40 protein-coding genes, 3 pseudogenes and 2 CRISPR repeat arrays are annotated in these 44510 nt (G+C 67.8%); of the genes and pseudogenes, 32 read left to right on the top strand and 11 right to left on the bottom strand.

Features of this window, described 5'->3' with window-relative positions:
- The 9 genes and pseudogenes from IEX93_RS07645 to IEX93_RS07685 form a co-directional block, all read left to right on the top strand.
- Positions 1-483 (top strand): annotated as a pseudogene (locus tag IEX93_RS07645) (IS701 family transposase); the annotation flags it as partial.
- A 42-nt stretch (positions 484-525) separates the two neighbouring features.
- Complete coding sequence (locus tag IEX93_RS07650) at positions 526-1086, top strand: HEAT repeat domain-containing protein (protein WP_229906128.1); 561 nt, start codon at positions 526-528, stop codon at positions 1084-1086.
- Between the two features lie 395 nt (positions 1087-1481).
- Positions 1482-2483 (top strand): M24 family metallopeptidase, encoded by a 1002-nt coding sequence (locus IEX93_RS07655; RefSeq protein ID WP_188847623.1) that lies wholly within the window; start codon positions 1482-1484, stop codon positions 2481-2483.
- Entirely contained in the window at positions 2477-2773 is a 297-nt protein-coding gene (locus IEX93_RS07660) for an SDR family oxidoreductase (protein ID WP_188847624.1), read from the top strand. Before IEX93_RS07655 ends, IEX93_RS07660 begins: the two co-directional genes overlap by 7 nt.
- A 106-nt stretch (positions 2774-2879) precedes the next feature.
- A complete protein-coding gene (locus IEX93_RS07665; RefSeq protein WP_188847625.1) occupies positions 2880-3956 on the top strand; it encodes an ABC transporter substrate-binding protein in 1077 nt (358 codons plus the stop codon).
- A gap of 3 nt (positions 3957-3959) precedes the next feature.
- The gene (locus IEX93_RS07670; protein WP_188847626.1) at positions 3960-5648 is read left to right on the top strand and encodes an ABC transporter permease; all 1689 of its coding nucleotides are present in this window, start codon (positions 3960-3962) and stop codon (positions 5646-5648) included.
- A 55-nt stretch (positions 5649-5703) separates the two neighbouring features.
- Complete coding sequence (locus tag IEX93_RS07675) at positions 5704-6780, top strand: ABC transporter ATP-binding protein (protein WP_188847627.1); 1077 nt, start codon at positions 5704-5706, stop codon at positions 6778-6780.
- Between the two features lie 117 nt (positions 6781-6897).
- Positions 6898-8223, top strand: a complete 1326-nt coding sequence (locus IEX93_RS11765) for a sensor histidine kinase (protein WP_268239059.1) — start codon at positions 6898-6900, stop codon at positions 8221-8223.
- The gene (locus tag IEX93_RS07685) at positions 8187-8846 is read left to right on the top strand and encodes a response regulator (protein WP_188847628.1); all 660 of its coding nucleotides are present in this window, start codon (positions 8187-8189) and stop codon (positions 8844-8846) included. The genes IEX93_RS11765 and IEX93_RS07685 overlap by 37 nt, the downstream gene beginning before the upstream one ends.
- Before the next feature lie 9 nt (positions 8847-8855).
- On the opposite strand, the gene IEX93_RS07690 is transcribed toward IEX93_RS07685, so the two are convergent.
- From IEX93_RS07690 to IEX93_RS07700, 3 genes are all read right to left on the bottom strand, one after another.
- Positions 8856-9383, bottom strand: coding sequence for a hypothetical protein (locus tag IEX93_RS07690; protein ID WP_188847629.1), 528 nt, complete (start codon positions 9381-9383; stop codon positions 8856-8858).
- Between the two features lie 223 nt (positions 9384-9606).
- Positions 9607-10053 (bottom strand): PIN domain-containing protein, encoded by a 447-nt coding sequence (locus tag IEX93_RS07695; protein ID WP_188847630.1) that lies wholly within the window; start codon positions 10051-10053, stop codon positions 9607-9609.
- Positions 10034-10276, bottom strand: a complete 243-nt coding sequence (locus tag IEX93_RS07700; protein ID WP_188847631.1) for an AbrB/MazE/SpoVT family DNA-binding domain-containing protein — start codon at positions 10274-10276, stop codon at positions 10034-10036. The genes IEX93_RS07695 and IEX93_RS07700 overlap by 20 nt, the downstream gene beginning before the upstream one ends.
- Positions 10277-10401: 125 nt before the next feature.
- A CRISPR array of direct repeats spans positions 10402-11470; the repeat unit is 29 nt; unit sequence CGGTCCATCCCCACATGCGTGGGGACTAC.
- 213 nt (positions 11471-11683) lie between these two features.
- Between IEX93_RS07700 and IEX93_RS07705 the strand changes: the two genes are divergently transcribed.
- From IEX93_RS07705 to cas2e, 9 genes are all read left to right on the top strand, one after another.
- Complete coding sequence (locus IEX93_RS07705; protein WP_188847632.1) at positions 11684-12652, top strand: helix-turn-helix transcriptional regulator; 969 nt, start codon at positions 11684-11686, stop codon at positions 12650-12652.
- Between the two features lie 9 nt (positions 12653-12661).
- Complete coding sequence (locus IEX93_RS07710) at positions 12662-15427, top strand: CRISPR-associated endonuclease Cas3'' (RefSeq protein WP_188847633.1); 2766 nt, start codon at positions 12662-12664, stop codon at positions 15425-15427.
- 285 nt (positions 15428-15712) lie between these two features.
- A complete protein-coding gene (gene casA / locus IEX93_RS07715) occupies positions 15713-17155 on the top strand; it encodes a type I-E CRISPR-associated protein Cse1/CasA (protein WP_188847634.1) in 1443 nt (480 codons plus the stop codon).
- On the top strand, positions 17152-17613 hold the full coding sequence (gene casB / locus IEX93_RS07720) for a type I-E CRISPR-associated protein Cse2/CasB (RefSeq protein WP_188847635.1): 462 nt from the start codon (positions 17152-17154) through the stop codon (positions 17611-17613). The genes casA and casB overlap by 4 nt, the downstream gene beginning before the upstream one ends.
- A gap of 32 nt (positions 17614-17645) precedes the next feature.
- Positions 17646-18761: a type I-E CRISPR-associated protein Cas7/Cse4/CasC gene (gene cas7e / locus IEX93_RS07725; RefSeq protein ID WP_188847636.1), complete on the top strand. Its 1116-nt coding sequence runs from the start codon at positions 17646-17648 to the stop codon at positions 18759-18761.
- A 1-nt stretch (position 18762) separates the two neighbouring features.
- Complete coding sequence (gene cas5e / locus IEX93_RS07730) at positions 18763-19446, top strand: type I-E CRISPR-associated protein Cas5/CasD (protein ID WP_188847637.1); 684 nt, start codon at positions 18763-18765, stop codon at positions 19444-19446.
- On the top strand, positions 19421-20023 hold the full coding sequence (gene cas6e / locus IEX93_RS07735) for a type I-E CRISPR-associated protein Cas6/Cse3/CasE (RefSeq protein ID WP_188847638.1): 603 nt from the start codon (positions 19421-19423) through the stop codon (positions 20021-20023). The genes cas5e and cas6e overlap by 26 nt, the downstream gene beginning before the upstream one ends.
- Before the next feature lie 10 nt (positions 20024-20033).
- Positions 20034-21011 (top strand): type I-E CRISPR-associated endonuclease Cas1e, encoded by a 978-nt coding sequence (cas1e, locus tag IEX93_RS07740; protein ID WP_188847639.1) that lies wholly within the window; start codon positions 20034-20036, stop codon positions 21009-21011.
- On the top strand, positions 20965-21342 hold the full coding sequence (gene cas2e / locus IEX93_RS07745; RefSeq protein ID WP_188847640.1) for a type I-E CRISPR-associated endoribonuclease Cas2e: 378 nt from the start codon (positions 20965-20967) through the stop codon (positions 21340-21342). Before cas1e ends, cas2e begins: the two co-directional genes overlap by 47 nt.
- A gap of 60 nt (positions 21343-21402) precedes the next feature.
- Positions 21403-22355: direct repeats of the CRISPR family, unit length 29 nt; unit sequence GTAGTCCCCACGCACGTGGGGATGGACCG.
- 1907 nt (positions 22356-24262) lie between these two features.
- Here the strand turns inward: cas2e and IEX93_RS07750 are convergent.
- The 5 genes from IEX93_RS07750 to IEX93_RS07770 are packed head-to-tail and all read right to left on the bottom strand — an operon-like array spanning position 24263 to position 28384.
- Positions 24263-24865, bottom strand: a complete 603-nt coding sequence (locus IEX93_RS07750; protein WP_188847641.1) for a hypothetical protein — start codon at positions 24863-24865, stop codon at positions 24263-24265.
- Positions 24850-25581: a hypothetical protein gene (locus IEX93_RS07755; protein WP_188847642.1), complete on the bottom strand. Its 732-nt coding sequence runs from the start codon at positions 25579-25581 to the stop codon at positions 24850-24852. The genes IEX93_RS07750 and IEX93_RS07755 overlap by 16 nt, the downstream gene beginning before the upstream one ends.
- 48 nt (positions 25582-25629) lie before the next feature.
- Complete coding sequence (locus IEX93_RS07760; protein WP_188847643.1) at positions 25630-26181, bottom strand: COG1470 family protein; 552 nt, start codon at positions 26179-26181, stop codon at positions 25630-25632.
- Between the two features lie 10 nt (positions 26182-26191).
- Positions 26192-27550, bottom strand: a complete 1359-nt coding sequence (locus IEX93_RS07765) for a hypothetical protein (protein WP_188847644.1) — start codon at positions 27548-27550, stop codon at positions 26192-26194.
- A gap of 60 nt (positions 27551-27610) precedes the next feature.
- The gene (locus IEX93_RS07770) at positions 27611-28384 is read right to left on the bottom strand and encodes a DeoR/GlpR family DNA-binding transcription regulator (RefSeq protein ID WP_188847645.1); all 774 of its coding nucleotides are present in this window, start codon (positions 28382-28384) and stop codon (positions 27611-27613) included.
- Positions 28385-28523: 139 nt separating this feature from the next.
- On the opposite strand from IEX93_RS07770, the gene IEX93_RS07775 reads away from it, so the two are divergent.
- From IEX93_RS07775 to IEX93_RS07810, 9 genes and pseudogenes are all read left to right on the top strand, one after another.
- Complete coding sequence (locus tag IEX93_RS07775; RefSeq protein ID WP_188847646.1) at positions 28524-29795, top strand: ABC transporter substrate-binding protein; 1272 nt, start codon at positions 28524-28526, stop codon at positions 29793-29795.
- A gap of 43 nt (positions 29796-29838) precedes the next feature.
- A complete protein-coding gene (locus tag IEX93_RS07780; RefSeq protein WP_188847647.1) occupies positions 29839-30687 on the top strand; it encodes a carbohydrate ABC transporter permease in 849 nt (282 codons plus the stop codon).
- Positions 30684-31514 carry a carbohydrate ABC transporter permease gene (locus tag IEX93_RS07785; protein ID WP_188847648.1) on the top strand — a complete coding sequence of 277 codons (831 nt, stop codon included), beginning with the start codon at positions 30684-30686 and terminating at the stop codon, positions 31512-31514. The genes IEX93_RS07780 and IEX93_RS07785 overlap by 4 nt, the downstream gene beginning before the upstream one ends.
- Before the next feature lie 4 nt (positions 31515-31518).
- Positions 31519-33456 (top strand): beta-galactosidase, encoded by a 1938-nt coding sequence (locus IEX93_RS07790; RefSeq protein WP_188847649.1) that lies wholly within the window; start codon positions 31519-31521, stop codon positions 33454-33456.
- The gene (locus tag IEX93_RS07795) at positions 33453-34883 is read left to right on the top strand and encodes a glycoside hydrolase family 36 protein (protein ID WP_188847650.1); all 1431 of its coding nucleotides are present in this window, start codon (positions 33453-33455) and stop codon (positions 34881-34883) included. Before IEX93_RS07790 ends, IEX93_RS07795 begins: the two co-directional genes overlap by 4 nt.
- Positions 34867-35913, top strand: a complete 1047-nt coding sequence (galT, locus tag IEX93_RS07800; protein ID WP_188847651.1) for a galactose-1-phosphate uridylyltransferase — start codon at positions 34867-34869, stop codon at positions 35911-35913. The genes IEX93_RS07795 and galT overlap by 17 nt, the downstream gene beginning before the upstream one ends.
- A gap of 44 nt (positions 35914-35957) precedes the next feature.
- Positions 35958-36185: pseudogene (locus IEX93_RS11860) on the top strand (FGGY family carbohydrate kinase); the annotation flags it as partial.
- A complete protein-coding gene (locus tag IEX93_RS11865; RefSeq protein ID WP_371863160.1) occupies positions 36180-36371 on the top strand; it encodes a glycerol-3-phosphate dehydrogenase C-terminal domain-containing protein in 192 nt (63 codons plus the stop codon). The pseudogene IEX93_RS11860 and the gene IEX93_RS11865, both read left to right, overlap by 6 nt.
- Before the next feature lie 198 nt (positions 36372-36569).
- Positions 36570-38426 (top strand): Aq_aa27 family P-loop NTPase, encoded by a 1857-nt coding sequence (locus IEX93_RS07810; protein ID WP_188847653.1) that lies wholly within the window; start codon positions 36570-36572, stop codon positions 38424-38426.
- A gap of 86 nt (positions 38427-38512) precedes the next feature.
- Here the strand turns inward: IEX93_RS07810 and IEX93_RS07815 are convergent, their stop codons facing one another.
- Positions 38513-38962 (bottom strand): type II toxin-antitoxin system VapC family toxin, encoded by a 450-nt coding sequence (locus IEX93_RS07815; protein WP_188847654.1) that lies wholly within the window; start codon positions 38960-38962, stop codon positions 38513-38515.
- Entirely contained in the window at positions 38959-39234 is a 276-nt protein-coding gene (locus IEX93_RS07820; protein ID WP_188847655.1) for a type II toxin-antitoxin system Phd/YefM family antitoxin, read from the bottom strand. The genes IEX93_RS07815 and IEX93_RS07820 overlap by 4 nt, the downstream gene beginning before the upstream one ends.
- A gap of 371 nt (positions 39235-39605) precedes the next feature.
- Here IEX93_RS07820 and IEX93_RS07825 point away from each other — a divergent pair, with 371 nt between their 5' ends.
- The 5 genes from IEX93_RS07825 (at position 39606) to IEX93_RS07845 (ending at position 44054) form a co-directional block, all read left to right on the top strand.
- Positions 39606-39788, top strand: coding sequence for a DUF4926 domain-containing protein (locus IEX93_RS07825; protein WP_188847656.1), 183 nt, complete (start codon positions 39606-39608; stop codon positions 39786-39788).
- Positions 39789-40012: 224 nt separating this feature from the next.
- Positions 40013-40273, top strand: a complete 261-nt coding sequence (locus IEX93_RS07830) for a type II toxin-antitoxin system Phd/YefM family antitoxin (protein ID WP_188847657.1) — start codon at positions 40013-40015, stop codon at positions 40271-40273.
- Positions 40270-40686 (top strand): type II toxin-antitoxin system VapC family toxin, encoded by a 417-nt coding sequence (locus IEX93_RS07835; protein WP_188847658.1) that lies wholly within the window; start codon positions 40270-40272, stop codon positions 40684-40686. The genes IEX93_RS07830 and IEX93_RS07835 overlap by 4 nt, the downstream gene beginning before the upstream one ends.
- A gap of 10 nt (positions 40687-40696) precedes the next feature.
- A complete protein-coding gene (locus tag IEX93_RS11770; RefSeq protein WP_188847659.1) occupies positions 40697-42526 on the top strand; it encodes an MBL fold metallo-hydrolase in 1830 nt (609 codons plus the stop codon).
- A 1108-nt stretch (positions 42527-43634) separates the two neighbouring features.
- Positions 43635-44054 carry a hypothetical protein gene (locus IEX93_RS07845; RefSeq protein WP_229906129.1) on the top strand — a complete coding sequence of 140 codons (420 nt, stop codon included), beginning with the start codon at positions 43635-43637 and terminating at the stop codon, positions 44052-44054.
- A 69-nt stretch (positions 44055-44123) separates the two neighbouring features.
- On the opposite strand, the pseudogene IEX93_RS11900 reads toward IEX93_RS07845, so the two are convergent.
- Positions 44124-44438, bottom strand: a pseudogene (locus IEX93_RS11900) (transposase); the annotation flags it as partial.
- Positions 44439-44510 lie beyond the last annotated feature (72 nt).

Genomic DNA, 44510 nt, shown 5'->3' on the forward strand with positions numbered 1-44510 from the left:
CGGGGGGCATGGGTCTACGGGCTTTCCCTGGTGGTGCTGGCCTGGACGGATGGGAAGCGGCGGATCCCCCTGGCCTTCCTGCCCTACTTCGGGGAGGAGGAGAGAAAGCTGGACCTGGCCCTGGCCCTGTTGGCGTGGGCCGAGGAGGAGGGGTTTAAGCCGGAGGGGGTGCTTTTTGACGCCTGGTACGCGGCGAAGGAGGTCCTGATGTGGTTCCATGATCGCGGCTGGCCTTTCGTCGCGAGGCTCAGGTCTAACCGTGTGCTGGACGGTGTCCAGCTTATGAGGCATGGGGGTACCCGTTGGGTCAAGACGGGGAGGCTGAGGGGCCTGCAGCAGGAGCTGGGGTTGGTGGTGTACGGGCTGACAGGGCAGCGGGAGGGGTTGGGGTTGAGCTTCTACCAATGCCGAAGGAAGCTCATCTCCGGCAGGTTGAGGCTGGATTTGAGCCCTTTGCTATCGGCAAACGTAGGGGCCGCGTAAGTCCAGAGACAGGAAAACCACAGCCCTTTTCAAGTGCCCAGGTTGCATAGAATTGAGGGGCAATGGGTAAGTGCAAGTTTTGAACAGACCTTCCTGAGCGGCTTCCGGCCGGCCCTCGAGGCTTCCCTCGCCCGGGAACTGGCCAGGATCGCCCGGGAGGACCCCAGCGCCGCCGTGCGCCGGCGTGCCATTGAGGCGCTGAAGCTCGCGCAACCCGGCCCCTGGCGGGAGGGGGTGGAGGGGACGCTTCGGGAGGCCTTGGGGGACCCCGATCCGGAGGTGCGCCGGGCCGTGGCGGAGCACTTCGCCGCCGTCCCCGCCCGGGAGGTGGCCACCACGGCGGGAAGGTGGGGCTTCGCCAGCGTGCGCTGGCTGGTGGAGGAGCTCTGGGAGGAGCCCGAGACGCTCCGGCGCGTGGCAGGGTACTTCCGACAGCAGGAATTCCGCGGGCAGCTCGGGGCCCTTACCGGCAACCCGGGTAGCCCTTACCTGCCCACACCCTCGGTGGAAGACCTGCCCTGGGTCGCGGCCACCCTGGCCCGCATAGAGCCTGGTGCCCGCGACCCGCGCCTGGCGCCCTTGGTGGAGCTTTTGAACCTCTAGGAGCTGGGCAACAACCCCGCCCTAACCAGGGCGGCGTTCCAGAACCGCATTCCCGAGCTTCTGCTTCGCCACCTGGCCGATTCCGAGGAGTGCCGTGTCGTGGCCGCCGTGGGCAGCTTGTATAACCGCGGTTCCCGGTGTGGGTGAGGGGGGCTGGGGTGGCGCTATCCAGGGGGTGGGGGCCGGGGTCTTCCGGCTTGGGTCGTTTCGCCCCTACCGGGCGGAAAGGGTTTTGGGGTAAGCTCAGGAGCCATGGCGAAAGTCCCGTGCTTCCGGTCGGTCCCGGGTGAGGGGGTCGGAGGGGTTCTTGGTTCCGGCTTTTACCCCTCCCCGGCGCCTTTTGGGGAATACGAGGCCTGGGCGGCCGCGCTTCTCGCCCGCTATCGGGAGGGAGCATGAACGAGGAGCACCTGACGAGGCTTCGCGCCTGGATGGAAGGGAAGGGCTTTTCCCGCTTCTTCGTGGCCCGGCCCGAGAACTTCGCCTGGCTCACCGGCGGGGCCAACACTCTGGGAATGGGGGAGGGGGTGGCCTACCTGGAGGTGGGGGAGGGGGTTCGCCTCCACACAAGCCGGATAGAGCACCCCCGGATGGCGGAGGAAGAGGTCCCGGGGATCCCCGTGGAGGTCCACCCCTGGTACCGCTTCCCCCCGCCCCCAAGCCCGAGCGACCTGGAGCACGACCTCACCCCCTTGCGTCTGGTCCTTTCCCCCAAGGCCCAGGAGGCCTTCCTCCACCTGGGGCGGGAGGCGGCGAGGGCGGTGGGGGAGGTGGTGCGGGAAGCGGGGGCGGACTGGCGGGAATACCAGCTGGCGGGGGCCCTGGCCGAGGCCCTCTGGGGGGCAGGCCTCCGGCCCCTGCTCCTCTTGGTGGCAGGGGAGGAGCGGCTTTTCCGGCACCGCCACCCCCTGCCCAAGGACCGCCCGCTGGGGAGGGCCTTTATGGCGGTGGTCTGCGCCGAGCGGAAAGGCTTGGTGGCCAACCTGACCCGGATGGTCAGCCTGGGGGTTAAGGAGGTGGAGGACCGGTACCGGAAGGTGCTGGAGGTGGAGCGGGTGGCCCTGGAGGCCTCCCGGCCCGGGGCCACCCTGGGCGGGATCCTGGCGGCCATCCAGGAGGCCTACGCCCGGGTGGGCCACCCCGGGGCCTGGGAGGAGCACCACCAGGGGGGCGTGGGGGGATACCGGTCCCGGGAGGTTCTGGCCACCCCGGGGCACCCCTTGCCCTTGGAGGCGGGGATGGCCCTGGCCTGGAACCCGAGCCTGGCCGGGGCCAAGGTGGAGGACACTTTTCTTTTGACGGAAGCGGGTCTTTTGAACCTCACGGAGGACCCCGCCTGGCCCTCCTTGGAGGTGGGGGGAAGGAGAAGGCCGGACCTTTGGAGGGGAGGATGGTGAGGCTGGGCCTTGTGGGGGCGGGCTGGTGGGCCCGGGAGGTCCACGCCCCCGCCTTTCAGGGGGCCTCGGCCCGGATCCAGGAGGAGAAGGGGATCCGGGTGAGCGTGGTGGCCCCCGGGGGCGCGCACACCGAGTTCGCCTTTGGGACGGGAAGGACGCCGGAAGACCCCCGCCTTAAAGCCTTCCTCCGCCCCGAGGAGGTGGCCGAGGCGGTGGTCTTCGCCCTGGCCCAACCCCCCCACGCCCGGGTCTTCTTGGTGGGGATGCGCCCCATGGTGGAGCCCCTCTAGGGTCTTGGGGACCCCGGGCACGAGCGGGAAAAAAACGAAGCAAAGGTTGCCCGGAAGGGGGCTTTCCCTTAGACTTTCCCTTGCCCGTTAAGGGAGGTGAAGAAGGATGCGGCAAGGAATCCTTTGGCTTTTGGTCTTGGTGGCCTCGCTGGGGCTTGCCCAGCAGTCCAGGCCCGCCTCGGACCCCCAGGTGGTGGAGGCGGCGAGGAAGGAGGGGAAGCTCGTCATCTACTCCTCCACGGACCAGGCGAGCGCCCAGGCCCTTCTGAACGATTTCCGCAAGCTTTACCCCTTTATCCAGATTGAGTACAATGATCTGGGCACCCAGGCCATCTACGACCGCTTTGTGAGCGAGACTGCTGCCGGGGCCCAAAGCGCCGACCTCCTCTGGTCCAGCGCCATGGAGCTCCAGGTGAAGCTGGCCAGCGAGGGCTACGCCCTGCCCTACAACTCCCCCGAGGCCAAGAACTGGCCCGCCAACGCCCGCCTGGAGAACCTGGCCTACAGCACCACCCTGGAGCCCGCGGTGGTGGTCTACAACAAGCGCTTCCTCAAGCCCGAGGAGGTGCCCACCACCCGGGAAGGGCTTGTGCGGCTTCTCCAAGAGCCCAGGATGCGGGGACGGGTGGCCACCTGGGACCCCGAGCGGAGCGCCGTGGGCTTCACCATCCTCAAGGCCGACTATGACCGCTTCCCCGCCTTCCAGAACCTGGTACGGGCCTTCGGGCGGGCCCAGGCAGCCCTCTACTCCTCCACGGGGGCGGCCTTTGAGAAGGTGATCTCCGGGGAGCACTACCTGGCCTACGGCTTCTTCGGCTCCTACGCCCTCCTCCGGCAGCGCACGGTGAAGGACCTGGGGATCGTCTACCTCACCGACGGCACCGTGGCCATCCAGCGGGTGGCCTTCATCAACAAGCGGGCGGCCCACCCCAACGCCGCCAAGCTCTTCCTGGACTACCTCCTCTCCTTGAGGGGGCAGAACCTCATGGCCTACACCGCCCTGATCTTCGCCCGCAGGGAGACGTTGGTGGGGGAGGCCACGCCCCAGGCCCTCTACAAGGCGGTGGGCGGCAAGGATAAGGTCTACGCCATCCCCGTCTCCACGGAAATCCTCAAGAACCTGGACCCTGCGGAGAGGATGCGCTTCCTCACCTTCTGGCGCCAGGCCATCCGGGGGCAGTAAGGGATGGTGCGGTCCTCGGCCCCTTCCTCCTGGCCCCTCGCCCTCCTCGTGGGGGCAGTGGGGCTTCTCGTTCTGGTCCCCATCGGCCTCCTCCTCTACCAGAGCCTCCTCACCGCCCCCTTCTTTTCCCCGGCCAAGCGGTTTGCCCTCGAGGCCTACCGCTTCGTCCTCCACGACCCCTACTTCTTTGAGGCCTTGAGGAACTCCTTCCTGATCGGCCTCGGTATGGTCCTCATCGCCGTGCCCCTGGGGAGCCTCTTCGCCTTCCTGGTGACCAAGACCGACCTCCCTTTCGCCCGGCTCTTTGAGCTTTTGCTCCTCGCTCCCATCTTCATATCGGCCATCATCCTGGGCATCGGCTTCATCGTGGCCTTCGGGCCCTCGGGGGTGGTCTCCGGCTGGGTGGAGGCCCTCCTCGGCCGGGTTCCCTGGACGATTTACACGCTTCCCGCCATCGCCGTTATCGCCGGCCTCACCCACGTGCCTTACGTCTACCTCTACGTGGCCAGCACCATCCAGAACGTGGACGCCTCCCTGGAGGAAGCGGCCCGGGTGGCGGGGGCCAGGCCCTACCGGGTGGCCCTTTCCGTGACCCTTCCCCTGGTACGCCCCGCCTTGGTCTACAGCGCCATCCTCATGCTCCTTTTGGGCTTTGAGCTCTTCGGCCTGCCCTTGGTCCTGGGGGATGCCAAGGGGATCATGGTGATCACCACCTACCTCTACCGCCTCACCGCCATCACCGGCACCTCCGCCTACCACCTGATGGCGGCGGTGAGCGTCCTCATCGTGGCCATCGCCCTGACCCTGGTCCTCCTCCAGCGCTACCTGGTGGGGCGGATGGAAGGGCGGTACGTGGCCATCGGGGCCCGGGGCTACCGCACGGAGAGGCTTCCTTTGGGACGGCTCCGTTACTTCTGGGCCTTGGTGCTTGCCGTCTACCTCCTGGTGGCCGTGGTCTTCCCAGTCCTGGGGGTGGTCTTCCGCAGCCTGGTGACGAGCTGGGGGCCCGGGGTGGACCTCCGGGAGGCCTTCACCCTGGGGCACTACGTGGAGGTCTTTAAGCTGCCCAACCTGAGCCGGGCGGTGACCAACACCCTCTGGGTGGCGGCCTTCGGGGGGGTGTTGGCCCTGGCCTTTTACCTTCTCATCGCCTTGGGGATCCAGCGGGGGGCGGGGCTTGGGCGGGTCCTGGACTACTTGGCGGGGCTTCCCCGGGCGGTGCCGGGCCTCGTCATGGGGCTCGCCTTTCTCTGGGTCTTCCTCTTCTTTAAGCCCCTCGCCCCCTGGCGCAACACCCTCTTCGCCCTGATCCTGGCCTACACCGCGGTCTGGATGCCCTACGGGGTCCGCCTCCTCACGGCGGCCCTCCTCCAGGTGGGCCGGGAGGTGGAGGAGGCGGCCCGTATCGCCGGGGCCTCGCCGGTGCGGGCCTTCCTCCAGGGCACCTTGCCCCTTTTGCGGGGAGGGATCCTCACCGCCTGGTTCCTGCTCTTCATCCAGTTCGTGCGGGAGTACTCCACCGGGGTCTACCTCCTCACGGCGGGGACCGAGGTCCTGGGGGCCCAGATCGTGGCCCTCTGGGGGACGGGGGCGGTGGACGTGATCGCCGCCCTGGCCACCCTCCAGGTCCTCATCGTGAGCGGGGTCTTCCTCGTGGCCAACCGGCTTGGGGTGCGGCCCCAGGGACTTTAAGGAGGTAAGGATGTTGGGTTGGGTCTTTTCCACGCAGGATAGGAAGGAGGCAACCATGGACGGCACCCAAGGGGAGCGCCTGGTGGTGGAGGCCCTGGAGGTGCGCCTGGGGGAGAACCCGGTCCTCAAGGGGGTGGACCTCGCCGTGGTCCCGGGGGAGATCGTGGCCCTTCTCGGGCCTTCGGGCTCGGGGAAGACCACCCTCCTCCGGGCGGTGGCGGGGCTTTTGCGGCCCACGGGGGGGCGGATTCTTCTAGGCAAGGAGGTCTTCTTTGACGGGGCCAAGGGGGTGTTCCTCCCCCCGGAAAGGCGGAACCTGGGTCTGGTCTTCCAGTCCTACGCCCTCTGGCCCCACCGCACCGTCTACGAGAACGTGGCCTACGGCCTCAGGCTCCGCAGGGTGCCCGAGGGGGAGGTGCGGAAGCGTGTCCTGGAACTATTGGACCGGCTCGGCCTCACCGGGCTGGAGCGCCGCTATCCGGGAGCCCTTTCCGGAGGGCAGCAGCAGCGGGTCTCCCTGGCCCGGGCCCTGGCCTACGACCCCAGGCTTCTCCTCCTGGACGAGCCCCTTTCCAACCTGGACGCCAAGCTCCGGGACCAGGCCCGGGTCTGGCTTCGGGAGACGCTGAAGGCCACGGGGAAGGCCGCCCTCTTCGTCACCCACGACCAGGCGGAGGCCATGGCCATCGCCGACCGCATCGCCCTCCTGAACGAGGGGCGGATGGAGCAGGTGGGCACCCCGGAGGAGCTCTACCGCCACCCCAAGACCCTCTTCGTGGCCGACTTCCTGGGGAATCCCAACGTGGTGGAGGCTCTGGTGGTGGGCCTCGAGGGGAGCATGGCCCGCCTGGAGCTTGCGGGCTTTCCCTTGCGGGCCCGGGCCATGGGGGCCCTGACCCCGGGGCGGCTCGCCAAGCTGGTCCTCCGCCCGGAGGCCCTGCGGCCCGCGGGCCCCGGGGAGGTGAACGTCCTGGAGGGGGAGCTCGCCCATAGCCTCTACCTGGGGAGCCACTACGAGCACTGGGTGCGGGTGGGGGAGGCCCTGATCCGTTTCACCAGTCCCCTTCCCGTGGGGGAGGCCCGCCTCAGGCTTTCCCTGGAGCCCGAGGCCGCCTTGGCCTACCCCGCTTAAGTACCCCACCGCGGCTTTCGCCGCGGTGGGGGCCCCAAAAGGAGTTTCCTAAGCTCCCTTTCGGGCAACTCGTGTTGCGAAACCACCGTGCGGCCGCTTAGCCGCATAATCGGCCTTGTGGCACGGGCCATCCTCTTTCCCTTCCTGGCCCTGGCCCTGGGGCTATGGGCCGGGCTTACCCTGGAGGCCAACCGCCACCTTCTGGCCCTGGCCCTAGGGGAGGTTCGGGCCCTGGCGGAGGCGGCTTCCCGGCTTCCCGATCCCAAGGCCCTTTCGGGGGTGGGCGTGCGCCTTACCGCGAGCCCCCGGGTGGCCTCCCCTTTCCTGGGGGAGGCGGCGGCGGGGGTGGAGGTGGGGCCTTCGGGGCTTTGGGCCTGGGCGGCGCGCCCCTGGCCCGGGGGGGCGTTGGAGGTGGTGCGGGCCTACCCGCCCTTCCTGCCCTCGCCCCTTTGGCCCTTGCTTTTCGCCCTGGGGGCGGGGCTTTGGGCCTGGGCCCGGGTCCAGAGCGCCTTGCGCCGCGCCTTGGGGGTTTCCCTGGAGGAGGGAAGAGGGCGCCTCGAGGCCCTCGCGGCCGCCTTGGCCGCCTTGGAGGAGGGGGTGGTGGTCTTTCGGGGAGGGGAGGCGGTCCTTTGGAACCCCCGGGCCGAGGCCCTTTTGGGCCTGCCCCCAGGGGCTTTGCCCCCCCTCGCCCTGGAGAGGGTCTGGCCGGGGCTTGCGGCCCGCCTGGCCTCCGCGCCCCCCGAGGGCGACCACCACCTCCCCCTTCCCACGGGCCGCCCCGCCCGGGCCCGGGTCCATGAGGCGGGGGCTTACCGGGTGGTGGTCTTCCAGGAGCAGGCGGAGCTTTTGCGCCTGGCGGAGGAGCTCACCCAAAGCCGCCGCCACCTGGAGCTCTTAAGGGCCCAGGCCCACGAGTTCCAAAACCTCCTTCACGCCCTTGGGGGGCTTCTGGAGCTGGGCCGGGTGGAGGAGGCCTTGGGACTTATCCGGGGGGAGCTTGCCGCCGAGGAGGAGGTGGAGGCCCTCCTCCAAGGGGTGGAGGTGCCCTTGGTGGCGGCCTTGGTTCTGGGAAAGCTCCGCCGGGCCCGGGAGCGGGGCCTGGCCTTCCGCCTCGAGGGACGGCTTCCCGCCCGCTACGCCCCCTTGGGGGAGGAGCTGGCGAGCGCCATCGGCCACCTCCTGGAAAACGCCCTCGAGGCCGCCCAAAGCGAGGTGCGCCTTCGCTTCCTCCTCGGGGAAGGGCTTGGGGTGGAGGTTTGGGACGACGGTCCGGGCCTCCCCGAAGGGGAGCCCCTCTTCCTCCCGGGGGTGAGCGGCCGGGGTCCCGGGCGGGGCTACGGCCTGGCCCTGGTCCGGGCCCGGGTGGGGGCCTTGGGGGGCGAGGTGGGCTACCATAGGAGGGAAGGGTGGACGGTTTTCTGGCTTCGCCTCCCCGGGCGCTGATCGTGGAGGACGACCGGCAGGTGGCCGCCCTCCACCGGGCCTTCCTGGAGGAGGAGGGCTTCGGGGTCTTGGGGGTGGTGGGGCGCTTCCAGGAGGCCTGGGCGTCCCTTTCCGGCCCGCCCGAGGAGGGCCCGGACCTGGTTCTTCTGGACCTATACCTCCCCGACGGGCACGGCCTGGACCTCCTGCCCGCTTTGGAAGGGATCTACACCATCGTGATCACCGCCGCCAAGGACGTGCCCACGGTGGAGCGGGCCCTTCTCGGCGGGGCCATGGACTACCTGGTGAAGCCCTTCGGCCGGGCCCGGTTCCGGGAGGCCCTGGCCCGCTTCCGGGCCTTCTGGAACCTCAAGGCCAAAAGGGAGGTTTCCCAGGCCGACCTGGACCACCTCTTGGGGCGCCGCCCTGCCCCCAAGGGCCTGGACCCCCTGACCATGGACCGGATCCTCCGCCTCCTGGGGGAGGGAGGAAGCTTTACGGTAGAAGAGGTGGCAGAGGTCTTGGGGCTTTCCCGGGTCACCGCCTGGCGCTACCTGGAGGCCCTCCGCCGGGAGGGGCGGGTCCGGGCCGAACCCCTCTACAAGGGGGCGGGGCGCCCCTCCCGGGTCTACCGCCTGGCTTAGGGCCTCTTCTTAAACCCTCTCGGCCTCCTCCACCACCAGGCTTTCCCCCTCAAGCCGCCCTTGGAAGGCCCACACCTCTCCCTTTCCCCAGGAAGCCGCAAGCCCCGGGGACCGGAGGAGGCAAAGGGTAAAGACATCGGCCAGGGTCCCCTTGTGGGCGTTGGGGCGGATCTCCACCTCGAGGCGGTCCCCCTCCATACCCACCACGACCCCCACCACCCGGAACCGCCCTGGGGGAAGGGGCGGGGCCTGGGTGGTGTAGAGCTTGGCCAAGAGGGTTCCCACCGGGTCTAAGCGGCACCCCTCGGTCCTGGGGTAGAGGAGGGCGGGGACCTGGCCCCCTTGGGGGTTCCGGCGCAAGAAGGCCTGGAGGATCCCGGGAAGGGCCTTGTGGGCCTTGGGGGCGAGGCGGTTGCTGGGCACGGGGAAGGTCTGGTTCAGGGCCAGGACTGCGGGGAGGTGGCCGGGGCCTTTGGGGGGCAGGGCGGTGGCCTCCACCACCAGCACCGCTTGGAAGGGGGATTGGGCTTCCGCCATGGCTTTAAGTCTATCCGAAAGAGGGATGGTGTGGCCCCGGGCGGCCGGGTAGGAACCTCCGCCACGGATGAGGCCTCGCCCAGGAGCCTTTCGGGCTTTAGGCCTGAACCGAGCCCTCGAGGGCGGGGCGGGAACGCCCCCGGGGTGTGAAAAGGCCTTATCCAGGGTCTATGGCTTCACCGGGTGGCCGTACCGCCGGGTTCAAGGTACGGACTTTTCCCGTCTAACCCTTGCCCTCCAAGAGGTCCATCACCCCCGCCAGGGCTTCCGCCAGCGAGAGCACCCGAAGCCCCTTTACCCTTTTCCCCATGAGGTGCCCAAAGTGGCGCCGGTCTCCGGTTACCAGGGCCTCGGCTCCGGCGCTCCAGGCGGTTGCCAGGATGGGGGCATCCTTAAGGGGTAGGCCTTCCGCCAGCGCTTTCCGCACCAAGGCCATCGGGGCCTCGGGGACCGTCCGCACCCGTTCCCGTATCCACTGGAGGCGGTCCAGGGCCTCGGGCCGCTTGACCTCCAAATTGCGCCGGGCTTCCTCCAGGGCGTGGGGGGAGGTGAGGAGAAGGACCTTGGCCCTAGGCGCCAGCTCCAAAAGGGCCCGCGCCCTCCCCTCTTGCCAGCAAGCGGCGAAGAGGATGTTGGCATCCAGGAAGAGCCTAACGGGCGAGGGCGGCAAGGCGGGCGCGCTCCTCTTCGGTGAGGGCGTCCTCGGCCAGGAGCTCCTGGAGGCGCTCTTCCGTGTAAACCTCCAGGGGGTAGACCCCGGCGGGGCGCAGGAGAAGGCCCCCTTCGGGGGCGAGCTCCACCAGGAAGTAGGCCTCCCCCTCCACGCCCAAGGCCTTAAGGAGGCGCTTGGGGATGGAGAGTTGGCCCTTGCGGCTGAGTTTGGCCAGCTCCATGATTTCAGTATACCAAGAAACCGGGTTTCTTTGTTTCCTGCTTAAAGCAAGGCAGGGGGAAGCGGAAAGGCCCCTCGGGGGTTTACCCCGGCCTCCTTTCAGGGCGCCTGCGGTCCTCTAGAGGTCGGTCCATCCCCACGTGCGTGGGGACTACGGTCTGAACCGCATAACCGCTTGAACCGGAGACGGTCCATCCCCACATGCGTGGGGACTACGTGGGGAGTATGCCGCCATACGTGAGTGGGCGCGGTCCATCCCCACATGCGTGGGGACTACGGCCCGCGTCAGTAGCCCGGACGAAGTTGGGGTCCGGTCCATCCCCACATGCGTGGGGACTACCCACTAGCCCCGGGCAATCGCCCGGGGTTAACCGGTCCATCCCCACATGCGTGGGGACTACCCCCGCTCGGCGCAGACCTGCCGGATAACCCCAGGTCCATCCCCACATGCGTGGGGACTACGGGCCTGAACCTGACGCAATCTGACCCAGCGCGGTCCATCCCCACATGCGTGGGGACTACTTCCCCGGGCTAGCGAAGCGCTCGCGGGGGAACGGTCCATCCCCACATGCGTGGGGACTACATACGGAACGGGCCGAGCGTCTACGCAAGGCGCGGTCCATCCCCACATGCGTGGGGACTACCCCAGCGAAGGCGGCCTCGGGGTTCTATGTGGCGGTCCATCCCCACATGCGTGGGGACTACCTGCTCCCCAAGATTGATGCCAGGGCCCTTGGCGGTCCATCCCCACATGCGTGGGGACTACCTCTCGTGGAGGGCGGTGAGGACGGGAGCGGACGGTCCATCCCCACATGCGTGGGGACTACGGCCGTGCTTCCTCCGGGAGGCCGAGGCGCATATGGTCCATCCCCACATGCGTGGGGACTACTGGTAGGTTTCTACGGCGCTTCGGAAGGCATTCGGTCCATCCCCACATGCGTGGGGACTACCTCGAAGCAGGCTTTGCCTTAGCCTCAAGCGTCGGTCCATCCCCACATGCGTGGGGACTACGAATGCGCACCCTAGAGGGGGCCTGCCGGAACCGGTCCATCCCCACATGCGTGGGGACTACATGCCGCTGAGACGCAGGATTTCTTGCATGAGCGGTCCATCCCCACATGCGTGGGGACTACGCCTAGCCCTCCCCCCACATTGGGCGATTCTCCCGGTCCATCCCCACATGCGTGGGGACTACACATGACCAGGACGGCAAAAACCCCCGCTTACCCCCCTTTATGTGTCTTTAAAGGGAAAAGACCCAAAGAAACCGGGAGGTGCGTGGGGTTTGGGTTGTCAAGGTCCTCGCCGGGTGCTTCTCCCGGCCCGGCCCGGTGAGGGTGCGGAGGAGGGTGGGGCCTTAAGGTCATTTTAACCCGGGAGGAGGGGGAAGGCGGTGTATCCTTTCCCCATGGGGCCAAAGGAGAAGGCTTTCCGCCTTCTGGACCTGGTAGAGCGGCTTAAGCTCCGCCCCTACCGGGTGGGCGAGCAGGCCCGGCTCTACGGGGTAAGCGACCGCACCGTGGAGCGGGACCTCGAGGCCCTCTCCCGCCAGGGCTACCCCGTGGAGCGGGTGGGGCGGGGCCTTTACCGGATCCCCGACCGCCCCCCAAGCCTCCACCCCATAGAGGCCCTGGCCCTTTTCGCCGCAGGCCGCCTCCTTTACCACCAGGCCCCCACGAAGCAGTACCAAAGCGCCCTGGAAAAGCTCGCCCGCATGCTCCCCGAGCCCCTAAGGGGCCTCCTCCTCCGGAGCACTGAGGGGCTAAAGGCCCGCCAGGGGGATACCCGCACCCTGGAGATGGTGGCCCGGGCGCTTCTGGAAAGGCGGGTGCTGGCCTTTGAGTACCGCTCGGCGGGCTCCAAGAACTGGCGGCCCAAGGAGCTTCTGGTCTACTTTCTAGAGGCCAACCGCGCCAACCTGGGCCTCTACGCTGTGGGCTACGAGCGTTCCTACCACCGCGCCGTCCTCACCTTCAAGCTCTCCCGGATGCGAAACGCCCGCCTTCTGGAGGAAACCTACGAGCTGCCTCAGGACTTTGACCCCGGCCTTTACTTCCGCCAGGCCTGGGGGGTGGTGGGGGTGCTGGGGGAGGGGGTGGAGGTGCGGCTTCGCTTCACCCCGGAGGCCGCCTGGAGGGTGCTGGAAGGGGATTATCCCGGCCTCGAGGTGGAAGGGGAACTCCCCGACGGCAGCCTCCTCGCCCGGCTTAGGGCCGCCCCCTTCAAGGGCGGGGTGCCCTGGGAGGTCCTGGCCTGGATCCAAAGCTTCGGCCCTCGGGTGGAAGTGCTGGCCCCGGAGGCCCTCCGGGCCCTCTGGCTGGAGGAGGCTAGGCAGGTGGCGGCCAAGGCGACGGCCGTTGTCGGGAAGGGGGCGTAGGGTAAGCCCATGGAGCGGGAAGCCGCCCTAACCCTTTGGGCCAAGAGCAGCCCTTTCCGTTCCCTCCTTGCCCACATGCTGGACGCGGCGGCGGTGGCCTGGGCCCTTTTGGAGCGGGAGCCCCCCCGCACCCAAAGGCTTTACGCCGAGGACTGGGGGCTTTCCGAAGGGGAGGCCCTCCGCTTCGCCGCTTTCCTGGTGGGCCTCCACGACCTGGGCAAGGCCACCCCCGTCTTCCAGGCCCAGTGGCCCGAGGGGGCTAGGCGGGTGAAGATGGCGGGGCTCACGTGGGAGGAAGGGGACTTCCGGGACAAGGAGGACTGGGTGGCCCATGGGGTCTTCACCGAGCTTTTGACCTTTGAGGCCCTGAAGGCCTTGGGCCTTCCCCGGAGGGTGGCCCGGGGGCTGGCCCAGGGCCTCGGGGCCCACCACGGTTTTCCCGCAGGGGAGGAGGAAAAGCGAAAGGCGGACCGGAAGCTTGCCCTCGAGGACCCCCCCTGGAAAGAGGCCCGGGCCTTTTTGGTGGAAGCCCTGAGGAAGGCCTTGGGGGTAAAGGTGCCCCCTATTCAAGAGGCCAGGCCCGAGGCCCTCCTCCGCATCATGGCCCTCGCCTCCTTCGCCGACTGGATCGCCTCCGACCCGGGCTTTTACACCCGGGTGGACCTGGACCCCCTGGACCCCCGCTACCTGGATCGGGCCAGGGAGGAGGCCACAAGGGTCTTGGACGCCCTGCCCTGGAGGGTTCCTTCCCTGCCCCAAAAGGCCTTCCAGGAGGTTTTCCCCTTCCCGCCCAACCCCCTCCAGGCCGCCCTGCCCGAGCTCCTCGGCGGGGCCACCGAGTCCGTCCTCCTCCTGGTGGAGGCCCCCATGGGCCTGGGCAAGACGGAGGCCGCCCTTTACGCCTACCTCCTCCTGCAGCGGCTGGGCCACCGGGGGCTTTACGTGGCCCTTCCCACCCAGGCCACGGCCAACGGCCTCTTCGTCCGGGTGCGGGCCTTTTTGGAGGGCCTGGGGGTGGACGCTCCCTTGGACCTCCAGCTCCAGCACGGGGCCGCTCCCCTGAACCCCCAGTACCAGGAGCTCCGGGAAAGGGCGAGGCCTAAGGAGGTCTACGACGAGGAGGCGGGAGCTTGGGAGGCCGGGGTGGCGGCCTCCGGTTGGTTTTCCGCCAAAAAGCGGGCCATGCTCTCCCCCCACGGGGTGGGCACCTTGGACCAGGCCCTTCTGGGCGTCCTCAAGGTGAAGCACCACTTCGTGCGCCTCTGGGGCCTCATGAACCGGGTGGTGGTCCTGGACGAGGTCCACGCCTACGATACCTACACCTCGGGGCTTCTCAAGGCCCTTCTCCTTTGGCTTCGGGCCCTGGGCTCCAGCGTGGTTCTCATGACCGCCACCCTCCCTTCGGCGAAGCGGAAGGAGCTTCTGGGCGCCTGGGGGGTGGCGGAGGCGGCCCTTGCGGGGCTTCCCCCTTACCCCCGGGTGGCGGCCTTCGCCGGGGAGAGGCTTCTTGGGGGGCGCGCCCTGCCCGTGGGAGAGGGCAAGGCGATCCTTCTGGAAAGGGCACCTTTGGACCCCCCCTCCCTTTCCCAAGCCCTTCTTTCCGCCCTCCCCGGGTGCTTGGGGGCGGTGGCCAACACCGTGGACCGGGCCCAGGACCTCTACCGGAGCCTGGGCCAAGGGGAACCCCTGACCCTCGCCGGCCTTCTGGACCTCTTCCCCCAAGCCCCCAAGGAGGGCCCTTGGGGGGAGCTTTGCGCCCTGCGGGAGGAACGGGGGAAGGCGGTGGTGGGCAAGCGCCTTGGAGACGGCACCCTGGTCTTCCTCCTTCACGCCCGCTTTCCCGCCGAGGAGCGCGCCCTGAGGGAGGCCGTGGTCCTGGCCCTTTTCGGCAAGAGGGGGCCGAGGCCAGAGCGGGCCATCCTGGTGGCCACCCAGGTGGTGGAGCAGAGCCTGGACCTGGACTTTGACCTCCTCTACTCGGACCTCGCCCCCATAGACCTCCTCTTCCAACGGGTGGGGAGGCTTTGGCGCCACGGGGGGCGGGACCGCAAGGGGCATGGAAGGCCCCGGCTTTGGGTGGGAGGCCTCGAGGGGCCCGAGGCCTGGCGGGGGCTTCACTGGAACCGGGTTTACGAGGACTACGTCCTCCTTTCCACCTGGCTTTCCCTGAAGGACCGGGAAGCCCTTAAGGTGCCCGAGGACCTCGGGGGGCTCCTGGAAGAGGTCTATGGCCGGTCTCCCCAGGGCTTTCCCCCGGAGTGGGCCAGGCGGGCCGAGCAAAGCTATAAAAGCCTGCAAAACCTCCGTCAGAAGGAGGAGGAGATGGCGAAAAACCTGGCCCTCTCCCGGCTTGACCACCTCCTTCCCGCCCAAAGGGGCCAGGACCTTCCGGCCGCTTTCCGCCTCGAGGACGAGGCCGAGGACGAGAAAACCCAGCGCCTCCTCACCCGGCTTGGCCCGCCCCAGGTGGCGGTGGTGCCCCTTTACCGAAAAGGGGAAGGGTACTCCCTGGACCCTGAGGGCCTTCGGCCCGCCCGGCTTCGGGGGGAGCTTTCCCCGGAGGAGGTCCTTACCCTTTGGGGCCGGGCGGTGCGGCTTTCCCGGAAGCCCATTCCCGAGACCCTCTTGGCGGAGGACCCTCCCCCCGCCTGGCAGCGCCACGCCCTCCTCCGGGGCCTTCGTCCCTTGGAGGTGGGCCGCTTCTTCCCCCGGGAGCGGGGCGGGGTCTCGGTGGAGCTGCACCCGGAGCTTGGGGTGGTGTATTGTGAAGAGTAGTCCTTGACTGTTTCGGGGTTGGACCGTGGTTGGCTCTTGAGTGAGTGAGTCCCCACCTTCGTGGGGTTTTGTTTTGGCCCCGGGACTATTAGAGCAAACCACTTGACATAAAAGGTGGAAGGGGTTATCTTCCGGGTAGGAGGAGAGAAATGAGCCGTTGGATCTCGGAAAGGTTCGTTGATGCCGAGAGCGTAGAGGAAGCCCTAGCCCGCGTGGAGGAGGCCCTGTGAAAAACCGACACGGGATGACGGACTATCCGGTTAGCCTGGCTTAGGAGGGAGAACCTTGGCCAAGTTTAACCTGCTGGAAGGGCCTTGGATCCCCGTTTTGCGGGAAGGACAGGTGGTGGAGGTGAGCCTAGGGGAGGCCCTCTTGCGGGCGGAGGGCATCCAACGCCTGGAAACCCCTTCGCCCTTGGAAGAGGCCGCCCTGCACCGCCTCCTCCTCACCCTTTTGCACCGGGCCCTAGGGGGCCCTAAGGACCTGGACCAGGCCCTGGACTGGTTGGAGGAAGGCTTCCCCCTAGAACCGGTCCAGGCCTACTTGGACCGCTACCATTCCCGCTTTTACCTGTTCCACGAGAAGGCCCCCTTCTTCCAGATCCCCGACCTCCCGGAGAAGGACCCCCTTCCCTGGACCAAGCTCCTCCCCGAGCGGGCAAGCGGCAACAACCCCACCCTCTTTGACCACAGCACCGAGGACCGGGTGCCTCCCCTTTCTTACGCCGAGGCGGCCCGGGCCCTTTTGGTGCACCAGGCCTTCACCCCCGGGGGGCTTCTCAAGCGCCTCGGGGTCACCTCGGCCAAAGGAGCCCCCCTGGCCGGGGCCGCCTGCTTTTTGGCGGTGGGGAAAACCCTGCGTGAGACCCTCCTTTTAAACCTGGTGGCCTACGAGCCCCAAGGGGACGAGGCCCTTTGGGAGCGTCCCCCTTTGCGGACCCAGGACGTGGAGGGGGAAAGAACCGTCTGGCCCCTCACAGGGGTGGCCCGGGTCTACACCTGGCCGAGCCGGGGGGTGAGGCTTCTGGACGAGGGGCAGGGGGTCCGGTACATGGCCTACGGCCCGGGGGTGAGGCCCGAGGAGGTGGCCTTCCGCGATCCCATGGTGGCCTACCGCCAGGGGAAGAACCAGTTCTTGCCCCTGCGCCTCAGCGTGGAAAGGAGCTTCTGGCGGGACTTCGGGGCCCTCCTCCCGGGGGCGGGTGGGGTTTGGCCCGCCACCCTGGGGTGGGCCAGCGACTTGGAGCGGGAAGGGGGGCTTAGGGGCCAGCTCCGCGTTCTGGGCCAGGTGGCCGACCAGGCCAAGATCCTGGACGTCCGCCGGGAGGTCTACCCCCTGCCCCCGGGGCTTTTGGACCCCCGGGCCCAGGAGGACCTGGATTTCGCCCTGAAGCGGGCCGAGAAGGTGGGAGAAGCCCTTCGCGGTCTGGCCTACCGGTTGGCCCGGGAGGTCCTGGGGGAGAAGGACCCCAAGGAGCTGGAGGCCTTCACCCGCTCCCTCCCCCTGGAGCGCCTTTACTGGCACGGCCTGGACCGGGCTTTTCCCGGCTTTTTGGAACAGACCGGGCAGAAGGGTGCCCGGGAGGCCTGGAAAGAGGCGTTGGAGAAGGCCGTTCTGGAATCATGGCGGGCCACCCGGGTCTTCGTGGGCACCCAGGGCCGCCACCTCAAGGCCCTGGCCCGGGGAGAGGGCATTTTGGCGGGGATTCTGCAGGAGGTGCGGGCATGAGCGAGGACTTCATCGGCTGGCTGGAGAAACTGAAGGGGCAGAAGGCCTGGACCCGGGCCCGGGCGGTCTTACGCCGGAGCTTGGCCTTTGACCCGGGCACCTACCCCCCGGCCATGCCCTTCGTGGAGCCCTGGGTGCGGGAGGAGGGATGGCCCCGGGAAGCCCACTACCTGGTGGCCGCCCTTTACGCCCTCCTGGACGGGGCCCACGTGGAGGGGCGCACCCTGGCCCGCGCCCTCAGGGAGGCGCGGGAGGGGCGGGGCTCGGAAAGCCTGGAGAGGCGGTTCTTGGCCCTTCTGGACGCCGACCGGGACCAGCTTCCCCACCGCCTGCGCCAGGCGGCGGGGCTTTTGGAGGGCGGGGTGGACTTCGCCCAGCTCCTTAGGGACCTCCGCTCCTGGTTCCACCCCGACCGCTGGGTCCAGGCCAGGTGGGCGAGGGAGTTCTGCGGCGCGTAGGTTTCGGACGAGGAGAAAAAGGAGGTGGAGGCATGAAGCTTCTGGAGATCCATGTTCTGCAGACCGTGGCCCCCAGCAACCTCAACCGGGACGACACAGGAAGCCCCAAGGACGCCACCTTCGGCGGGTTCCGCCGGGCACGCATTTCCAGCCAGGCCCAGAAGCGGGCGGTGCGGGTGGCCTTCAAGGAGTGGCCCCTTCTAAAGCCAGAGGAGCGGGCCGTGCGCACCAAGCGGCTTGTGGAGGAGCTTCTGCGCAGGCTTGCGGATGTGGAGGAGGAGCTTGCCCGCCGGGCCATAGAGAACGCCCTGAACGCCTTGGGCTTTGGGGTGAAGGAGGGAAGGACGGAGTACCTGCTTTTCCTGGGAAACCGCGAGCTTGATGCCTTGGCCCAAGGCATCCGGGAGAACCTCGAGGCCCTCTCGGGGGAGGTGAAGGGGAAGAAGAAGGCGGAGGTGCCCCCCGAGCTCAAAAAGGCCCTGGAGCGGGTCCTGGACGGGGGCAAGGCCGTGGACCTGGCCCTCTTCGGCAGGATGCTGGCCGACCGGCCCGATCTCGGGGTGGACGCCGCGGCCCAAGTGGCCCACGCCCTTTCCACCCACAAGGTGGACCGGGAGTTTGACTTCTACACCGCCGTGGACGACCTGAACCCCGAGGAGGAGACCGGCGCGGGGATGATGGGGGACGTGGAGTTTTACTCCGCCACCCTCTACCGCTACGCCGTGGTCAACCTGGACCAGCTTGTGGCCAACCTGCAAGGGGATAAGGATCTGGCCCTTAAGGGGGCCTTGGCCTTCCTCGAGGCCTTCGCCCTCACCCTGCCCTCGGGGAAGCAGAACAGCTTCGCCGCCCACAACCCGCCCCTCTTCGTGGCCTTCCGGGCGGGGAAGGGGATGCCCCGGAACCTGGCCACCGCCTTTGAAAAGCCCGTGCGTCCCCGGGAGGACAAGGCCCTTTCGGCCCTCTCCGTGGAGCGCTTGGTCCAGGAGTGGGATCGCTTTGACAAGGTGTACGGGCCTCTTGAGCCTGAATGGAAGGGGGCTTTGGACCTAACGGAGGCGGAGCTGGGCAAACTTGGGCGCTTGGAGAGCCTGGCCGCCCTTAAGGGGGAGGCGGAGAAGGCCCTTAAGGCCCTCCTGGAGGTGTAGCGTGCCCACCCTGCTCCTAAGGCTCCAAGGCCCCATGCAGTCCTGGGGTACAAGGAGCCGCTTTGACCACCGGGACACCTGGCCCTACCCCACCAAAAGCGGGGTGGTGGGCCTTCTGGCCGCCGCCTCGGGCCGGGACCGGGAGGAGGACGTCTCCGACCTCGCCGCCCTCCGCATGGGGGTGCGGGTGGACCGGAAGGGGGTCCTAAGGGTGGATTACCAGACGGCCCAGGGCGTCCTCACCGCCGACCTGAAGGGCAGGGGCAACGTGCAAAGCTGGCGCTACTACCTGGCGGACGCCGCCTTTTTGGTGGGCCTCGAGGGGGAAACAGCTTTCCTTGAAGTACTGCACAAGGCCCTGAAAAACCCCCGCTTCCCCCTCTACCTGGGCCGAAAGAGCTACGTGCCGAGCCCCCCTCCTTACCTCCCCGACGGCCTGGTGGAGGCCCCCTTGGAGGAAGCCCTGGCGGGCTACCCCTACCTGGGGGAAAGCCCCGAGGAGGACCTTCTCCTGGTCCTGGAGGCCAAGGAAGGCCGCCTGGTCTACGACCAACCCCAAGGCCCTTTCGCCCGGCGCCTTTTCGCCGCCCGCTACGTGGAGGAAAAGGTCCTGCCCAAGGAGCGGGTGCCCAAGGGCCCGCCTTTTCGGGAGGTGGAGGATGTGGGTGAGCAAGCTGGTGCTTGACCCCCGCTCCAGGGCCGCCCGCCGCGACCTGGCCAACCCCTACGAGATGCACCGCACCCTCAGCCGGGCGGTCTCCGAGGCCCTAAAGGAAGGGCGGGAGCGGCTCCTTTGGCGCCTCGAGCCCACCCGGGCTCACGAGCGCCCCGTGGTCCTGGTCCAAACCCTTACCGAGCCCGACTGGGGCGTCTTGGAACCGGGGTACGCCGAGGTCTGGCCGCCCAAGGCCTTCGCCCCTGCCCTGCAGGCGGGCCAGTTCCTCCGTTTCCGCCTGCAAGCTAACCCCGCCAAACGGGCCCGGGACACGGGGAAGCGGGTGGCCCTCAAAACCCGGGAGGAGAAGCTTGCCTGGCTCAAGCGGCGCCTCGAGGAAGGGGGGTTTGGCCTCCTAGGGGCCGAGATCCTTCAGGACACCTTCTTCGAGGTCCCCAAGGCGGGGCAGCGCATCCAGGTTCAGGCGGTGCTCTTTGAGGGGCTTTTGCGGGTGGAAGACCCGGAGAAGGCCCTAAAGACCCTCAGGACGGGCCTCGGCCCTGGGAAGGCCTTGGGGCTTGGCCTCCTCTCCCTCGGGCGCCCCTAGGAGGTTTCCCGTGCCCCCGGTGCCGAGCCAAAGGAACCTCAAGGAGCTTCCCAAGTTCCGGGACGGCCTTTCCTACCTCTACGTGGAGCACGCCGTGGTGGAGCGGGAGGCCGGGGGCATCGGGATCTACGACCAGGAGGGCCTCACCCTGGCCCCGGTGGCGGGGCTTGGGGTCCTCTTCCTCGGGCCCGGCACCCGCATCACCCACGCCGCCATCCGCCTCCTGGCCGAGAACGGGTGCACCGTGGCCTGGGTGGGGGAGGGGATGGCCCGCTTCTACGCCCAGGGCCTGGGCGACACCCGGAGCGCCCTCCGCCTCTACCGCCAGGCCCGGGCCTGGGCCGATCCCGCCCTGCACCTCCAGGTGGTCCTTCGCCTTTACCGCATGCGCTTCTCCGAGCCCTTGCCCGAGGGCCTCACCCTGGAGCAGGTGCGGGGCCTCGAGGGGGTGCGGGTGCGGAACGCTTACGCCCGCTGGAGCCGGGAGACGGGGGTTCCCTGGCATGGCCGGAGCTACGACCGGGGCAACTGGCGGGCAGCGGACCCGGTGAACCGGGCCCTCTCCGCCGGGGCCAGCTACCTTTACGGCCTGGCCCACGCCGCCATCGTTTCCTTGGGCTTTAGCCCCGCCCTGGGCTTCATCCACACGGGGAAGCTGCTCTCTTTCGTCTACGACATCGCCGACCTCTACAAGGCCGACTACCTGGTGCCCGCCGCTTTCCGCACCGTGGCCGAGTCCGAAGAGGCCGTGGAGCGGAGGGTGCGCCGGGCCCTGCGGGAGGCCATCCAGGAGGGAAGGCTTTTGGAACGCATGGCGGAAGACCTTTTGGCCCTGTTTCAGGGCCTGGGCCTCCCCGAAGAGGAGGACCCGGTGGAAGAAGACCCCACCCGCCCTGGGGGCTTATGGGACCTCGAGGGCGAGGTGGAGGGCGGGGTGGCCTATGGTGGTGATGATCCTGGAGAAGGTGCCGAGGAGCCTGAGGGGTGACCTCACCCGCTTCCTGGTGGAGGTGGACACCGGGGTCTTCGTGGGCCGGGTCAGCGCCACGGTGCGGGAACTCCTTTGGGAGCGGGCCGTGGAGAAGGCCGGGGGCGGAAGGGTGGCCCTCGCCTACCGGACGAACAACGAGCAGGGCTTCGCCTTGCGGCTTCACGGCTACTCGGACCGCTTCCTGCGGGACTTTGATGGTATATTGCTGGTGAGCGTTCGGAACGCCGAGGCGGTGCGGAAAGCGGAGAAGCTGGCCAAACAAGTCGCGCGGTTAAAGAAACACTTTGCCGAGGGTTCCGAAGGGGATCTTGAAAGCCAAAACCCGTAATCACTCCCGAAAAGACACATAAAGGGGGGTTAGGGGTCGTTTTTGCCGTCCTGGTCATGTGTAGTCCCCACGCACGTGGGGATGGACCGGTTCACTTCGCCCGGGCGGTTCGCCCTGGCGTTCGTAGTCCCCACGCACGTGGGGATGGACCGGCCAGGTGGCGGATCTCCTCCACCGGGTGAGGGGTAGTCCCCACGCACGTGGGGATGGACCGTGGGAGCCGCACCTGCGGGGTCTAAAAGCCGAGTAGTCCCCACGCACGTGGGGATGGACCGGTCTTCGCCGTGAAGGGCGAGGAGGCGAGGCGTAGTCCCCACGCACGTGGGGATGGACCGAGGAGGGGGAGGTGCTAAGCGATGAAGGGGTTGTAGTCCCCACGCACGTGGGGATGGACCGGGGAGGCTGTACGCCCGCCCCTATGGGGAACGGGTAGTCCCCACGCACGTGGGGATGGACCAGCGGCTTCTGGCGGCCTCTGCACGGTGATGTACGTAGTCCCCACGCACGTGGGGATGGACCGCGGTCCTGGTTGGAGCGGCGGTTGTCCTCTAGTAGTCCCCACGCACGTGGGGATGGACCGCGGTTGTCCTCTAACCGGACCTTTGCTAGCTATCGTAGTCCCCACGCACGTGGGGATGGACCGAAAAGAAGCACGTCCGAATCCGGTGGGTAGTACCGTAGTCCCCACGCACGTGGGGATGGACCGTGGCAAATCTACCCTGGCCCGGCGGATCATCCGTAGTCCCCACGCACGTGGGGATGGACCGACTACCCTCAGCCGCCAGAGCTGTGCCCCTACGTAGTCCCCACGCACGTGGGGATGGACCGGACAGAACGCTCCCACTCCACTCCAGCTCCACCGTAGTCCCCACGCACGTGGGGATGGACCGGGTTTTTACCTGAAGTCTAGCCACTTTGCACCGTAGTCCCCACGCACGTGGGGATGGACCGGTCTACCCCCTTAACGCCTATTCCGAGGGGGGCGTAGTCCCCACGCACGTGGGGATGGACCGCCCGAAACCCCCCTAGCGGGGGCCAGGGGCAGGGGCCCGAAGCGGAGGAGGACCTCCGCCTCCTTCAAGGCCTCCACCCGCACCGCCTCGGGGGAGCCTTCGGCCCTGAACCCTTCCCGGCCCTGGGGGACCACCCGGTAGACCCCGGGGACCACCACCCCCTGCCCCGGGCAGGGAAGGTAGAGGCTTCCCGCCTCCCCCAGGAGGTAGGCCCCGAGGCCCCCCTCCCCCTCGCACCGGAGGCGCACGAGGCCCGCCCCCTCCAGGTCCACGGCCAAAAACCCCCCGGGGCGGGCCGGGACCTCCTTGGGAAGGGCCAGGGCCCCTTCCGGGGGCTCCACCCTCAAGACCTCCCCCTCCCGGTCCAGGAAGAGGCGGAACCGCCCCTCCCCATCGGTTTGGGCCAGGCCGTGGCGTCCCACCACCCTCGCCCCCGCCAAGGGCTTCCCCTCGAGGCGCACCAGGCCTTCCACGGGTGCCTGCTCGTACCCCCCGAGGGCCAGGGTCAGGCCTTCCGGGACGGGGAGGGCGAAGGCGTACCGCCCCCTGACCTCGCCCCGGAAGCCCCCTGTCCCGTACCCCAAGGCTCCCTCCAGGGCGTAGGGCCCCTCCCCGTAGGCCAGGCGGGCCTGGGCCACGGGGCCTCCCCGGAAGCCTCCTTCCACGCTCCAGGAAAGCCCCCCTTCCTGCCCCCTAAGGCCCAGGACGAGGCCCGAAGCCTCCCCCAGGGCGAGGCTTCCCCAGGCCCCGAACCCCCCGAGGGGGAAGGCGAGGGTGGCCGAGGCCCCCCACCCCCTTTCCGACACCCTCCCCTCGAGGCGGTACCCCGGCCCGCCCAGGGCGAGGGCCAGGCTCCTTTCGGGGTAGAGGGCGGCCTCCCCCTGCAGGAAGGCCCCCTGGGGCAGGGGCAACCCTCCCCCCGCCCTCAAGGTCCCCTCGTAGGCCAGGTAGGCCCACCCGTCCCCGGAACGCTCCAGGCGGAAGGCGGGGCTACCCGCCCAGGAGGCCCGGAAGGAAAACCCCGCTCCCCCGTAGCCCAGGGCCACCCGGTTTTCGCCCCCTTCCAGGAACCACACCCCGTCTTTCGTCCGCCACTCCCCCCGGAGGGCGAGGGGGTAGGCGAGGCGCAGGGCGAAGGCTTTCTCCTCGTACCCTAAGGCCGCCTCCCCGAGGCCCTGGCTTCCGAAGGCCCCCTCGGCGAAGGCCCCGCCTAGGACGAACCGCCCGAAGACCCCGGGAGAGGGGAGACCCTGGAGGCGGAGGGCGAGGGCGCTTCCCCGGGAAAGGGAGCCTTCCAGGCTTCCCCAAAGGCCCAAAGGAAAGCTTCCCTCCAGGCTCCCCTTGAGGCGGTAGGGCGGGGGCTTCCCGCCCGGGGCCTTCACCTCGAGCCTGTGGCGCTCCACCCTCCCGCCCCCCTCCACCCGGAGGAGGAGGACCCCGGGTCCTAAGGCGAGGCGAAGGGTCTTCCGCTCCCCGGGGGCTAGGGTGACCTGCAGGGGAGCAAAGCCCAGGTCGCTTTCCCCCTCCGGGGAGAGGCGCACGGTCTCGGGGCGGTTCCCCCTGTTCTCCAGGACCACCACCACGCCCCCCAGGCCGTCCGCCCTCAGGGAGGTCTCCAGGCGGCGCACCTCGGGCACCTCCACCTCCTGGCAGACCACCTCCCGGGCCCGGGCGCACACCCGGTAGACCCCCGGGGGCGTGTCCTGGGGGACCTCCAGGACCAGGACCGCCACCCCTTCCGCCTCCCGGGGAAGGAGGAGGGGGCGGAAGGGGGCCACCTGGAAGACCGCCTCGCCCTCGAGGCCGGGGAAGGGGAGGATGAGGGTCTGGCCGGGGAGGCCCTCCCCGGCCAAGGCGGGTAGGAGAAAGAAAACAAGAGCGAGGGTTTTGGCTTTCACGGCCTGCCCTCAGTTGCTCTGCAGGGCGTAGGTGAGGGTGAGGGTCCCCGAGGTGGGGAGGGAGGGGAAGGTGTCGGTGGGGGAAAGCTCCAGGAGGAACCAGATGTATAAGGTGACGAAAGCGCCTCCCGGGATGCTGGCGAGCCCCCGGTTGTCGGGAAGGCTCCCCAAGGGGGTGAAGGTAGGGGCGTGTATCGTTGGGGGAAATCCGAAGATTTGCCAGGCCACCTGGACCATCACGTAGAGCCGGGTGTTGGGGTCCAGGGGCGGGCTTCCCGAGACCCCCGAGATGCGGAAGCACCAGGTGTTCCCCACCCCGCAAAGGGTCCCTCCACCCCCGCCTCGGTTTGGAGTGGTTATGGCGCAGGTCACCCGGTAGGCGTAGACCCCGCCCACCACCTGGGTGGGGAGGAAGCGGGTGGTGGTCCCGGAGTCCAGGAAGGCAAGGTAGCCCGCCAGGTTGGCGATGGGGTAGGGGGTGCCTCCCACGCTGTAGGTGGTAAAGGCCCCGGAGGCGGAGAAGTCAAACCGGACCTCGCCCGCATCGCAGTTCACGGTTTGGGCGAAGGTCAAAGCGGGAAAATGGAGGAGAAGGGCTAGGGCACGGGCCATGCTCCCTCCGTGGCATAGCGCCCGTGGGGGCTTTCCAGGACCGCCACTGCCCGGTACCGCCCCGGGGGGAGGGCGGCCTCGAAGAAAAGCTTCCGCCTTCCCCCAGGCAGGAGGGGAACCTCAGGGATGGGAAAGCGGGCCGCCACGGTGCCGTCCTGGGCGAAGACCACCACCTCCCAAAAGAGGCGTTGCAGGACGTTCCCCGGGTTTTCCAGGAGAAGGGTGAGGGTCTTCCCCTCTCCCGAAAGCCTCGCCGCCAGGGCGGGGCGCTCGGTCCCCTTGAGGGTCACGTAGAGGGCGAAGGCGATCTCGGGCCTCACGGAAAGGAGGAGGCCTTTGGCCTCCACGCTCCGGGGCAGGGCGGCGAAGACCACGAGGCAGGCAAAGGTCCCCTCCCCCTTGGGGGCCACCCCTTCCAGGCGCACCTCGGCGCTCCCCAGAGGGGGCACGGTGAGGTTGGTGGGAACCACCCGCAAGGAGGCGCAAAGGGGGTTTTCCTCGGGGAGGTCCTGGACCCCGCCCTCCTCGTTCAGGCGGAAGGGGACCGCCCGGGCGGCGAGGGGCTCCTCCCGGGGGAGGCTGTTTCTCAAGGTGAGGGTGAGGGCGAAGGGTTCCTTGGGAAGGAGGAGGACCTCGGCCCGGGTGGGGGAGAGGGTGAGGTTCACCTGGGCCCAGGCGAGGGAGAGGAGGGCGAGGATAAAGGGCTTTCGGCGCAAAATTCTTAAAGGCCCCGGGGTAGCCCCGGGGCCCTGACATCCCCACCCCTAGGGGTTAGGGATCAGGTTGAAGAGCTTCAGGCGGAGGACGACCTCGCCTTGGGTGAGGGTGTAGCTGACCTGGTCCCCGCTTAGGGTAAGGCGGGCACCGATACGGAAGTTCCCTCCCTTCACCAGGTCAAAGGCGGGGTCGCCCGGCCTCAACTCGTGGTTAAGCCGGAGGGTTCCCTTTTCCCCGGGCCCCAAGGTAAGGCTTTGCTGGGCTACCTGGAGATCCCCTCCGCTTCCGTCGTAGAGGTCGGTGTCGCCCTCGGGGGCCATGCGGACCTCGAGGTCCAGCGTGGCGGGGGTGGTGCCCGTGTTCTCCAAGGCTGCCTCAAAAGCGATGCGCCCGTCCAAAAGGGCCTCCGCTCCGGGAACCGGGACCGGCTGGCCCGCTGGATCGTCGGGTATCCTGAGTTCTCCCAGGCCCACAAGTTCCCCAGACCGGTCGGCCTCGGGGACAAAGCTCAAAAGGTCCACCTCCACCCGGTGCACGGTGTGGCCGCTACAGGCGGCAAGCCCCAGGGCCAAGCCGAAGAAAAGAAGCGCACGCTTCACGGTTCGCCTCCTAAAACCCCACGGCCAGGGCCAGGCCAAAGACGGGTCCTCCCACCAAGGGGGCCTCGTGGGTGGTGAGGGCCAGGTCCAGGCTAAAGCTTTCCAGGTTCCACCCAGCCCCCACGCCCAGGCGGAACCCTCCCTCATAGCCCAGTCCAGCGCGAAGAATGGTTGGTTCCAGGCCGTAGTACTCCAGCCCCAGGTGCCCTGCGGGAGCCACGGCCCCAAAGCGCAGGTCGGCGGCCAGCAGCAGGGGGGCCACCTCGGGGGGAAGCCGGTAGGCCCCGTTCATGAAGAACTCGGGAGCGAAGATCTCACCCCTGCGGGTGGCGGGCTGGCGGCCTGTTTCCTCGCCATCCTCTAGGGTGACCTCTACCCCGCGCCACTCGCTAAGGCCCAGAAGGTTCCGCACGCCCACCCCGAAGGCCCAGCTTTCCCCCTCCACCGCCGCCCCCAGGTCTACACGAAAACCGTACCCCTGTCCTCCGCCCCCAAGACCCAGGTTGCTTTCCAGGAACTCGGGGTAGCTCAGAAAGTAGCGCACCTGGTAGCTGGCCCCGGTGAGGTTACCGTCCCCGTCAAAGACGGGCCGGGCAGAGGTTTGGGCCTCGAGGTAGCCCAGGCCGTAAAACCCCTCTCCCCGTGTCCCCACGTACACCTTGCCCAGCCCGGGCACCTCCCCCACGGGGGTGCTAAAGTCCAGGGCGAGGCTCAGGCCTTGGGCGAAGGCTCCTTGGCCTGTGAGGGCGCAGGGGCTCGGGGTGGTGGTTTTGCAGGCCTCGAGGTCTCCTTCCAGCGCCCTTTGAAGCTCGGGGGAGGGTTGCACCCATAGACCCTGGGTGCCCAGGAAGGGGCCGAAGCTAAGGCGGAGACCCGGCCCGAGGTCCAGGGTAAGGGGGATGTAGGGAGAGGGCACGAGGCTTGTGGGTTTTCCCGGGTTGTTGCCCACTTGGAAGGTGGGGACGAGGCTCCTTCCTTGGCCGTCGGTTATAGAAAGACCCCCGGCGCTCACCCGGAAGACCACCTCGTCGGGGCTTCGTGCGGGGTTGATGAGGAAGCTGTCCAGATGGGTCAGCTGGTCGTAGAAGGAAAGGAGGTCAAACCCCTGCCGGAAGGCCTCAGGATCGGCGAAGTAGAGGAAGGGGCTGGTGTCGGGGAAGAGGGGCAGAAGCCGCAGGAGCCCCAAGGGTACCCTAAACCCCTCCCGCTCAAAGGTGTTGGGGAAACTGGCATAGGCGGGGTTGGCCCAGGCGGAGCCAGGGCCGGGCAGGGTCACGCCCCCCATGCCGAGGCTGCGCACCCCTTGCGCCTGCCCCAGGCTTCCCAGGCTAAGCAGTCCCAAAAGCCCGTATACGATCCATTTCTTCATAGCGATTTTAAGCTAAGGGTCCTCGAGGAACCTGTCAAGGGCCAGCACCTGAGGGGCCTATTAGGCCAGCTCCACCCGTAGCCCGGCCTCCTCGAGGGCCTTTAGGGCCTCGGGGTGGGCCTTCCGGTCGGTGAGGAGGAGGGTCGCGGCGGAGAGGGGGGCGATCTTGGCGGCGGCCACCTGGAGGAGCTTGGAATGGTCGGCCAGGAAGTAGACTTCCCGGGCGGCCCGCACCATGGCCTTTTTGACCTCGGCCTCCTCCAGGTTGGTGTTGGTGAAGCCCCGCTCGGGGTGGACGCCGTTGCACCCCAGGAAGGCCTTGTCGGCGTTGAGCTCCTCCAGGAGGAGGGTGCCGAAGGGGTTGACCAGGGAGTGTTGGAGGGGCCTTAGCTTGCCTCCGGTTACGATCACGGTGATCCCCGGGTGCCCCTCCAGGAGGAGGGCGATGTTGAGGGCGCTGGTGATGACCACCACGTCCCGGAGGTTGGGGGAGAGGGCCTTGGCCATCTCGGTGGTGGTGGAGCCCACGTCCAGGATCACCACGTCCCCGTCCTTGACCAGGCTCGCCGCCCGCTTGCCGATGGCCTCCTTTTCCTTGGCGTGGAGGGTGCGGGTGACCTCGAGGGGGAGCTCCCACCTCCTGGACTCCCAAAGGACCGCCCCGCCCCGGAGGCGCCGTAGCTTCCCCTCCCGCTCAAGGGCGTCCAGGTCGGCCCGCACCGTCACCTGGGAGACCCCCAGCGCTTGGGCCAGTTCGCTCACCCGGACCTGGCCCTTCTTGCGCAGAATCTCCAGTATGTGCTCCCTGCGCGCCTGGGTTTCCAGGGTCGCCATGCCCCCATTGTGCCATACCCATTTCCTCCGAAAGCTTTTGCTAGCTTGCTAAAGCCTGCTAAAACTCGGATATTGACAAGAGAAGAAAAGCATCTATAAGATGTAGCCAACCCCCTAGGGGTGCACAAAGGAGGTAGCCATGCAGGCAAGGCTATTGGGTTTGGCGGCGCTTTTAGGCCTGGCCTTGGGCCAAAGCACGGCCCTGCGGGGCGAGATCACCGTGTGGAGCTGGGACATCGCGGCCAAAGCCCTCGAGGCGGTAGTCCCGGGCTTCAACAAGCTCTACCCCAACGTCAAGGTTAAGGTGGTGGACCTGGGCAACCAGCAGGTGTACGACCGGGGTCTTGCGGGGTGCGCTGCGGGGGGGATGGACCTGCCCGATGTTTACTCTGTGGAAAACAACGAGGCCGAGGTTTTTTGGAGCCGCTTCCCCAACTGCTTCACTGACCTTACCGGCTTAGGAGCGGCCCAGCTTCGCAAGGACTTCCCTGAGTTCAAGTGGACAGAGCTCACCATGGGAAGCAAGATTTTCGCCATCCCCTGGGACGCTGGCCCCGTGGTGATCTTCTATCGCCGTGACCTCTATCAGCAGGCGGGCATTGACCCTGCCAAGATAGAGACCTGGGACGACTTCATCGCCGCTGGCAAGCGGATGCTCCAGGCTACCGGGGGCAAGGTGAAGATGGGGACCATCGCCAACGGTCAGGACGATGAGTGGTTCCGTATGTTGGCCAACCAAAACGGCTGCTTCTACTTCAACAACCAGGGCACGGCCGTGACCATCAACCAGCCCGGGTGCGTGCGTGCTCTGGAAATCATAAAGAAGCTGGTGGACGCCGGGGTGGTGGTCTTTGGAGGGTGGAACGAACAGATTCAGTACATCAAGGCAGGTACCGTGGCCAGCGCTATGTTCGGCGCCTGGTATGAGGGGACGATTCGGAGTAACGCACCCGAGCAGGCGGGTAAGTGGGGCGTTTACCTGATGCCCGCCGCCCAGAAGGGTGGGACTCGGGCAGCCAACCTCGGCGGTTCTGCCCTGGCCATCCCGGCCTCTAGCAAGAACAAGGAAGCCGCCTGGGCCTTTGTCAAGTATGCCCTGGCTACAGCTGAGGGCCAGGTTACCATGCTGAAGGAGTACGGCCTGGTTCCCTCCTACCTCCCCGTCCTTAACGATCCCTACGTCCGGAAACCCCAGCCCTACTGGGGTAACCAGCCTATTTGGCAGCTTGTTCTGGGCACCCTCGGGAAGGTTCCCCCCGCTCGGGGAACCCAGTTCTTCCAGGAGGCGCGCCAGATCATGACCACCATCCAGGCGGACTTTCTGGCAGGTAAGTACAAGACGGCCAAGGAGGCTTTAGACGCCGCGGCCCGCCAGCTTAGCCAGGCTACGGGTCTGCCTATCGCCAGGTAGTCTACGGGGGCTATGGGCAAGCCCATAGCCCCCCTTTTTCCCTATGCGCACGCGAGCCCCCTACCTTTTCCTGGCCCCTTACCTGATCCTTTTTGGCCTCTTCTGGGCCTGGCCAGTGGTTTATGCCCTGTACCTCTCCTTTCTCAACACCCGGGTTTACCCCTGGCGCCTGGATCCAGGCCTGAACTGGAGCCGCCTTCTTCAGGATCCCTTCTTCTTTGTCGCTTTGAAAAACACCCTCTTCATCCTGGCGGTCCAGGTGCCCCTGATGTTGGTCTTGGCTTTAGGACTCGCTATGGCCCTGAACTCAGCTTTGCTCCGCTTAAAGGGCTTTTACCGCTTTGCCTTCTTTGCTCCCGTGGTGGTGGGGGCCGTGGCTTACTCGGCTATCTTCCGGCTTCTCTTCAACACGGAGTTTGGGGCCGTAAACGCTTTTCTGCGGGCCTTGGGCCATCCGGGCTACGACTGGCTTTATACGCCAGGGCCTGCCATGGCGGCCATCATTCTGGCCCTCACCTGGCGTTGGACGGGCTACAACGCCATCATTCTCTTGGCGGGGCTCCAAAACATTCCCCGGGAGCTTTACGAGGCGGCGGCCATAGATGGGGCCGGACCCTGGCAGCGGTTTTGGCATGTGACCTTGCCGGGGATTAGGCCCGTCCTCCTCTTCTGCTTGGTGCTCTCCATCATCGGGACCCTCCAGCTTTTCACCGAACCCTTCCTCATCACAGCCGGGGGGCCGGGAAACGCCACCATGACCCTGGGGTTATATCTTTATCAGCAGGGGTTCCGTAGCTTTAACTTTGGGTACGCCTCGGCCATCGGCTACACGGTGGCCTTGCTTGCGGCTGCTTTTTCCTTCCTCCAACTTCGTCTTTGGAGGGAACGGTGAAAAGGCAACGTTTTTGGGCTTCCCTGGGGCTTCACCTTTTCCTTACCCCCTTGGCCTTGCTTTGGCTTGCGCCCCTTTGGTTCATGCTGGTCTTTTCCACCCATCCCGAGCAGGAGATCTTCCGGGTACCGACCCCCCTGCTTCCAGGAAAGGCTTTCTGGAATAACCTGCAAAACCTCCAGGCGGACACCAACTTTTTCCGTGTCCTTTGGAATAGCCTCGTAGTATCCGGGCTTTACACCTTGGGCGGGCTTTTCCTGAGCGCCCTGGCGGGCTATGCCCTGGCGGTTTACCGCTTTCGGGGCCAGGCCCTTTTCTTCTCCCTCATTGTGGCCACCCTTACCATTCCCTACTTCGTGGTGGTCATTCCCCAGTACATCCTGGTGGCTCGGGAGCTTAGGCTTACCAACACCTATTGGGGCGTGATCCTGCCTTTCTTGGCTAACGCCCTTGGTGTCTTCTACATGCGCCAGGTTTTCCTCTCCCTTCCCTCTTCCCTCCTGGACGCGGCCCGTGTGGATGGGGCCAGCGAGGCTCGGATCTTTTTCCGGATCGCTCTGCCCGTGGTGGCTCCTTCCCTCGCGGCCTTGGCCCTAATCCTCTTTCTCAACGCCTGGAACGATTACCTCTGGCCCCTCTTGATCCTTTCAGAGAAGGAGATGTACACCGCGCCGGTGGCGCTGGGTACCCTCATCGGGCTTACCCGGGTCTCCTGGGGTGGGATCATGGTGGGTTCGGTCCTCATGACGGTCCCTTTCGTGGTGCTTTTCCTCTTCTTGCAACGCTACTTTGTGGCGGGGATTACGGCGGGCGCCGTGAAGGAGTAAGGGTATGTTGGGAGTCTGTTACTACCCCGAACACTGGCCCAAGGAACGCTGGAAGGAAGACGCCCAGAGGATGCGGGCGCTCGGCCTCACCTACGTGCGCATCGGAGAGTTCGCCTGGGCGCTTTTGGAGCCGGAGCCGGGCCAATTGGCCTGGGACTGGCTGGACGAGGCCATCGCCACCTTAGCAGGGGAGGGACTTAAGGTGGTCCTGGGCACCCCCACGGCCACGCCCCCCAAGTGGCTGGTGGACCGCCACCCCGAGATCCTGCCCGTGGACCGGGAGGGGCGCAGGCGTCGGTTTGGGGGCAGGCGCCACTACTGCTTCAGCAGCCCCGTCTACCGGGAGGAGACCCGGCGCATCGTGAGCCTTCTGGCGGAGCGCTACGGAAGGCACCCCGGGGTGGTGGGCTTCCAGACCGACAACGAGTACGGGTGCCACGGGACCGTGCGCTGCTACTGCCCAAGGTGCCGGGCCGCCTTCCAGGGGTGGTTGCGGGAGCGCTACGGGGAGGTGGAGGCCCTCAACCGGGCCTGGGGCACGGTTTTTTGGAGCCAGCGCTACCGGGACTTCGCCGAGGTGGAGCTTCCCCACCTCACCGTAGCCGAGGCCAACCCCAGCCACCTCTTGGACTACTACCGCTTCGCCTCGGACCAGGTGCGGGCCTACAACCGCCTCCAGGTGGAGATCCTTAGGGCCTTTGCCCCGGGGAAGTTCGTCACCCACAACTTCATGGGCTTTTTCACCGACCTGGACCCCTTCGCCTTGGCCGAGGACCTGGACTTCGCCAGCTGGGATAGCTACCCCTTGGGCCTTACCGACCTCATGCCTCTATCCCAGGAGGAAAGGGTGCGCTACGCCCGCACCGGCCACCCGGACGTGGCCGCCTTCCACCACGACCTCTACCGGGCGGTGGGGCGGGGGCGGTTTTGGGTGATGGAGCAGCAGCCCGGCCCGGTCAACTGGGCGCCCCACAACCCAAGCCCGGCCCCGGGGATGGTGCGCCTTTGGACCTGGGAGGCCTTGGCCCACGGGGCGGAGGTGGTCTCCTACTTCCGCTGGCGGCAGGTGCCCTTCGCCCAGGAGCAGATGCACGCCGGCCTCCACCGGCCCGACGGCCTCCCGGACCAGGGGTTTTTTGAGGTCAAGCGGGTGGCGGAGGAGCTTAAGGGGCTCTCCTTGCCGCCTTCCGCCCGGGCTCCCGTGGCCCTGGTCTACGATCCGGAGGCGGCCTGGGTCTTTGAGATCCAGCCCCAGGGGGCGGAGTGGAGCTACCTGGGCTTGGTTTACCTCTTCTACACGACCCTTAGGCGCCTTGGGCTGGACGTGGATATCGTGCCCCCGGGGGCCCCTTTGGAGGGGTATGCCCTGGTCCTTGTCCCCTCCTTGCCCATCGTCCGGGAGGCGGCCCTAAATGCCTTTAGGGAAGCCAAGGGAATCGTCCTCCTTGGCCCCCGCTCAGGGAGCAAGACCGAGGCCTTCCAGATCCCCGAGAACCTCCCCCCAGGGCCCCTCCAGGCCCTTTTGCCCCTCAAGGTGGTGCGGGTGGAAAGCCTGCCCCCGGGCCTCGAGGAGGTGGCCGAGGGGGCCTTGGGCCGCTTCGCCCTGGGCCTTTGGCGGGAATGGGTGGAAAGCCCCTTGGCGCCCCTCCTCGCCTTCGGGGACGGCCGGGGGGCGCTTTTCCGGGAAGGGCGGTACCTTTACCTGGCTGCCTGGCCCTCCCCGGAGCTTTTGGGGCGGCTCGTTCTGGACCTGGCCTCGGAGGCCGGGCTTAAGCCCCTTCCCTTGCCCGAGGGGCTCCGGCTCAGGCGGCGGGGGCGGTGGGTCTTTGCCTTCAACTACGGGCCGGCGCCGGCCCAGGCCCCGGCCCCCGAGGGGGCGCGGTTTCTCTTAGGGGGCCCCCGGATCCCCCCCTATGACCTTGCCCTTTGGGAGGAGGCATGAGGGCGAGGCTTGGGAACCTCGAGGTGGCCCTTCAGGCCGAGGCCGTGGAGGAAGGGGAAGGGGGGCTTCTCCTCCGGGGCAAGGAGGTGCGGGCCTTTCCCCCCTCCCGGGGCACCCGCTTCTTCCGCCACGGCTGGCAGAGTTGGAGCCTGGCCTCCTGGGTGGACCCCGATAGCCCCCCCAAGCCCCTCCTCCCCAAGGAGCGGAGGCCTCAGGCAGACGATCCTTTCCTTTTGGAGGCACGGGCCTGGTGGGGTAGTGGCCTCGGAGCCCTCCGCCTCGAGGATGGGCGGGTCCTCCTCCTCGGGGCCTTGGACCCGGGGGCGCGGGTCCTGGGAAGGGGCGACCTCCTCCTGGGCCGGTACGCCCTAGGGGGGGAGCGCTGGTTTTTGGCCCTGGGGGACGAGGAGGAGGTCTTCGCCGCCTACGCCCGCCTCCTTCCCCGGAGGCTTTCCGGGAGGCCGCCTAGGGTCTGGTGTTCTTGGTACAGCTTCTACACGGAGATCAGCGAGGCCCTGCTTCTGGAGGTCCTAGAGGAGGTGGCGGGGCTTCCCTTTGAGGTCTTCCAGGTGGATGACGGCTGGCAGCGGGCCTTGGGGGACTGGGAGCCCAACGACCGCTTCCCCCGGGGTATGGCCTTTCTGGCGGAGAGGATCCGGGAGAAGGGCCTTAGGGCTGGGCTTTGGCTTGCCCCCTTCTTGGTGACGGCGGATAGCCCCCTTTTCCGGGAAAGGCCGGACTGGGTCCTAAGGGATAGGGAGGGGCTTCCCCTGCCCGCCGGTTTTAACTGGGGAAAGCCCCTCTACGCCCTGGACTCGGGGAACGAGGAGGTGCTGGATTACCTGGCCCGGCTCGTGGAGCGGGTGCGGGGCTGGGGGTATGACTACCTGAAGCTGGACTTCCTCTACGCCGCCGCCCTGCCCGGGGCGGAAGGGGAGGAGCGCTACCGGAGGGCCATGGAAAGGATCCGGGAGGCGGCGGGGGAGGCCTACCTCCTCCTTTGCGGGGCTCCGGTCCTCGCCTCCTTGGGCCTGGCCGACGGCCTCCGGGTGGGGCCGGACGTGGCCCCCTACTGGGACAACGAGGACCGCTCCTTCTGGCTCCAAGACCCCACGGGGCCCGGGCTCAGGAACGCCCTGCGGACCACCCTTCACCGGCTTTGGCTTATGGGGAACGTGCACGTGGACCCGGACGTGGTCTACTTCCGTAGCCGCTTCAACCTGCTTCGGCTCGAGGAGCGGCGGCTGCAGGAGGCCTTAGCCCACCTCACCGGCTTCAAGGCCACCTCGGACCCGCCCTCATGGCTTCTGGAGGAGGAAAGGGCAGCCCTGGAGCGCTTCCTTTCGGAGGAGGGGAAGGTGCGGCGCCTTGGGCCCTACCGGTTTAGCCTACAGGGGGAGGAGTTGGACTATGCCCCCCTTCTTTAAACGCCTTCACCGCAAAAAAGACGGCCGGGAGCTATGGCTTTACAGCCTCACCCCGGAGGAGGCTTCCCCCCTTCCCGAGCTCCAAGAGCCCTTCCACCCCGCTCCCCACCTGCGCTACCACCCCCTTCGGGGGGAGTGGGTGGTCTACGCCGCCCACCGCCAGGGGCGCACCTTCCTCCCACCCAAGGAGCACTGCCCCTTGTGCCCAAGCCAGGCGGGAGGCTTCCCCACCGAGATCCCCTTCGCCGCCTTCCAGGTGGCGGTCTTTGAGAACCGCTTCCCCTCCTTTGTGGAAGAAGCCCCTCCCCCTCCCGAGGGCCTTCCCGTGCCGGTGGAGGCCGCTTTGGGCCGGTGCGAGGTGGTGGTCTACACCCCTTCCCACACGGGAAGCCTCGCCACCCTCACCGAGGAGGAGAGATTACTCCTCGCCTGGGTCTGGCGGGACCGGTACCAGGCCCTTTACGCCCTTCCCGGGGTACGCTTCGTGATGCCCTTTGAGAATAGGGGAGAGGCGGTGGGGGTGACCCTCCACCACCCCCACGGGCAGATCTACGCCTACCCCTTCGTGCCCCCTGTCTTGGAGCGGGAAAGCCAGGCCTTCCGGGAAAGGCCCGTGCTTCTAGAGCTTTTCCCCCACTTGGGCCCCTATGTGGTGGACGAGGAAGAGGGTTTCCTTGCCTTCGTTCCTCCCTTCGCCCGCTACCCCTACGAGGTCTGGGTGGCCCCAAGGGAGCGGCGCCCGGGGCCTTGGACCTTTTCCGAGGGGGAGATGGCGGCCTTTGCCCGGCTTTTGGGGCGGGTGGTGGCCCGGTACGACACCCTTTTTGGGGAGCCTTTCCCCTACGTGATGGTCTTCCACGCGGCCCCCTTGGGGGAGGAGGCCACCTTCCACTTCCACGTGGAGTTCTACCCGCCTAAGCGGACGCGGGACAGGATCAAGTACCTGGCGGGCACGGAGCTTGGGGCGGGTACCTTTGTGGTGGACGCCCTTCCCGAGGAGACGGCCAAGGCTTTGCGGGAGGCTTTGTGAGAAGCAGGAACCCCTCCTGTTAGGGGGTTTGGCGGAGGTGAAGGATGAGGTACCTGCTTGCCCTGGACCAGGGCACCACCTCGAGCCGGGCCATTCTCTTCACCCTGGAGGGGAGGCCCGTGGCGGTGGCGCAGCGGGAGTTCCGGCAGCTTTACCCGAAGCCCGGGTGGGTGGAGCACGACCCCCTGGAGCTATGGGAGACCACCCTTTGGGCGGCGCAGGAGGCCTTGCGGCGGGCCGGGGTGGGGGCGGGGGAGATCCTGGCCTTGGGGGATAGGCCCCTCCTTCCCGGGCTTCCCTACCTGGAGGGGGAGGTGGTCTACGCCGTGCGGGAGGAGCTCACCCGGAAGCCCCTGGACGTCCTAGCGCGGCGGATGGGCCTCGCCTTTTTGGACCGGGAAAAGGCCCGGCAGGCCCTGCCCCGGGTGGTGGAGCGCATGGCTTCCCTCTTGGGGTGAACCGAAGAGGAGGCGGCCAAGGATCTGGAGGAGGCGAGGAGGGGGCTTCCCGGACTTTGCTAGCGCAGAGCTTGTTCCATCCGCTCCAGTCAGGCCTTGCCACGCCGAAAGGCTAGGGAGCCTGGAACTTGGGGAAAGCCCCCCGCGTTCCCGTACCCCAAAGGGAATCCGCCCATCCCGCTAGAATGTAATCCGGCCATGTTAAACCCTCTTTTCGGCCAGGAACCCGAAGCCCTTGGCCTCGTCTACCACCTGGAGGAAGGCCCCCTCGAGGCCACCCCCAAGGACCTCTTGGCGGGCTACCGGGAGCTTAGGGCCATCTCCTTTTCTGCCAGTTTCCGCGGCCTTGCCGAGCTCCTTTCGGGCTTTGAGGAGGTGGAGCTTCTCCTGAGCCTCGAGGAGGGCTACGACGAGGCCAGGGCCTTGGCCGCCCTCAACGAGGAGGCCGAGGCCCTCCTCCCCCTCCTGGGCCAGAAGCGAAGGTTTGAGGTCCACTTCCTCTCCAAAAGCCACGCCAAGCTCTACCTGCTAAGGGGTCCCAAGGGCCAGAGGACCATCCTGGGAAGCCTGAACCTCTCCCGGGCCGCCTGGAGCGGGGCCCAGTCCGAGGTGGTGGTGGTCTCCGACGACCCGGGGGTCTACGCCACCTTCGCCGAGTGGTACGAGGGGGAGAAGGCCCGGGCAAAGCCTGCCTTGGACGGGCGGGCCAGGAGGAAGGTTTTGGGGGAGCGCGGAGAGCTCCTGGTGGCCCCCGCCGCCCTCCCCCCTCAGGAGGTCAAGAAGCTCACCGCCAGGCTCAAGGGGGTGGTGGTCTTCAACCTCGTGGGCCAAAGGCCCTTGGTGGACCGGAGCAAGGCCCAGGCGGAGCGCACCCTAAGCGCCCTAAGGGAGCTCGCCAAGGAGGTGGAGGAGGCCGAAGCCCTCGCCCGCCTCAAGGGCCAGGAGAAGGCCCTCGAGGCCTACCTCAAGCGGGCGGCAGAGCGGGCCCTGGAAAACACCCCCCGCTTCCAGGTCCAAGGGGAAGCGGTCTACTACCAGGGCCTTCCCCTGAAGGAGTTCACCCCGAATCCCGATGGCCTCGAGGCCACCCTGGAGGTCCTCTCCGCCCTCCTGGAAGGGGCGAGGAAGGGTTCTCCCCTTTTGGCGGAGGCGGTGGGGGAGGCCCTGGTGTACGGCCTCGCCGCAAGCTACCTCCCCCTCCTCAGACGGCAGGCGGTGGAGGAAGGGCTTGACCCCGCCCGCTACCCCATCGTGGCCCTCCTGGTGGGACGGGCGGGGGCGGGGAAGACCACGGCCTTGAGGACCATCGCCGCCCTCTGGGGCCTCACCCACCTGCACTACGGCCAGGTGGAGGAGACGGGCCGCAGCAAGGGAACCACCATTGAAAACCACCTCTACCTGGAGGAAAGCGCACCCCTTCTCATCGACGAGATCCCCCCGAGGCACCTCACCGAGGGGGTCCGCCTGGCCCAGACCATTAAGGGGGTGGGGGACGACCCCAGGGTGAACCGGGCCCTCATCCTCACCTCCAACCTGGAGCACTTCCGCAGCGAGGAGCAGATCCTGCGCCGGGCCTGGTTCATCCCCTTTGAGTTTCTCCCCAAGAAGGACGTGCACCTGGGAAGCAAGCTCCGGCGCATAACCCAAGACCTTTTGCTCCGCTTCCTGCAGGAAGCCTTCCCGGGCCTTGAGACCCTAAAGGCCCTCCTCCTGGACAAGGACCCCTTGCGGCCCGCCCGGGAGTTCCTTTTGGGCCTGGGGCTACCCGTGCCCCAAGCGCCCAAGGGGGAGTACGCCACCCACCTTCTCCAGAGGTGGCGCACCCTCTACCTGGCCCAGCCCGAGATCTTCCAGGAGGTGCGGGCTCCCGATGCCTCCACGGGGGTCCCCATCCCCTGCTTCGTGGTGGACAAGGAGAAGGCGGGCTTTCTGGTCCCCCTCCAGCCCTTTGACAACGGGTTCGCCGGGAACCAGCAGGCCTACCTTCTGAAGAAGCGGGCCTTTCTGGAGGCCATCGGCGTGAGGGAAAAGAGGCGCTTCCTCTTCTGGGGATAGCCCGGGGCCTCGAGGCGGGGCAGAAGATGGTAGCCAGGGAGAAGCCGCCCTGGTACCCTCGCCCCCTGGGAGCCATCAAAAAGGGTTTACCCCGACGTCTCTTCCCCCGCCCCCGGGCCCACCACCGGAAACCCCTCTCGCCTTGCCGCCAACGAGAGCCGTGCATCCAGGCAGACGAAGGGGAGCTGGGAAGGCCGCCCACGGCTGGCCACGAAGGCCGCGGCCAGTTGCAGGGCATCCATGGCCCGCAGGGGATGTACCCGGAGAAAGCGCCTGGCGGTCTCCCGCACCGCTTCCGAAGGGAGCACCTCATGCCAGACGGCCTTGAGTGCCCCAAGCCGGGCGAAGGCCTGATCAGCCTCCTCGGGGGTTAGGGCCCCTTCCCGTTCCAGCCGCGCCAAGGCCGAAGCGAGCTCTACCTCGGTGCCCCACCAAACTAGGAGGATGGGGTCGGCCTGGTAGAGGGCCAGCATCCGGGAGGAGGTGGCCTCCAGGACCAGAAGGGGCACCAGGGCTGAGCTGTCCCAGAACCTCAACGGCTTTCCTCCCGCTCAGAAAGCAAAGCCTCCAGGGCGCTGGCGCGGGCCCGGGGCCAGGGCAGTTCCTCCAGGGCCGCCTTCCCCTTGCCCCGGCGGACCAACCCCGAGCGTTCCAGAAGGACTAAGGCTTTCTCGGAGGCCGGGGGAATGGGGCAAAGGCGGGCCACCGGGGCCCCTCGGTCCAGGATGAGCACTTCCTCGCCTTGCTTGACCCAGTCCAAGAGGAGGCTCAGCCGGCTCTTGGCCTCGCTAACGGACACGCTACGCATATGCCTATTATAGTCAGGTTGATAAGAGCTTTTGTGCCGAACGAATTCCCTGAAGAACCTGGCCCGCTTTGCCCGGTCTAATCCCCACCTGGGCCCGCGCAAAGCCCCGGCCACCACGCGGCGCCCACGGAAGGAGGCGACGAGGAGGGAGGAAGCCTTGGCCCTGGCCCACGGTGAACGCAGCGCCTCACCAAGGCCAATGAAGGGCGCGGACCGGTCCTTTTCTCCTTTCTCGAGGTCGGCCGGGCTTTTAGCCGCTTGCGGAGCTCATTTCAAAAGCCTCCGTGCCAAAGCGGAGAAGCGGGGGCCCAGGCGGGTCCTCCGGCAGGCTTCCCTTCTGGGACCAGGTTGGGATGTACCCTTAGAAGCCGATGAAAGAGCACGATCCCGTGGTCTTGAAGCGGGACAAGGAGGCCTTTGGCCTTAAAGCCGGTGACGTGGGGACCATCGTCCTGGTCTACCCGCAAGGGGGGTGCCTGGTGGAGTTCGTGGACCGCGAGGGGAACACCCTGGCCCTCCTGGACCTGACCGAGGAGGAGGTGGCCCCCCTCTAAGTCCCTGAGGCAGGGGCTAGGGGCGCAGAGCCGGGGCGCTTCCATCGCCCCCCTTTCCCCGGAGACGAAGGCCAGGCGCAAATCCCCGCGCGAGGACCCGGGCTACCGACCCAGGACGGTGCCCTCTCGCCGCCTCTCGCCGGGCGGATCCCCTAGAAGCGCACACCCGAAGCGGCAGGGGCTACCCCTTGACCCTAATGTCTAGTCAGACTAGGCTGATATCTATGGGGCGCGTGTGGCAACTCCAAGAGGCTAAGGCCCGCTTCTCGGAGGTGGTGGAAAGGGCCCTCAAGGGTGAGCCCCAGACCGTGACCCGTAGGGGGCGGCCCGCGGTGGTGGTGCTGGACTGGGAGACCTACACCCGCCTCCGGGGCGGGGACACCCCCCTTCTGGAAGCCCTCCGGCCCCCCGAACCCCTCCCCGAGGAGGAGGCGGAAGCCCTCTTTGGCCGGGAGGCCTCGGGGTACCGGGAGGTGGAGCTTTGAGCTACCTGCTGGACACCAACGTGGTCTCCGAGGCGGCAAAGGAACGGCCCCACCCCAAGGTCCTGGCCTGGCTTTCGGAGGTCCCCTTGGGGCAGGCCTACCTCTCCGCCCTCACCCTGGGGGAGCTGGTCCAGGGGGTGGTCCGGGCCCCCGAGGCCCGGAGGCCTGGGCTGGAGCGGTGGCTGGAGGGCCTCAAGGGGCGCTTTGCAGGGAGGATCCTTCCCCTGGACGCGGAGGTCATGGAGACCTGGGGCCTTCTCACCGGGGAGGCCCTGCGGGCGGGGCGTCCCCTTCCACCCCTGGACGCCATGCTGGCGGCCACCGCCCTGCGCCACGGCCTCGTCCTGGTGACCCGGAACACGGCCCATTTCCGCGGCCTCCCCGTGCGGCTCTTGAACCCCTGGGAGGGGTAGACTCCTAGGCATGGGCATCTCCTTCCTGGCCCTTGGGGGCGCCCGGGAGGTGGGGGCCAGCGCCCACCTCCTGGTGGTGGACGGGGTGCGCCTCCTGGTGGACTGCGGCCTACGGCCCGGGCTCCTGGGGGAGGCGGCTTTGCCCCGGCTGGACCTCCTCACCGAGCCCCCCGACGCCGTTTTACTCACCCACGCCCACCTGGACCACGTGGGGGCCCTGCCCCTCCTCCGGCGCCGCTTTCCCGGGGTGCCCGTCTTCGCCACCCGGCCCACCCTCCGCCTGGCCCTGGAGGTCCTCCTGGACTCGGCCCGGCTCCAGGCGGCTTTGGGAGGGGGACTTTACGGGGAGCGGGAGGCGGCCCGGTCCCTCCTGGGGGCGGTGGAGGTGCGGCCTCTGGAGCCCTTTGAGGTGAAGGGGCTTAGGATCCTGCCCCTGCCCGCGGGCCACCTCCTGGGGGCGGTGGGGTACCGGGTGGAGGGGAAGGAGGGGAGCGCGGTGCACCTGGGGGATTACTCCCTCACCGCCACCCCCACGGTGGAGGGGGCCTTCCTGCCGGGGGAGCGGGTGCCTGTGGACCTGGTGGTGAGCGAGGCCACCTACGGGGACACCTTCCTTCCTGCCCGGAAGGAGCAGGTGCGGGGCTTCCTGGAGGCGGTGGGGGGTGTGTTGCGGGCGGGGGGACGGGTGCTTTTGCCCACCTTCGCCCTGGGCCGGGCCCAGGACCTCCTCTTCCACCTCCTGGAGGCCATGCGCACGGGGCTTCTGCCCCGGGTGCCGGTGGTGCTGGACGGGCTGGTGCGGACCATTACCCGGGCCTACGAGGAGGACCTTTTGGACTACCTGCCCCAGGGGCTAAGGAACTTGAAGTCCCAAAGCCGCATGCCCCTTTTCCTGCGGGAGGGGGTGGTGGAGGTGCGGCACGGCCGGCACCGGGCGGCCCTCCTCCCGGAGCGGGGGCCCATGGTGGTCCTGGCCTCCAGCGGGATGCTCCTGGGGGGCCCGAGCCCCCTCTGGGCCCGCCACGTGCTGGAGGAGGAGACGAGCGCCCTCTTCCTGGTGGGGTACCAGGACGAGGAGAGCCCCGGCCGCCGCCTCCTGGAGCTGAAGCAGGGGGACGAGCTCCTTCTGCCCCTGAACGGAGAGTGGGTCCCCGTGCGGGTGGCGGCCCGGGTGGAGCGCTTCTACCTCTCCGCTCACGCGGACCGGGCGGGCCTCCTCAACCTCCTGGCCCGCTACCCCGCCCGCCTCACCCTCCTGGTCCACGGGGAGATGGCCCCCCTCCACGCCCTGGCCAAGGCCCTGGCCTACCGCCCCACCCGCATCCCCGAGGTGGGGGAGTGGGTGGAGCTTCCCCTCGAGGCCCCCGCCCCTTCCCCCCCTGCCCCTTCCTCCTCGGCCCCCAAAGCCCCCCGCAAGGTCCCCACCCTCAGCGTCCCCGTGCGGGTGGAGGCGCGGAAAGGCCTCCTCCTCCTGCACCTGCCCCCCAGGACCGACCCCACCTCCCTCCTGCCCCCGGGGGACTACCGCCTCAAGGGGGAGCGGGTGGGCCGAGTGCGGCTCACCCTCACCCCCTCGGAGACGGGCCCACCCCCCGCCAATCGGGAGGCCCTCCTGGAGGAGGCCCTGGCCTACGGGGCGAGGAAGCGGGGCCGCCCTCCCAGGGCCCACCGGGTGGTCTGGCGGGAGGAGGGGCTGGAGCGGGCCCTGGCGGACCTGCCCCGGACCCACCGGGCCCGGCTGGAGGAGATGCGGGAGGTCCTCCTGGCCCTCCTGGAGGGGGGAGAGGGGGTGGTCTTCCTCCTCTTCGGACGGGAGCGGCCCCTGGTGCTCCCCCTCTAGCATGGAGGGGTGCAACCTGACCTCACCTGGTACTTTTGGGAACGCTTTGCCCCGGGGTGTCCAATCTGCGTCCAATGGGGTGTAGGCAGGCCAAAAGGCGCGAGTCCAATTCCCCCTAGACGAACCTGGGAAAAGCCCATTGCTTAGCCGCTTTTTGTCTGTTCAGGGGGGATTGGACAGCAAAGTGTTAGCCGGGACTAGACAGCCTGGAGCGCCTCCCGGACGGGGAAAGTGCGGCGAGGCGTCCAGTTTGTCTAGGGGGGATTAGACACCTCCAGAGGTAGAAGTGTTCCACTTTCCCTCCTCCCTTCCCCCCTTGTCTAGGGGGTACCGGCCCCGAACCACCCGTCTGGCCAGCCGGAGGACCACCCTCGTCCCCCTAAACGGATGGAGGGGGAACCTCATAGGCACCCCCTTCGGAGGTCCACGGGACTCCCCGGTGGGAAGGTCCCACCCCTAGGACCGGACCCGGTACCGCCTACGGTGGGAAAGTTCCACCCCGGGACCGTGGGGCCACCCGGTGTTCCACCCCTGGAACCGGGACCCCGGTCCCGTGGAACCGGACCCGTATCTCCTGGGACCTGGAACTCCCGGGACTTGGAACCCAGGACCGTGGGACCGGACCCGGACCTGGAACTCCCAAGACCGGGCCTGGAACTCCCGGCGTTCCATCCCTTGGACCGTGGGACCGGAACCTCTGGACCGGACCTGGAACTTCCCGTGGGATGTTTCGGTGGGAAAGTCCCACCCCCGGAACCGGGTCTGGAACACCCGGGACCGGGACTGGGACCGGACCTGGGACTCCCCTTGGAACTCCGGGAGTACCACCTGGAACTCCCAGGACCGGACTTGGACCCTTCGGTGTTCCACCCTGGGACCGGTAGGGTTGTGGGACTGTCCCACCCGTGAAACCAGTCCCACCCTGGAACACGTGAGGCACCCCGCACCCGTGAGACTTGTCCCGCCCTGGGACCTTGAGTGTGGGACACCTTGTGAGGTTGCGAGAACCCCGTGGTTTTTCCGGCTAGAGGATGGGGATCGGTTTGCTGCGCTGCTCGTAAATTGTAAAGATTCCTCCCGACGTCGGGAAAAGGAGCGGGAGCGGCGGGTGTACCGGGCTCTCCTCGCCGCGGGGCTCGCCCTCCTCCTCCGCCAGCGCCCCAGGCTCCCCAAGAGCCTTTCCCAGGTGGTCGCCTTCGTGGTCAACGACGCCCTTTCCGTGGCCCTGGGCCTCCCCCTGGCCTCCCTCTACCGGGTCCTGGCCTCCCTCGAGGCCAAGGGGTTGGTCCACAGGGCCCCCTGGAAGGCCCCCGCCACCCTGCGGGGCCGGACGGGGGTCTACGCCGCGGGGACCCTCTACGCCGTGCGCCTCCCCCACCGGGAGCGCCGCCCCCGCCTGGAGGCCGAGGACTTCTGCCACCCCTGGCGGGACCTGGAGGGGGACGCGGCCCGGGGGCGCACCGCCTGGAGCCTGAGAGAGTCATATACCTTCGTGTGCTACCTCATAGCCCCACCCCGGCCATTTTGAGAAGTACCCGGCTCCGAAGCAGGTTGTGCACAAGGACGATGAGGTTCACCCGGGCCACCAGGCCCCAGTAGGAGCGGGCTTCAATCCGGTGGAGTCCCAATGAGCGAGTCCCTCTCCTCCGGCAAGGCGCAGGGCCAGGTGGGCGAGAAGGCCGTGGGCCTTTTGCAGCACCCGGTAGAAGCGGGTGAGGTGGGGCAGCTGGGGGAAGTAGGCCTTCAGGGTGGACTTGGCGGCCAGGTACCCTTTGGCCAGGTCCTGACCTTGCAAAAGGAGGAAGATGGCGAGGGTTAGGAGCTCGGCGAGGGTAGCCTTTTGGTGCTTTTGCTTTCGGGGGAGGCCGATACCTTGAGCCTGCAGAGCTTTGAGTTCATCGTCTACCCAGACATCAGGACTTTACCCACATCTCCGTTTCGTGGTAAATCTCCCCTTGCGGGCGCAGCCCGTATCTGGTACCGG

Origin of the sequence: Thermus composti (assembly GCF_014647535.1) — a bacterium.
Taxonomy (GTDB): Bacteria; Deinococcota; Deinococci; order Deinococcales; family Thermaceae; genus Thermus; species Thermus composti.

Coding starts and splice junctions, on each gene's coding strand:
- IEX93_RS07655 (WP_188847623.1), top strand. CDS start 1,482: ATGAACGAGGAGCACCTGACGAGGCTTCGCGCCTGGATGGAAGGGAAG.
- IEX93_RS07660 (WP_188847624.1), top strand. CDS start 2,477: ATGGTGAGGCTGGGCCTTGTGGGGGCGGGCTGGTGGGCCCGGGAGGTC.
- IEX93_RS07665 (WP_188847625.1), top strand. CDS start 2,880: ATGCGGCAAGGAATCCTTTGGCTTTTGGTCTTGGTGGCCTCGCTGGGG.
- IEX93_RS07670 (WP_188847626.1), top strand. CDS start 3,960: ATGGTGCGGTCCTCGGCCCCTTCCTCCTGGCCCCTCGCCCTCCTCGTG.
- IEX93_RS07675 (WP_188847627.1), top strand. CDS start 5,704: ATGGACGGCACCCAAGGGGAGCGCCTGGTGGTGGAGGCCCTGGAGGTG.
- IEX93_RS07690 (WP_188847629.1), bottom strand. CDS start 9,383: ATGGCGGAAGCCCAATCCCCCTTCCAAGCGGTGCTGGTGGTGGAGGCC.
- IEX93_RS07700 (WP_188847631.1), bottom strand. CDS start 10,276: ATGGAGCTGGCCAAACTCAGCCGCAAGGGCCAACTCTCCATCCCCAAG.
- IEX93_RS07705 (WP_188847632.1), top strand. CDS start 11,684: ATGGGGCCAAAGGAGAAGGCTTTCCGCCTTCTGGACCTGGTAGAGCGG.
- IEX93_RS07710 (WP_188847633.1), top strand. CDS start 12,662: ATGGAGCGGGAAGCCGCCCTAACCCTTTGGGCCAAGAGCAGCCCTTTC.
- casB (WP_188847635.1), top strand. CDS start 17,152: ATGAGCGAGGACTTCATCGGCTGGCTGGAGAAACTGAAGGGGCAGAAG.
- cas7e (WP_188847636.1), top strand. CDS start 17,646: ATGAAGCTTCTGGAGATCCATGTTCTGCAGACCGTGGCCCCCAGCAAC.
- cas6e (WP_188847638.1), top strand. CDS start 19,421: ATGTGGGTGAGCAAGCTGGTGCTTGACCCCCGCTCCAGGGCCGCCCGC.
- cas2e (WP_188847640.1), top strand. CDS start 20,965: ATGGTGGTGATGATCCTGGAGAAGGTGCCGAGGAGCCTGAGGGGTGAC.
- IEX93_RS07750 (WP_188847641.1), bottom strand. CDS start 24,865: ATGGCCCGTGCCCTAGCCCTTCTCCTCCATTTTCCCGCTTTGACCTTC.
- IEX93_RS07765 (WP_188847644.1), bottom strand. CDS start 27,550: ATGAAGAAATGGATCGTATACGGGCTTTTGGGACTGCTTAGCCTGGGA.
- IEX93_RS07770 (WP_188847645.1), bottom strand. CDS start 28,384: ATGGCGACCCTGGAAACCCAGGCGCGCAGGGAGCACATACTGGAGATT.
- IEX93_RS07775 (WP_188847646.1), top strand. CDS start 28,524: ATGCAGGCAAGGCTATTGGGTTTGGCGGCGCTTTTAGGCCTGGCCTTG.
- IEX93_RS07780 (WP_188847647.1), top strand. CDS start 29,839: ATGCGCACGCGAGCCCCCTACCTTTTCCTGGCCCCTTACCTGATCCTT.
- IEX93_RS07790 (WP_188847649.1), top strand. CDS start 31,519: ATGTTGGGAGTCTGTTACTACCCCGAACACTGGCCCAAGGAACGCTGG.
- IEX93_RS07795 (WP_188847650.1), top strand. CDS start 33,453: ATGAGGGCGAGGCTTGGGAACCTCGAGGTGGCCCTTCAGGCCGAGGCC.
- galT (WP_188847651.1), top strand. CDS start 34,867: ATGCCCCCCTTCTTTAAACGCCTTCACCGCAAAAAAGACGGCCGGGAG.
- IEX93_RS07810 (WP_188847653.1), top strand. CDS start 36,570: ATGTTAAACCCTCTTTTCGGCCAGGAACCCGAAGCCCTTGGCCTCGTC.
- IEX93_RS07820 (WP_188847655.1), bottom strand. CDS start 39,234: ATGCGTAGCGTGTCCGTTAGCGAGGCCAAGAGCCGGCTGAGCCTCCTC.
- IEX93_RS07825 (WP_188847656.1), top strand. CDS start 39,606: ATGAAAGAGCACGATCCCGTGGTCTTGAAGCGGGACAAGGAGGCCTTT.
- IEX93_RS07830 (WP_188847657.1), top strand. CDS start 40,013: ATGGGGCGCGTGTGGCAACTCCAAGAGGCTAAGGCCCGCTTCTCGGAG.
- IEX93_RS11770 (WP_188847659.1), top strand. CDS start 40,697: ATGGGCATCTCCTTCCTGGCCCTTGGGGGCGCCCGGGAGGTGGGGGCC.